This window comes from Yersinia artesiana (assembly GCF_902726545.1).
GTDB lineage: Bacteria > Pseudomonadota > Gammaproteobacteria > Enterobacterales > Enterobacteriaceae > Yersinia > Yersinia artesiana.
This window is the reverse complement of sequence record NZ_CACVAD010000022.1, coordinates 1-57,671: the sequence shown is the minus strand read 5'-3', so window position 1 is coordinate 57,671 and position 57,671 is coordinate 1. Positions and strand designations below refer to the sequence as shown.

Genomic DNA, 57,671 nt, shown 5'->3' with positions numbered 1-57,671 from the left:
GATAATAAATCAGCTAATGCCCCAAGCTTAAAGCGGCTGGCCACCAGACACCATGTCCCCATCATCAGTGTCATCATGATAGTCAGTTGCCAGTGAACCTCGCTGTTCCCTGCTGCCAACGGCGCAACCACCGCGGCGATGACCGCACAGGTCGCCGCGTCAGGCCCGATAATCAATTGTCGCGATGAGCCAAAAAATGCGTAGGCAATCATCGGTAAAATACACGAATACAACCCAACCGCAGCGCTAACGCCGGTCAACTCCGCATAGGCAATAGCAATGGGCAATGCCACTGCGGCCACCGATAACCCCGCTCTCACATCTGACTTGAGCCAGTCACGTTCATAAGCCATTAATTGGGTCAAACCCGGCATCCAATACCGGAGTGATTTTCTCTGCATACAAACTCCACCAAGCTTTAACCCAATATTTATGACTTATCATGCTGGGTTAATACCGAACTGGCAATATACAGACAAAATCTGTTACTTGTTTATCGTAAGTTTCTGCAAATTCCGCTGGCGGAGCGCGCATTCCGGCAGATAATTAAGGATAATAGTGTTTTACCGCAGATACCCTCACCGCACTGAATCCGGTATAGTCAGGCGGTGTATAAATAATGGATTGATTCATGAAGCAACTTTTAGATTTTCTCCCTTTGGTCGTATTTTTCGTTTTCTACAAGATGTATGACATTTTTGTCGCATCCGGGGCGTTGATTGTCGCAACCTTGCTGGCGCTGGCCTTTACCTGGTTCAAATACCGCAAGGTAGAAAAAATGACCCTGGTCACCGCCATTATGGTGCTGGTGTTCGGCACCTTAACGCTGGCATTCCACAGCGACTTGTTTATTAAGTGGAAAGTGACGGTGCTGTATGTATTGTTCGCCGCCGCGTTATTAGTCAGTCAGTGGTTTATGAAAAAGCCATTGATTCAGCGCATGCTGGGTAAGGAACTGACATTACCCGATACCGTCTGGTCAACGCTGAATATGTCCTGGGCGGTGTTTTTCCTGGTCTGTGGTTTGCTGAACATCTATGTGGCGTTCTGGTTACCGCAAGACATTTGGGTCAATTTCAAAGTGTTTGGCCTAACCGCCTTGACGCTGATATTCACACTTATCAGCGGCGTTTATATTTACCGACATATGCCGGAAGAACAGAAAAAGTCATAATTTAAAATAGCAGGCAGAGATGACCCAGGAACAAATATCACCTCGCGGTGAACGGTTATTACCTAGCGGTGAACAAGTATTACCCAACGGCGAGTTGGTACTTCGCACCCTTGCGATGCCCGCCGATACCAATGCCAATGGCGATATTTTTGGTGGCTGGTTGATGTCGCAAATGGATATTGGCGGTGCTATTCAAGCTAAAGAGATAGCCCATGGGCGAGTGGTCACCGTGCGTGTTGATGGCATGACCTTCCTCAAGCCTGTTGCGGTGGGTGACGTGGTTTGCTGTTATGCCCGCTGCATCAAGACAGGACGCAGCTCTATTACCATCAATATTGAAGTATGGGTGAAAAAGGTCTCTTCCGAACCAATTGGTCAGCGCTACAAAGCTACTGAAGCGGTATTCACCTATGTGGCCGTTGATGATATCGGCAAAGCCCGTGCCTTACCCGAAGGTAGCCGTAACTTTGAAGTGGGTGCAACGCAATAGTTGCCATCTTGATGATGTCAAAAGGGTCGCTCCAGCAGCGACCCTTTTTATTGCAATGCGGATATTGCCGAACAGCAATATCACTGCTTTAGTCCATTTCCGTCGTACCACCAATTTTAAACACCACGGTGGTAACATAATCCTTGGCTGCAACTGCTTCAAAACGCCACTTGCGCATCACCTGTTTCACTTCACGCTCAAAGGTATTACGCGGTGTCGCCTCCAGGATACGGACATTGGTAACACGACCATTTTCGTCGATGTCATATTGCACTTTAACCTGCCCTTCAACCCCTAACGCCAAGGCCCTGGCGGGATAAGTCGGTTTCGCCTTACTCAGAGCTTTTGGCCCAGTAGATGTTGACACGCCCGGCACCGATGCTTTTGGTGCTGATTTAACCGGTGCATTAGTAGAAACCAGTGCTGGCTCCTCTGATTTAAAAGGTTTGTCATCCGGCGGTGCCACTGTCTTTTTAACATCCGGCTTTTTCACTTCCGGCTTTTTCACTTCTTTTTTCACCGGTTTCGGCTTTGGTTTGGGTTTCACCGGTTCAGGGATAGGTACAGGCACCGGTTCTGGCAGCACTTCAGGTTCGGGTGGTGCTTCTTCGATAGGCTCAGGCTCTGGTTCTGCCTGCGGCTCTGCCGCTGCTGGCTGTGGTGCCGCGAAGGTATCTATATTAACCATCGTGACCGCGATCGGCGCATCCTCTATCTCTGGCTGTATTTTCATTTGCTCTACAGATACATACAGCAATGCCGCAATTACGCTGCCATGTATACCTACTGAAAATGCGAGTGGCCACGTAAGCCGTCGACCCAAGAAAAATTTATTTAGCTGCATAATAATTCAGTGTCCTCTAATGCAGCTAAGTTTAAATGCAAATAGCAATCATATTCAATACGCAGTTGCAAACTATCTTAGCGATAGGTCTTAAATGATGCTTTAAACGGCAATATCAACCAAATAACACTTTCCATTTACGCCCAGTTATCATTTTATTTCATTATAAATTACCGGTGTATTGCCTTGAAATCGCAAATATCTCTCTTTCCACAGCTTATTGAATTTATGGGGGGAACATGGTGTTATGGAATACCGAACACAAATCAAATCGCCATATCACTGTATGACGAATAGGTGAAACATGCTGTATGTAATTTTTGCGACCGATGTGCCTGATTCACTTGAGAAGCGCTTGTCCGTGCGCCCTGCCCATCTGGCTCGCTTACAATCATTGCAAGATGAAGGCCGTTTATTGACTGCTGGCCCAAACCCGGCCATCGACAGTGCCGAACCCGGTGCTGCCGGATTCACGGGTTCAACTGTGATTGCCGAGTTTGCTTCACAGCAAGAGGCCGAGTCTTGGGCTGAACAAGACCCTTATGTTGCCGCTGGGGTATATCAATCAGTTATCGTAAAACCCTATAAGCGCGTATTTTGAATCAAAGCGATTAGGTCTGAACGTAAAAACATTCAGATTAATTATTGCCCGAACTGTCGCGGTAATGGGTTTGATCGCGGGGAGACTGATAAAATCATTGAAAAATCAGTTGAGTTTGTGCTGGATAAATACACAGATTCCGATGAAAATCATACGCCTGCCATCAGGCGTATTTGCTTTAACGTACCTTCGCCCGACCCACTAGACTTTGTAGTGTTTCAGCCAATGCTCTTCACAGGCTTCCACCGCTTTATCCAACATATGCGCAGGTGATTTCAATATCATATGGTCTTTTCTTACCCAAACAGGGTAAGTATGTTTGCCGGCAGCAATGACTTGTTCAGCATAAATAGCAGCGTGATATAGCAGCTCAGATTCTTCACAATAAATCTCATATTTATACAACGCCGGGCTGGTTTTCAAATCCCCAAAGAATACTGTTTTAGCTAATTTATATTGAGACATTAACTATAGCCTTTGCTGGAATAGGGATTATATCATCCGCTCAACCGCGCCATATAACTGTGATATTCACAGCAAAAGCCTGTCTAAGTTGATGTCCTGCCGACAAAAATGACTTTCCCTTACCAAGGAGATCTCACCTAATATTAAAATGGTCGTACTGGAGAGGAATATGGCTCACGTCTTCCAATGGGTAGGAACTGAACAAGTAACCTTGCATGGCATCAACGCCCATGTCAGCCAGTTGGCAATACTGCAAATGAGTTTCGACCCCCTCGATAACAACATTCTGGCAATGTTCACGTAAACGCGTGACCAGGTTATCAAAGGTGACACTACCTGCCCACTGCCAGTAAAAATGTTTATCAATTTTTACACACTCAAAAAAACCACTGGCTGCCGCAGCAAGGTGAGCATTACCACTACCAAAGTCATCCAACCACAGAGAATATCGTTTAGCCAGCTTACTTAATAATGCGTTCCCGGCACCATCACCGAGGTTAGGGAAACTCTCCATTATTTCCAGTCGGATAAAAGGCATTGAGTCCAACAGTGATATGACATCATCGTCATTCAATACGGCATTTGTCATATCAAAATCTATATTTATTGAGAGTATTATTTGGTGTTCAATAAACCACTTCTGCTGATTTTTGACTTCACATAATTGAGCGTGTAGCAACTTAGCCTTCGTCTGAGCATTAAGTTGATGTAAGAAGCGCTCAGTATAAATAGGCGATTTAAAAGAGGTTGTCGTAAACCGACTCAATAACTCTACAGCAAGTAACTTACCGTCATGCTGGTAAACAGGCTCACAGATAAAAGTGCAATCGACTGCAATGTTTAGTCTGCTATCCACAGTAAAATCCTTTTATTTGATTAGAACAGCAGTATTGATCAATTGATAAAATTGATCAATTTTTTATTATTGATCACTAAAAACGATAAATGATATTGACATAAAGAAATAGAATATTGAACAACTCATTGATAGATAAGAAAGTATTAGATAAGCATGATGATTATCATGTTTATCATTCAATAATCATTTATTTCATCAAGGAATGGTCGCTCCGAACAACCCTACAGTAACACCCCTGAAACTGAACGATTAGAACGAAGCAACCTAATATATAGGGTAGCGCGAACTCATTCTGATGTGAAATAAACTGCCAAAGAGCTATTCTGCCCCGTTTATTATTAATCTGAACATCAGAATCATCGCATTTTGCTAATTTAGGATAGGTGTGATTTTTCTGCGTAGAAATGCGAAATTTAAAGTGGAAAATATTATTGCCAGATTTCTAATCAATATCACTATTTTAACAATGTTATATCAATCATCCGTGCGGGAGAATGTATTGCGCAAGATATTTACAGGTGAAAAAGTAATAATCGGCATCTCCTGGTCAGGGCAAAAACAAAAACAGCCTCATAAAGAGACTGTTTTTGCCACCCTCAGCGCGCATTACCACTCATAAGCCACGGTGAACAATAGCGACCTACGATGCTGATGATCGCGGAGTTGCCGGATACCATAGATATGGCGATAACGCCGTGATTGACCTTCAAGCCAGCGACTTTTTCGCCGCTGATTTTGCCGCAACATACGCCAGCGGCCTACCTCATTCTTACTCCGTCTCATGAAGCTATTCTTCCAAAGCTGAGAACCGGACTATTATAAACTTTTCATCTGTTGCGCCAAGTCATCGTCGGACAAAAAAGTCTGTTTAACCTTAAATCGTATCGCTGCGATGTGGTCAAAACAAAAAATGCCAACTATATAGTTAAGGTCTCCTTGCAAGTCCTTTAGCTTAAAAGACTTTATCCAGTAATATATCCGATTAAAGGTTTCGCCTTTGCCATACTGTGCGTACACTCTTTAGTGACCGTTTGTGAACAGGATTTCCGCCCTTATGACAACATTTTATACCGTAATCAGTTGGCTCTCAGTTTTTGGCTATTGGTTGCTTATTGCCGGGGTCACGTTGCGTATTCTCATGAAACGCAGAGCCGTTCCTTCGGCCATGGCATGGCTGCTTGTTATCTACATTCTGCCGTTGGTGGGAATAATTGCTTATCTTTCATTCGGCGAGCTTCATCTCGGTAAACGGCGGGCGGAGCGCGCAAAAGCCATGTGGCCGTCTACCGCGCGCTGGCTCAGTGAACTGAAAGATTGCCAACATATTTTTGCCAGCTCCAACAGCGAAGTGGCAACGCCATTATTCCAACTGTGCGAACGTCGCCAGGGCATCAGCGGCGTTAAAGGCAATCAATTACAGTTACTAACCACCACTGATGACACACTAAAAGCCTTAGTCCGTGATATCGAGTTAGCGCGCCATAATATAGAAATGGTGTTTTATATCTGGCAGCCGGGCGGCTTGGTTGATCAGGTCGCTGAATCTCTTATGGCTGCGGCGCGACGCGGTGTCCATTGCCGGCTGATGCTGGACTCGGCCGGTAGCCAACAATTCTTCCGCACCCCCTATCCTGCCATGATGCGCAACGCCGGAATTGAAGTTGTTGAAGCACTTAAAGTGAATGTCTTCCGGGTATTTTTGCGCCGGATGGATTTACGCCAGCATCGTAAGGTCGTATTGATTGATAACTATGTTGCCTACACCGGCAGCATGAATATGGTCGATCCACGCTTCTTCAAGCAAGACGCCGGAGTTGGACAATGGATTGATATGATGGCGCGAATGGAAGGCCCGGTGGCGACAACCATTGGTATCGTCTATGCCTGTGACTGGGAGATTGAGACCGGTAAACGTATTCTGCCGCCACCACCAGATACCCATATCATGCCGTTCGAAGAAGAGAGCGGCCATACTATTCAGGTGATTGCCTCTGGGCCGGGCTTCCCGGAAGAGATGATCCACCAGGCGTTATTAACCGCCGTATATGCCGCACGCAAACAATTGATCATGACTACGCCGTACCTCGTGCCAAGTGATGATTTGCTGCATGCCATCTGTACCGCCGCGCAACGCGGTGTTGATGTCAGTATTATTGTTCCGCGCGATAACGACTCAATGATGGTGCGTTGGGCCAGCCGTGCCTTCTTCTCTGAATTACTCGATGCAGGGGTTAAAATTTACCAGTTTGAAGGCGGTTTATTGCACAGTAAGAGTGTTCTGGTCGATGGTCAGTTAAGTTTAGTGGGCACCGTGAACCTGGATATGCGCAGCTTATGGTTGAATTTTGAAATCACGCTGGTGATTGATGATGATGGTTTTGGCGCAGATTTGGCACAAGTTCAGGATGATTATATTGCTCGCTCGGTATTATTAGACGGCGAACAGTGGAATAAGCGTCCACTTTGGCATCGCGTAACTGAAAGATTATTCTACTTTTTCAGCCCATTCCTGTGATCAGTAGGAAAGCTAACCATTACCTCATTGTAGATTCTCTGAGTTATTCGCTTTCAATAGCATAATAATTGTAAAAGCAGCATAGAGAGTGTTTTAATGAGCGCAATCTGTAAATGACAAATGGGAATCTGCAAATGGATCTTAATAACCGCCTGACTGAAGATGAAACACTGGAACAGGCTTACGATATTTTTCTGGAACTGGCAGGTGATAACCTCGATCCAGCAGATATTTTACTGTTTAATCTTCAGTTTGAAGAGCGCGGCGGTGCTGAGTTATTTGATCCCGCCGAAGATTGGCAGGAACATGTCGATTTTGATGTAAATCCGGACTTTTTCGCCGAAGTTGTCATTGGCCTGGCGGATAATGATGGTGAAGAGATAAACGATGTGTTTGCTCGTGTTCTACTGTGCCGTGAAAAAGACCATAAACTTTGTCATATCTTGTGGAAAGAGTAACCCGCTCACTGCTCAGACCTGATGTTTATTAAACTAAAAAAATCCCCGCTTCTCTATTTTGGCGGGGATTTTTGCTATCAGGCGATCAATATTATAGCGGGTCTACTTTCAGACAAGAAACCGCGTGGCGGAAGCTGCCCTCCAATAATGGGCGGGTTTTGGCACATTCCGGCCCGGCGATGGGGCAGCGAGTACGAAAAACGCAGCCCGATGGCGGATTAATCGGTGACGGTAACTCCCCCTCAAGCAACTGAATCACTTTCGCTCTTTCTTTATCTGGGTCAGGGATAGGAACGGCCGACATCAATGCTTTGGTGTAGGGATGCTGAGGATTATGGTAAACTTCATCATAAGTACCAAGCTCTACCGCATGCCCCAGATACATCACTAATACCCGGTCAGAAATATGTTTTACCACCGCCAGATCATGCGCGATAAAAATCAGTGACAGCCCCATTTCACGCTGCAATTGCTGTAACAGGTTTACCACTTGCGCCTGAATTGATACATCCAGTGCTGATACCGGCTCATCGCAAATAACCAGTTTCGGCTCAAGGATCAACGCGCGAGCAATACCAATACGCTGGCACTGACCACCTGAAAATTCATGAGGATAGCGGTTGATTAAGTTAGGCAGTAAACCCACCTTCAGCATCATGGCTTTGACTTTATCTTTAACTTCCTGACGCGGCATTTTGGGATGATAAGTCCGCAGTGGTTCAGCAATGATTTCACCGATAGTCATTCGCGGATTTAATGATGCCAGTGGGTCCTGGAATATCATCTGAATATCGCTGCGCGTCTCACGCCACTGCGCATCACTCATGTTAAGTAAATCTTTACCTAACCATGCCACACTGCCGCCAGTCGCTTTCACCAAACCAATAATAGCGCGGGCAAACGTTGATTTACCGCAACCAGACTCACCCACTACGCCTAAGGTTTCACCTTCGTACAAACGTAAGGTAACGCCATCGACAGCTTTGAGGGTTTTTGACGGCTGCCAAAACCACTGTTTGCCATCCTGAATATCAAAATGGACTTTCAGATCAGCCACTTCTAACAATACTTTTTTATCTGTCATGGCATTCATACTAATTCCCCTACTGGCTTGTAGCAGGCACGTAAACGGCCATCACCAAAATGCTCTAATGCTGGAGCGGTGCTACAGCTCTCCATTGCATACTGGCAACGAGGCTGGAATGGGCACCCTTTCGGCAAGCGCAGTAAATTGGGTGGATTACCCGGAATAGTCATGAGAGATTCGCCTTCAGCATCAAGACGAGGAACTGCATTTAGTAGACCAATAGAATAAGGGTGACTTGGGTGATAAAACACATCCCGCGCCTGACCATATTCCATCGTTCGACCCGCATACATCACCAGAACTTTATTACAAATACCGGCGACCACCCCAAGGTCATGGGTAATCATAATGATCGCCGTATTGAACTCATTCTTAAGTTCATTCAGCAACGTCATGATTTGAGCCTGAACCGTCACATCCAGTGCTGTTGTCGGTTCATCCGCAATCAACAACTTAGGACGGCACAGCAACGCCATCGCTATCATCACGCGCTGACGCATTCCTCCTGAAAATTCATGCGGATACATACGCATACGCTTCCGCGCTTCAGGCATTTTTACCGCATCAAGCATGCGAATTGACTCTTCAAACGCCTCGCTCTTACTCATCTTTTTATGCAATTGCAGCACTTCCATAAGCTGCTCACCCACGCGCATATAAGGATTCAGGGAGGTCATTGGGTCCTGAAAGATCATCGAGATCTCTTCTGCCCGTAAGCGGTTCAACTGCTTTTCGGGTAAATTCAGGATCTCACGGCCATTAAACTTCGCCGAACCCCCGATCCGACCATTACTGGCCAGCAGCCCCATCAATGCAAATGCTGTTTGGGATTTACCTGAACCTGACTCGCCCACAATACCCAGCGTTTCACCGGCGCGTAGGTCAAAATTAAGCGCGTTTACCGCAGTCACATCACCGTCGGGTGTGCCGAATGTGACGGTCAAGTCTTTGACATCCAACAGAACGTTTTGCTGAACAGCAGACTGATTATCAATAGTCGTCATAGTGCTACTCCTCAGCGATCTTTCGGGTCGAGGGCATCACGTAAGCCATCGCCGATAAAGTTGAAACAAAACAGTGTGACCACCAAGAAACCGGCAGGAAACATCAATAACCAGGGAGAAACTTCCATCGAGTTGGCACCATCACTGAGTAATGCGCCCCAACTGCTCAGCGGCTCTTGCGTCCCTAACCCTAAGAAGCTCAGGAATGATTCAAACAAAATCATGCTAGGAACCAGCAACGAGGCGTATACCACCACCACGCCCAATACGTTTGGTACGATATGGCGCAACACAATATTACGCGTGGAAACACCGCCCACCAACGCAGCTTCGATGAACTCTTTGCGTTTCAGACTTAATGTCTGCCCACGCACAATACGCGCCATATCCAGCCAGGACACCATACCGATTGCGACAAATATCAGTAAAATATTCTGACCAAAGAAAGTCACCAGCAAAATGACGAAGAACATGAAGGGGAATGAGTTAAGGATTTCCAACAAACGCATCATTAGTGAGTCAATTTTCCCACCCAGATAGCCTGATAACGACCCATATAAGGTGCCAACCACCACAGCGACCAAGGCTGCGGCAACACCGACCATCAATGAGATGCGGCCACCAATTGCCACGCGCACCAATAAGTCACGGCCAGATGAATCAGTACCAAAGTAGTGTCCGGATTCAATATCGGGTGCTGCTGACATCATGCCCCAGTCAGTATCGGCATAGGAAAACTGCGCCAACATCGGGGCAAAAATAACAAATAAAGTAATTAACATCAGGATCACCAAACTGGTGATCGCCGCGCGGTTATGAACAAAGCGGCGGCGGGCATCCTGCCAAAGGCTACGCCCTTCAACTTCCAGTTTTTCACTGAAAACTTCCAGAGCTTCGCTATTTTTCTTGCTCAACATAATTGGCGTGCTCCAGTGCTAGTAACGGATTTTCGGATCGATAACGGCATATAACACGTCAACAATCGCATTGAATAAAATGGTTAATGCGCCTACCAAAATGGTCAGACTCAGGACCAATGAGTAATCGCGATTTAACGCTCCGTTGACAAACAGCTGTCCAATACCCGGCAAACCAAAGATGGTTTCAATAACCATTGAGCCGGTGATAATGCCAACAAATGCTGGCCCCATATAGGATAAAACAGGTAACAACGCAGGCTTTAATGCGTGACGTAATACAATCGTTCGCAGTGGCAAACCCTTGGCCCGCGCAGTACGAATAAAGTTGGAATGCAGCACTTCAATCATGGAGCCACGGGTAATACGCGCAATACTGGCGATATAAGCCAATGACAGCGCCACCATCGGCAAAATAATAAATTTCGGTGCACCACCATTCCAACCACCACCCGGCAGCCATTTTAATATAATGGCGAAAACCAGCACTAATAAGGGTGCCACAACAAAGCTCGGAATAACCACCCCGGTCATGGCAAACCCCATGACGGTATAATCCCACTTGGTATTTTGGTTCAGCGCAGCAATAACTCCGGCACTGACGCCTAAAATTACCGCCAGTAGGAATGCCGCAAGCCCCAGTTTTGCTGAAACTGGAAACGACGCTGAGACCAACTCATTGACCGTGTAGTCTTTGTATTTGAATGAAGGCCCAAGATCACCTTGTGCCAGTTGACCCAAGTAATTGAAATACTGTTTATAAACTGGATCATTGAGGTGATATTTTGCCTCAATATTCGCCATCACTTCGGGTGGAAGATTACGTTCGCCAGTGAATGGGCTGCCTGGGGCGAGACGCATCATGAAGAATGAGATGGTGATCAAAATAAAAAGTGTCGGAATTGCTTCCAGACAGCGGCGTAGAATAAATTTTAACATTGCCTGTACCTTTAGCCTTTTTGAATTATCAAGCAATAAGGGCAGCACGCAAATTAAGCGGCTGCCCTTAAGATATTAGTGCTTGATAATATAAAGATCTTTAACGTGCATATTATCCAGTGGATCTTTACCGGTATAACCACCGACATAAGGTTTCACTAAACGGGCATTCACGTAATAGAACAACGGTACAATTGCAGAGTCTTTATCCAACAGGACTTCAGCTTGTTGGTACAAGCCAGCGCGCTCTTTCTCGGTTTGAACTTTCAGCGTATCGCCAATCAGCTTATCAAACGCCGGGCTCTTATAATGCACGGTGTTGTTGCTGCTATCAGATAGCATCATGTTCAGGAATGAAGAAGGTTCGTTATAGTCAGCACACCAGCCGGCACGAGCGACATCGAAAGTCCCTTGATGGCGGGTATCCAGGAAGGTTTTCCACTCTTGGTTTTCCAGCTTAACGTCAACACCCAGGTTTTTCTTCCAGATAGATGCCGCCGCGATGGCCAGTTTCTTATGCAGGTCAGAGGTGTTGTATAACAGGTTGAATGTTAGTGGTTTATCTTTAGTGTAACCGGCTTCAGCCAGCAACTTTTTAGCCACTTCATTACGTTTTTCTTGTGTCCAACTGAACCATTCTGGCGGTGTCAACTCGGCACCACTGGTGTATGGCGGAGTGAAACCATAAGCCGGTAAATCACCCTGGTTTTTCACTTTGTTAACAATGATGTCGCGATCCATACCCAGTTTCAGGGCTTCACGGACACGGGCATCAGTGAATGGCGCTTTTTGGTTGTTGATTTCGTAGTAATAGGTGCACAGATAGGGGTCAACATGCACTTCTTGTGGGATCTCTTTTTTCAGTTTCTGGAATAATTCGATCGGCATGTTGTTATAGGTCATGTCGATTTCACCGCTGCGATAGCGGTTAACATCAGTCACTTCAGAAGAGATTGGCAGGTATGTAACTTGATTAATAACGGTCTTCGCATTATCCCAATAGGTTGGGCTGCGCTCTAATACGATACGTTCGTTAACGACCCAATCTTTCAACTTATAAGCGCCGTTACCGACAAAGTTTTGTGGTTGCGTCCACTTGTCGCCAAACTTCTCAATAACTGTTTTGTTCACTGGAGACATAGAAGGATGAGCTAACAATTTTTCCAAATAAGGAACCGGCTCACTCAACGTCACTTCTAAAGTATGGTCATCCAGAGCTTTTACACCCAAGGTATCAGGTGATTTTTTACCGGTGATAATATCGTCGATATTAGCGATATGCGCATATTGCACATAGCTTGCATAAGGAGAAACAGTTTTAGGATCAGCCAGACGCTGCCAGCTATAAACAAAATCTTGTGCCGTTACAGGGTCACCATTTGACCATTTAGCATCTTTACGAATATGGAAAGTCCATACTTTAAAGTCTTTATTGTCCCAGCTTTCCGCTGCACCGGGCAGGATCTTGCCGTTAGGATCATTAATAACCAACCCTTCTAACAGATCACGAGAGATATTTGATTCAGGTACACCTTCGATTTTATGTGGGTCTAATGACTGAGGCTCGGAACCATTATTGCGAACTAAAACTTGCTTCTCCGCCAGTTGTACGCCTGCGGGTACATTGGCTGCAAAAGTATTGCCTACAACCGTCATTCCCAAGGCAGCCACAATGCCTGCGGCCAGGAGACTTTTTTTCGTGATGTTGGTCATGCTTATATCTACTCCAGTTTTTATTATTGCATCGCCCTATCGTCAGGCGAGCTTCACCTTTAAAAGGTATTTGTCAATTACATCGCACGGGGAACGAATCCGGCCATGTAATACCCTATATGTATTAACATCAGACGAAAATTCGTACTGTGTTATACATCCCTACTACCCTGTTTGTTTTCCTAAATACTTTATGACACGACTTCTTACTGCTAACCACTTTTTCACTACTGTAACTGACGAATATAAAGATTTTTTAAATCAATCAAATCTTGTGGATCTTTACCGCTATATCCACCCACGGTAGGCCTAATAAGCCGCACACTGACACGGTAATATACCGGCACCATCGCTGAATCTTTGTCCAATAAATTCTCTGCTTGTTGGTACAAAGCGGTACGTGCTTTGACATCAGGTGCTGCCAACGTTTTGGCTAATAACGCATCAAACTCTGGGTTTTTATAGAAGAAGGTATTATTGCTGCTATCTGATAGCAACATATTGAGGAATGCTGTTGGTTCGTTGTAATCGCCACACCAGGTTGCTCTGGCAACATCAAACTGGCCCTGATGGCGACTTTCTAATGATGTTTTCCATTCCTGATTCTGCAAGGTAACAGTAGCACCGAGATTTTTTTGCCACATGGATGCCGCCGCAATAGCTTGTTGTTTATTTTGATCTGAGGTGTTGTAGAGCAAATTAAACTTTAATGGGTTTTCAGCATTAAAACCGGCTTCAGCAAGTAATTTCTTCGCCTCGGCATTCCGTTTTTCCTGTGGCCAACTAGCCCATTCAGGTAAAACAAAATTTGCGCCCTCGGTAAATGTTGGGGTAAAGCCATAAGCAGGTATCTGCCCTTGCCCCATAATTTTGGTGGCGATAATGTCGCGATCGAGCGTTAACTTAATCGCTGTCCTGACTCTTGCATCAGTGAACGGCGCTTTTTCATTATTAATTTCGTAATAAAAAGTGCAAAGATATGGGCTGACATGAACCTGTGCTGGCAGGTCTTTTTTCATTTTGGCAAACAGATTAGGAGGAATGGCGCTGTTAGTAATATCAATTTCACCACTACGATAGCGATTAATATCACTCACTTCAGAACTGATCGGCAAGAAAGTCGCTTTATTGATGACTGTTTCTTTATTATTCCAATAAGTCGGACTGCGTTCGAGCACAATACGCTCATTAACCACCCAGTCTTTTAATTTATAAGCGCCATTACCGACAAAGTTTTGTGGCAGCGTCCATTTATCACCATATTTTTCAACGATATCACGCTTCACCGGCTTCATTGAGGTATGTGATAACATGCTAATAAAGTAAGGGACAGGTTCGGTCAGCGTAACTTGTAAGGTTTTGGCATCTAATGCTTTTACCCCTAGCTCATCCGGCTTTTTGACACCTTTTAGTACCGCGTCAACATTCTCAATTTGCGCATACTGCAAATAACTGGCGTAGGGAGAACCTATTTTAGGATTGGCCAAACGCTGCCAGCTATAAACAAAATCCTGCGCCGTAACGGGTGTACCATCACTCCACACTGCGTCATCACGCAGATGGAAAGTCCAGACTTTATAGCCGTCATTATCCCAGTGACTTGCAACGGCTGGGATGATATGACCATTAGCATCATTACTCACCAGCCCTTCCAGCAGATTCATAATAATATTGGTTTCAGGATTGCCCTCGACCTTATGTGGGTCTAAAGAGGCAACTTCGGAACCATTATTAATAGTAATACTCTGATCTAGCGCTAATTCTACGCCCGGAGGAATCGCTGCTGCCATTGTTCCAGCCGAAAAAGACAAACCCAAGATAGTGCCAATTATTGCCAGTGGTCGCTGTTTTAACTTTATTTGCATTTCTAACCGCCCTTTTATGAGACTTGTGATGTTTTTCTCAAGGTTTTGCGTCAATCTGCCGCCAACAACGACTAGCAATAACTATTCCAAAAATAAAAATTACGCGTCAGTTTCATTGAAAAAACAAGAAATCTCTCGTTGCAGAGGTGTCCGGAAACTAACAGAAGCCGAAAACTGACGCCAATAATTTTTACAGAAATGTTAAGCAATTCTCTTTTTTAATGAGGTGATAACGATAGTAACTCACTGTATTAGCATTCAAGTCAAGATGTAATGCTTTGAATTTATTGGTTATATATAATAACGTTTTTAACTTCACATCAAAAAATATGTTCAATAACAGCAATAAGAAACATAAAGTTAACATTTTTACTGTTACCAGAATAAACACCTGTTCATTGCAATGTAATCACTAATAACATCTAGATAAATTCAGCACAAGCCCCACAGAATGATGTGAGCATTTTAACAACAAATAGCGTATTTAATTTAATCGGAAGGTTAATCAGCTATTTATTAAAGGCGAACAAATAGGCCTTAAGCCAAATTATTTGTGCAGAGCAACTATTAATGCAGCATTTGAGTGCAATAGATTAAAGTTCATTCATTATTTGCACCAAAATAACGCTTGATGACTTGAATATCATGCTAATGGCAAGAAAAAGACCACCGGTAATAGACTGGTGGCCTCTCAACTGTGATGAACGGGGAGCTATTGATTAATAGTCTAATGCAGGTTAAAGCAAACCAGGGAAAATAGCTTTGATACCAGTCACTATGAATTCGATACCCAATGCCATCAGCAACAAACCCATAATACGTGTAATAACGTTAATACCGGTTTGACCGAGTAATCGCACCAATAGCGGTGCAGCCCGGAACAATAACCAACAACAGAATGCAAAAAGCGCAATCGCGACAGTTAACCCCAGCAAGTTCTGCCAACTGTGATAGCGAGAACTCCAAACGATAGTTGAACTAATCGCACCCGGCCCGGCCATCAAGGGCAATGCCAATGGGACGACGCCAATACTTTCGCGCACCGCAGTTTCTGTTTTTTCCTGCTTGTTCTGCTTATCTTCACCAAGCTTGCCGCTGATCATTGACATGGCAATACTCACCACCAAGATCCCACCAGCAATACGGAATGAATCAATAGAAATACCAAATATTTTCAGGATGGCATCGCCAAGGAACAGAGAAATCCATAAAATAATCGCCACTGACAGGTTGGCTGTCAGGTTAGTTTTATCCCGCCCTGCCGCTGCCTGATAGCTGGTCATACTGATAAATACCGGCAAAATACCCACCGGATTCACCAGCGCAAATAAGCCAACAAAAAACTTGATGTAACCTGAAAGGTCCAACAGAGATTGACTCACACATCACTCCGCGAAATTGCTCGTAAATACATCACAGATATCAGGTCATTAAACTAAATGCCCGAGACAACACATCTTACGGCTAAGCGAGGTAAATTTGCAGTGCAAATAATGATGTCATCAGTACCGCTCAGATCTTCACGACCCAACTGCCTGACAAAACAGTTCTTTTCACTGAAAATCACCCTTAGGACATCCCCCAGTAGATGTGCGCGCTAATGTAATAGAATTAGTCATAGGAATCCATGGAATAAACCAGCATTTATGCATGGTCAATTATTATCCGCTAAAATAACTATTATTGTTAATATCCTGTGGTGTTAATGATGATTTAACGTCATGATTTATCGTTTCATTTGCGCTAATGATAATTACTCTCAACTAATAATTGCTGAATGGTGTCAGCTTAACGATTTTGTGATTTAAATCACGAAAAACATACCTAAGAATAGTTAAGCTCAGAGCCGTGGTAGAAAGTCACTCTGTTGGAAAATAGAGTATCAGGGTTGAAAATAGGCCGTTTTCCCCCACTTTATTCCTAGTGACCCTAAAGCTCTTTCAGTAAATCAGCGGTAAGCAATGAGAAAGTAGGCTATAAAAACTATCTCTAATTGACAGTACAGCACGGCTTAGCCTGTCTATACTAGAGGCTTCAACAGCTCATTTACTAAAAGAGTTTAACATTATCAGGAGAGCATTATGGCTGTAACGAATGTCGCTGAACTTAACGAGCTAGTAGCACGCGTCAAGAAAGCCCAGCGCGAGTATGCCAACTTCACTCAAGAGCAGGTTGATAAAATCTTCCGTGCCGCAGCTCTGGCTGCAGCAGATGCCCGTATTCCTCTGGCTAAATTAGCTGTAGAAGAATCAGGCATGGGTATTGTGGAAGACAAAGTGATCAAAAACCACTTTGCTTCTGAATACATTTACAATGCTTACAAAGATGAAAAGACTTGTGGCATTTTAGAAGAAGATAAAACCTTTGGTACTATCACTATCGCTGAACCTATCGGTTTGATTTGCGGTATCGTGCCAACAACTAACCCAACCTCTACCGCTATCTTCAAAGCATTGATTAGCCTGAAGACCCGTAACGGTATCGTATTCTCTCCACATCCACGTGCAAAAGACGCAACCAATAAAGCCGCAGATATCGTGCTGCAAGCCGCTATCGCCGCAGGTGCGCCAGCAGATATTATTGGTTGGATTGATGCGCCGACAGTTGAGTTGTCTAACCAACTGATGCATCACCCAGACATTAACCTGATTCTGGCGACCGGTGGCCCAGGCATGGTTAAAGCAGCTTACAGTTCAGGTAAGCCAGCTATCGGTGTTGGTGCAGGTAACACGCCAGTTGTTGTTGATGAAACAGCAGATATCAAACGTGTTGTCGCCTCAATTTTGATGTCTAAAACCTTTGATAACGGCGTAATCTGTGCGTCAGAGCAGTCAATCATTGTGGTTGACTCAGTTTATGATGCTGTCCGTGAGCGTTTCGCTTCCCACGGTGGTTATCTGTTACAAGGTAAGGAACTGAAAGCTGTTCAGGATATCATCCTGAAAAACGGTGGCCTGAATGCGGCTATCGTGGGTCAGCCAGCACCTAAAATTGCTGAAATGGCCGGCATCAAAGTTCCTGCTAATACCAAGATTCTTATCGGCGAAGTTAAAGTTGTTGATGAATCAGAGCCATTCGCTCACGAAAAACTGTCTCCTACTTTGGCGATGTATCGTGCGAAGAGCTTCGAAGACGCAGTTGAAAAAGCAGAAAAACTGGTGGAAATGGGCGGTATCGGCCATACATCTTGCCTGTATACAGACCAGGATAATCAGCCAGCGCGCGTTAAGTATTTCGGCGATAAAATGAAAACCGCCCGAATCTTAATCAACACGCCTGCCTCTCATGGTGGTATCGGTGACCTGTATAACTTCAAAGTAGCGCCATCTCTGACGCTGGGTTGCGGTTCTTGGGGTGGTAACTCCATCTCTGAAAACGTCGGTCCGAAACACTTGATCAACAAGAAAACTGTGGCTAAGCGAGCAGAAAACATGTTGTGGCATAAACTCCCGAAATCTATTTACTTCCGCCGTGGCTCCCTGCCTATCGCGTTGGAAGAAGTGGCAACTGACGGTGCAAAACGTGCCTTCATCGTGACTGACCGCTACCTGTTCAACAACGGTTATGCCGATCAAATCACCAGCGTACTAAAATCTCACGGTATTGAAACTGAAGTCTTCTTCGAAGTTGAAGCAGACCCTACCCTGAGCATCGTACGTAAAGGTGCAGAGCAGATGAACTCCTTCAAACCAGACGTGATCATCGCGCTGGGTGGTGGTTCACCGATGGATGCTGCCAAAATCATGTGGGTGATGTACGAACATCCTGAAACTCATTTCGAAGAACTGGCATTGCGCTTTATGGATATCCGTAAACGTATTTACAAGTTCCCGAAAATGGGCGTGAAAGCGAAAATGGTCGCCGTCACCACCACATCAGGTACCGGTTCAGAAGTCACACCATTCGCCGTTGTGACCGACGATGCGACTGGCCAGAAATATCCATTGGCTGACTATGCATTGACACCAGATATGGCAATCGTTGATGCCAACCTGGTTATGAATATGCCTAAGTCACTGTGTGCCTTCGGTGGTTTGGACGCAGTAACCCATGCTCTGGAAGCCTATGTTTCTGTATTGGCAAACGAATACTCTGACGGTCAGGCTCTGCAAGCGCTGAAACTGCTGAAAGAATTCTTGCCAGCCAGTTATCACGAAGGGGCAAAAAATCCGGTTGCACGTGAACGTGTTCACAATGCCGCGACCATTGCGGGTATCGCTTTTGCTAACGCCTTCTTGGGTGTCTGCCACTCAATGGCCCATAAACTGGGTTCTGAGTTCCACATCCCACACGGCCTGGCAAACGCCATGTTGATTTCTAACGTTATTCGCTATAACGCGAACGACAACCCAACCAAACAGACTGCTTTCAGCCAGTATGACCGCCCACAAGCGCGCCGTCGTTATGCTGAAATTGCAGACCATCTGGGTCTGAGTGCTCCGGGCGACCGTACTGCACAGAAAATCCAGAAACTGCTGGCTTGGTTAGATGAAATCAAAGCTGATTTGGGCATCCCGGCATCAATTCGTGAAGCTGGCGTGCAAGAAGCAGACTTCCTGGCTAAAGTAGACAAACTGTCTGAAGATGCATTCGATGACCAGTGTACCGGTGCTAACCCACGTTACCCACTGATCTCTGAGCTGAAACAGATCTTGATGGATACTTACTACGGCCGTGAATTTAGCGAAGAGCTTGACCGTGCAGAAGTTGCTGTAGCAGCTCCAGCACCAAAAGTTGAGAAAAAAGCTAAGAAGTAATCTCTATCTTGGTGAGTAACCTTAGCTACGGATGAGGTTACTCACAAAAAGATATAACCCCCGACAATCGTTGGGGGTTTCTTTTTATAGCATCATTCAAGTCAATCTCCCCCCCTCACCAATCACCTTTACGTATGGCTCCTCAATGCACCATAGCGGCGATTTATTTCTCCCCTTACCTCATCACACCTCTCACGAGATAAATTAGCACTGCCCCGTCAATGGCGATTTACAGCGGGATAATAAGGAATGAACGTGCAGCGGGCACGCTAACTTAAGTGTTCAGTCAAAAATATAACCTTTAGAGATGCTTGCACTGCAGATAAGCGCTACCGATGGGGCTGTAGGGTTCTATTCGGCATTAATATCATAAAAGGCAAAACTACCCCACAGTATGAATAAAACAGCCAGTGAGGTGTTCTGTTGCTAATTAGGGGTATTTAAGGATATTGCTGGAGACAAGCCGCTTTAATAGCTTCTTTATAATGGCGGCGACAAACCGAAACGTAGCTTTCATTCCCACCAATGACCACTTGTTCACCATCGTGTACTGCTCGACCCTGTGCATCCAAACGTAACACCATGTTTGCTTTGCGCCCGCAATGACAAATGGTCTTTAGCTCGACTAATTTATCAGCCCATGACAACAAGTATTTACTGCCAGGGAATAACTCACCAAGGAAATCAGTGCGCAGGCCGTAACACAGCACAGGGATATGCAATTCATCTACTACCTGGCACAATTCCTGAACCTGATCTTTGGTCAGAAACTGGCACTCATCAAGTAAAATACAATGAACCGGTTTTTCCTGATGTTCCGCGGCGATAATAGATAATAATGATGTGCCGCTATTGTAAAGCAGAGCTTGCGAAGACAGGCCAATACGCGAACTGACCGTGCCGACCCCAAAGCGATTATCAATCTCGGCGGTAAACACCAGTGTACGCATACCTCGCTCTTGGTAGTTATAAGAAGACTGCAATAGCGCGGTAGATTTGCCTGCATTCATTGCTGAATAATAAAAATAAAGTTGAGCCATGGGCCCGTAACTCCAATGGTCTAATAAATGGTCACATTGACAATGTGCACGCAGTTTATCATAAATTCAGAGTTTTCGCGGGGGAGACTGCTTCCCGTATATTACTGTTTTCTATATTAAGTAATGATACTGACAGAACTATCATGTTAAATGCTTCTCTATTATTAGGCGCATTACATGACTCATTTCACAATATTGGTACACTAAAAGGATTACTGCTTGAACATTAACCAGGTTAGAACGATATGAAAGCAATAGTGTTTGATATGTAGGCCGCACGATTGGTTCATTAATGATATGGGTAATGTGCTCTCATGATTAATTCGTAAAATAGTGATAACAAATATTGCCCAATCTGACAAAGCTTGAAAATCCTCTTTTTTTACACAATATGTCATCGCGGCTATATCAATATCGCACTGCGCTTGTATGTTCAGTTATTGTGCCCCTCAACATGAGAAGTAGCGTATTTTTGCTTTATTGATATAAAGCAAACTTATAACTTAGTGAGAGAATCATGTTAGCGAGTAGGATCATTAGCGAGTAAAACGAAGATTTACGTTAAAAACAGCTCAGATAATAACAAGAGTCTTGCGTTTATTAGTAGCAAGCAGCAACTTTTCACTAATAAAATACGTAAATTCGAGTATGCTAATCAAATTGGCTATTGCAGAAATTAAAATAGCACTCTATTATTATCCAGACGCCCCCCCACCAATTATAATTTGAGACCAGGACAATGAGCGAAGCGTTAAAGATTCTTAACAACATCCGTACTCTGCGTGCACAAGCACGTGAATGCACTCTTGAAACTTTAGAAGAAATGCTTGAGAAACTCGAAGTGGTCGTTAACGAACGCCGCGAAGAAGACTCTCAGGCACAAGCAGAGATCGAAGAACGCACACGTAAATTACAGCAATACCGTGAAATGCTTATTGCCGACGGTATTGATCCAAATGAACTGCTAAATACCATGGCAGCTGCTAAAGCCGCTACTGGTAAATCAAAACGTGCTGCACGCCCTGCTAAATATCAGTACACAGACGAAAATGGCGATGTTAAAACCTGGACTGGCCAAGGCCGTACTCCAGCTGTAATCAAGAAAGCCATTGAAGAGCAAGGTAAATCACTGGATGATTTCCTGCTGTAATCGCGATAGTTAATTAACTGTTGTGATAAAAATACCCTCCTATTATATGGGGGGTATTTTTTTGCCCTGTTTTAAAAAGCTAAAACTTGACGACATCCCGCTGAATTATCCTATCCCCAAAATTGATAAACAACAGTCAATCTGAACATATCATTCCCAATAAATAACGTGCTGTTACCACTATCACCGAGTGTCGATAAGAATGCTCTGCTAATTTATAACAATACAATAATCGATATAACAGCCAAATCGACACCCTTGTTTTGTGATATAAAGTAAATTCAGTGGCAAACCACGGTGGCTGAATCCTGCGGGGATTAGAGTTGGCGACAAAACAAAAACTAATTTAATTTTGCACCCAACACATAAAACCATCTTTATCACTTAACGCGCACGATTAATCGAATCACCACGACCAATCCCGTAATAAGTAAAACCTCGGCTATTTAAGCGTTCGGGATCGTACAAATTACGCCCATCAAAAATAACCGGATGCTTGAGGCGAGACTTGATCATATCAAAATCGGGCGCCCTAAAACTCTGCCATTCGGTACAAATAATCAAAGCATCAGCACCTTGTAATGCTGACTCCTTTGTACCCATTAATCTTAAGTCATCTCTGGCACCATAAATTCGCTGTGCTTCATCCATCGCCTCTGGATCATAAGCTTGAATAGTTACCCCTGCTTTCCACAAAGCCTCCATTAAAATACGGCTTGGGGCCTCTCGCATATCATCTGTATTGGGTTTGAATGCTAATCCCCAGAGAGCCAATGTTTTCCCAGCCAGTTGTGAATCAAAATGATGCTGAATAAATTCGACCAATTTAAATTTCTGCTCATTATTGACTCGTTCGACAGCCTGCAGCAGTTGTGGCTGATAGCCACAACTTTCAGCTGTACGAATTAACGCCTGAATATCTTTGGGGAAACAAGAGCCACCATAGCCACAACCGGAGTAAATAAAATGGTAGCCAATGCGCGAATCAGAACCAATACCTTGTCGCACCTTTTCGATATCTGCCCCAAGACATTCAGCGATATTAGCAATCTCATTCATAAAGCTGATTTTAGTTGCCAACATGCCATTTGCAGCATATTTCGTCAGCTCAGCACTACGGATATCCATAATTAACATCCGGTCATGATTTCGATTAAATGGTTCGTATAGTTCACTAATTAAATCGATGACGCTGTTATCATCTGTATCAATACCGATAACGATACGCTCAGGTCGTTTGCAGTCAGCAACCGCTGCCCCTTCTTTTAGAAATTCAGGGTTTGAAACGACATTGAAAGCTATTTGCTTCCCGCGTTGCTGTAGAACAGTTTGAATCCTTTGCTGCACTTTTTCCGCAGTCCCTACAGGCACGGTTGATTTATCAATAATGACTTTCGGAGTATCCATATAGTTAGCAATGGTACTGGCAACTTCAAGGACATATTGCAGATCTGCGGCACCGTCCTCATCAGGAGGAGTACCTACGGCAATAAATTGAATAGCACCATGCTTCACCCCTTCTGCTGCATCCGTAGAAAATCGGAGTCTACCCTCATCGTAATTTTCTTTTACCAACGGCGCTAATCCAGGTTCGAAAATAGCGATACGGCCGTTCTGTAGGTCAGCAACTTTGTTCTCATCAATATCTATGCACAGAACATCATGGCCAACTTCTGCCAAGACTGCAGCCTGGACTAGCCCTACATAACCAATGCCAAAAACCGTAACTTTCATTCGATCAGTCCTCGAGTTTATATTCAATAAGGAGCGTGCTGCTGACCATTATCAAGAACTAACCTTAATTTAGCCTGAGGTGACACATCTTATTGCCTGCGAACAATAAAGCAGGTTGAAAAACTTTAGAAACAAGTAAGGAAGAAAGTATATCAACCGATAATTAGGACATCTCGGCTGCACACATCGATTGAAACAAATTAGGCTTATTTCACAGATTCGTTATAGAACCATTTGTATTAGGATAGACATTGCAGATAACAAATGCGGTAATAGATTAGTTAAGCAAATACTTTATTCAGTCATTAACTTACAATAAAACCTATTCATCAGTTGAAAGCATCAAGCGTAAACGGCTACCTCCCCCCCAAACCTGGCACTGCCATGCATCACAACGTTGGCTAATTTGATTTAAATGAGTGGTTTTTAACGTACCTAAAGGCACACCATTACTCAGTTGAATCTGATTTTTTCCGGCGTTGACATTGGCATGCAAACCCGCAGAAACAAGAATCAGATTTTGATACTCGACATGGTAATAGCCCACCAGCAAAGGAAACTGGCCCTCCAAATGAGTACGTCTTAAGAGTTGGTTCAATTGTTCGAGTAGAGATGACATCTGTGGTAAACGATGTTGTTGATGAGCCAAATGCTCCTGGAGGATCCCGTTGAATAACACTCTTAACAGTAACGCCGCCAAAATGCCGTTATCTCCTGCCCGCGTGACATCCAGGCAGTAAAAGGCTAAATCTTTGTCTGACAGCGCAGCAATATCCAATACTAGCCCTGGTTTCTCAACCATGGTTAATTGACGATAATTTATACGGCAACGTGCAAGCGTTTGCTGGGCGGGTGGTTGTAGCTGTTTTAATAACTGAGCGGCGTCATAAGGGTTCTTACGCAACGCCTCCCAATCTTGAATAAGTTCATTTTCTTCAATGGCATGTGAGGTGAACAATGCGGGGTAAAGACAAGCAAGTACAGCTTCACGTAAGCGATTTAGATCGCCAATCGGCTTCAGCAAAACATCCTTTACCCCCAGGCGTAAGACTTGAGCGATATCCGTCATTTTATCGGTGGCAGATATGACTAAAACTGGCACCTTCACCCCTTGAATCAGTAGACGCTCGACAAACTCTATCCCCCCCATCACCGGCATCGCCAGATCGCAAAGTATTAAGTCAGGAACCTGAATTTTTAGCTGTTGCAGGGCTACCTGCCCATTTTCTGCTTGGTGAATTGTCGCGCCGAGTGACTCTAAGAATCCCGCAAGAACTGAGCGGAAAACGGTTTCATCCTCAACGACTAAAATATTTTTACCTGCTAATGGTTTTTCCATGCACTGCTTCTCTTACTAACCTTAATGGTAATAGTGGCTCAAAATGATTGTTTGTGCTTGTCAGAAATTGTTATGCGCTGTTTTACAAACACCAACTTGTGCTATCGGTGCCTGATCAGGTGATATAATTGTTCTTCACACTTCTCTACGGCTAATTGCCCCGCAGCAATGGCTTCATCCGCACGATGAAAATCCAACATAGATATTTGTGGACAATAAGGTTGAATGAGAACATCAGGAGGATCGCCAGCCATGCGATTACGTTTCAACCGGTTTTCTAATACTTGAATCGAAGTAGACATTATTTCCATGGCACTGGGCGCATTCTTCGTCGGGTTGTTAGAGGATAAGTTCGTTATTCGTGCCCTTAAACGCCCGCGCCAACTATCCGGCATATCTGCAGGTTTGTCCTCAAGAGGTGCTTGAGCGGAAAGAATTTCTTGCTGAATGAGATGTGCATCATGCTGCAAATCAACCGCAATAACCCTATCTGCTCCCATTGCTCTGGCCAAAGAGATTGGAACCGGGTTAACTACTGCGCCATCAACCAGCCAATACCCTCCAAACCATACCGGTGAGAATAGGCCGGGCATACTGCATGATGCCCTGATTGCTTGCTTAATATCACCCTCAGTAAGCCACAGCTCCCGCCCGGTAGTTAAATTTGTCACCACAGATCCGAAAGGTAATACACAATCGGCAATGTCCTGTACTTCGATTATTTCGTTTACAGCATTAAAAACCCGTTCCCCGCGTAATAATCCACTGCGCCGCCACGAAAAATCCATCAAACGGATAACATCCCAGTATTTAAATGAACGCACCCAGCGCTCCATGGCATCCAGATGATCACTCGCGTAGGCGGCGCCGACCAATGAGCCGACTGAACATCCAGCGACAACATCAATCTCGACGCCCATCTTTTTCAGCGCGTTAATGACACCAATGTGCGCCCATCCTTTTGCAGCCCCAGCGCCCAGTGCCAGTCCAATTTTACTTTTTCTCATTGTTTTTCATCCATATCTAACCCAATTTGGCACTGTTTCTCATCTTCACAAATCAAATAACGTAATGTCACATACAGACTGTCAATATAGTTCACATAAATTTGGCTGTAGTTAAGAAGTAAGATGTATATATCGTTCTCTTTGCAGCCTTACTTATAAGACTATAGTGAATATTCATACTTCTGGCATTCTGATACAAATGTTTTACATTTCCTGACTAAGATATAGGTTTCGGCCCAAAGGGGGTACTATGAATATTGAAATTTGCCAAGCCGACCTATTTATTCCTGAGCTTCTTACATTAATGACTCAATTAGATGCGCATCAATCTGCACTATACCCCTGTGGAAATCATCATGCGGAATCTCTCGAAAGTTTGGCTCAGATAGAAACATTCGTTTATGTTGCTAAATGTGAAGAAAATATTATTGGATGCGCTATTCTGACAATGCCCAAGACGCCGTACCCTGAAGTTAAGCGCGTTTTTGTCAGCTCGGATTATCGAGGATATGGGGTTGTTTCATGGTTAATGACCGCACTACCACACCAAGCTAATATATTAAATTTAAAGAATATTTACCTGGAAACGGGAGTGTGTCAGCCTGATGCGATAAAGTTATATCAACGGATTAGGTTTTGAATTAACATCTCAATTTGGCCGCGATGAATATGACCCATTAAGTGTGTATATGATGAAATCGTTAGTTCCAGTTATCTGAATAACTGTTAAAAGGCATATGCATAAGTTGATACACAGTTAATTATGGATTTTAAGTTTTATTATTTTCAAAACAAATAGAAAGCAAAATAGCCACCATGATGGTAGCTATTTAGAGTTAATATTCAGGATGACGTAAATAAAAAGATAAAATAGCGTCTAATATTAAACTCGGAAAACAGTTTGTTGTATATTATGCAGCTAGGTACCGACCTCTTCTTGATGGGTACAGCACGCCTACCCACAAACTGAATTACGTCCAGAATATTGTGAAGACTGACGAGTTAATAGCGAGACGATTAACCGTTGATGGTACCAAATGAGACGCTCATTTTTTCGAACATTGCGATGACTTTATTGATCAGTTTCATGGGTTGCTCCTGTAAATATCTTTATTTTTATGTGATACACATCACAGTTATAAAGTTACGCCGAAATGAAACGCCGGTCAAGTATTTTTGTGAGCAATGTCACAAATCTTTTCGTCACCATACTCAGGTTGCAAGACCATCCGCTTTGAACCTCAACACATGATTAGGTAAGATAGCCCTCATATTCGCAACAATTGATTTTCCCGGCTCTGATTGACGGCTCACAGGCAACGAGTGGTTATCACGGCATCGTAATTATTTGGAGAAATTTTGTCAGAACAGTGTCCTTGCGGCAGCACACATGAATATCAAAGGTGTTGTGAACCTTATATTCTGGGTACCGAAGTTGCGGCCAAACCAGCCATATTGATGCGTTCACGTTATAGTGCCTACGTAAAAAAGAATGTGGATTATCTCATCGCAACCTGGCATCCCGATTGCCACGCCGAAGAATGGCGCGCTGGAATTATTCAAAGTTTTGGTAATACCACATGGCAGGGATTAACCGTTATTGCTGAAATGGCTGGGGATCATGATAATGAGGCCTTTGTTGAGTTCATTGCCCGTTTTAAAGATACAAATAGCACTCAGGTTAGCGCAATGCATGAACGTTCCCGCTTCCTTCGTATAAAAGAACACTGGTACTATATTGACGGAATCCGGCCATCTGTAGGTAGAAATGATGCCTGCCCATGTGGATCTGGAAAAAAATATAAGAAATGCTGCGGGCGCTAACAGTAGAATCGTTCTATTACTGACCGTACCATCGAACGTTTACATAACATCAAGTCATGCTAAGACAGGATTTACCACCTTATGCCACACCAGAATATACAAAAGAAAGTGCTACGCACTATTTGCCCTGATGCCAAAGGCTTGATCGCAAAAATCACCAATATCTGCTACAAGCACCAACTGAATATCGTGCAAAATAATGAATTCGTCGATCATCTGACCGGCCGGTTTTTCATGCGCACAGAACTTGAGGGTATTTTTAATGATACTACCCTCTTGGCTGATCTTGATGATGCATTGCCTGAAGGGACTCAGCGCGAATTACATGCTGCCGGGCGTCGTCGCATTGTTATTATGGTAACGAAAGAAGCGCATTGCCTTGGCGACTTATTGATGAAAAGCGCCTACGGCGGTCTGGATGTTGAAATCGCAGCCGTCGTTAGCAACCATAATGACCTGCAAAGTTTAGTCGAACGCTTTGATATACCGTTCCATCTTATTAGCCATGAGGGTTTGCCCAGAGAAGAACATGACGCGCGTTTAATGGCACAAATTGATTCGTATCAGCCTGATTACGTGGTACTGGCAAAATATATGCGCATACTGACAGAGAATTTTGTTCGGAATTATCCTAATAAAATTATTAATATCCACCACTCATTCTTACCGGCATTTATCGGCGCGCGTCCATATCATCAAGCTTATGAACGTGGGGTGAAAATCATTGGCGCTACTGCGCATTATGTCAATGACAGCCTGGATGAAGGCCCGATCATCATGCAGGATGTGATTCATATTGATCATTCATATACCGCCGATGATATGATGCGTGCCGGGCGAGACGTAGAAAAAAATGTGCTGAGTCGTGCGCTGTATCATGTATTAGCACAGCGCGTTTTTGTTTACGGTAACCGTACTATTATTTTGTAAGCACGCAACAAATCGATATTTTTTGCCGATATAACCATCGCCACGGACAAAAAATCACCGAACAAATTATTTTTTTCATTTCAAGTCTTTACAGGGGCGTTTCATTTGATATGATGCGCCCCGCTTACCAAGACACTGTTGTTAAGCCATGTTGTAGAATGAATAGGCCAGTGGTGGGGTTCCCGAGCGGCCAAAGGGAGCAGACTGTAAATCTGCCGTCATCGACTTCGAAGGTTCGAATCCTTCCCCCACCACCATTTAAACCTTGGGTCGTAAGGTGATTCAGATAAACGAATCTCAATAAGTACTCAGGGAAAGGTGAAAACCTTCGACAAGGTTCGAGCCGAGCGTAGCGAGACAGCGACGCGCAGCGGCGACCCGAAGGGTGAGGAACGAAGTGACGAATAATCCTTCCCCACCACCATATTTAACCTTGAGTCTCAGGGTGATTCAGAATATCGAACCCCAATCAACACTCAAGGCGAGAGCCAGGCTCTCGATGAAGAGTGAAGTGGCCAAGCCCTTCCTTTCAAGTTTCTGCAGATTAAGTCAGGTAGCCGAGTTCTAAGATGCGGGCATCGTATAATGGCTATTACCTCAGCCTTCCAAGCTGATGATGTGGGTTCGATTCCCACTGCCCGCTCCAAGATGCGCTGATATGGCTCAGTTGGTAGAGCGCACCCTTGGTAAGGGTGAGGTCGGCAGTTCGAATCTGCCTATCAGCACCACTTCTCATTCTCTCGTCCCCTGATTTTCTTTCTGTGTTATGGATTCAGCAAGCATGCGCTTGGTTGATGTGGTGAAACCACCGATTCCGTGTCTTAGAGGGACAATCGATGTCTAAAGAAAAGTTTGAACGTACAAAACCGCACGTTAATGTGGGTACTATCGGCCACGTTGACCATGGTAAAACTACCCTAACTGCTGCAATCACCACCGTTCTGGCTAAAACCTACGGCGGGAGTGCTCGTGCATTCGACCAGATTGACAACGCTCCGGAAGAGAAGGCGCGTGGTATCACCATCAACACGTCTCATGTTGAATATGACACCCCGTCACGTCACTATGCGCACGTTGACTGCCCAGGGCACGCCGACTACGTAAAAAACATGATCACCGGTGCTGCTCAGATGGATGGCGCTATCCTGGTTGTTGCTGCAACTGATGGCCCTATGCCACAGACTCGTGAGCACATCCTGTTGGGTCGTCAGGTTGGCGTTCCTTACATCATCGTATTCATGAACAAATGTGACATGGTTGATGATGAAGAGCTGCTGGAACTGGTAGAAATGGAAGTGCGCGACCTTCTGTCTACCTATGATTTCCCAGGCGATGATACACCGGTTGTTCGTGGTTCTGCTCTGAAAGCACTGGAAGGTGAACCTGAGTGGGAAGCAAAAATTATCGAACTGGCTGGCTATCTGGATTCTTACATCCCAGAACCAGAGCGTGCTATCGATAAGCCGTTCCTGCTACCGATCGAAGATGTATTCTCTATCTCCGGCCGTGGTACTGTTGTAACGGGTCGTGTAGAGCGCGGTATCGTTAAAGTTGGCGAAGAAGTCGAAATTGTTGGCCTGAAAGACACGGTTAAATCTACTTGTACTGGCGTTGAAATGTTCCGCAAATTGCTGGACGAAGGCCGTGCCGGTGAGAACGTGGGTGTTCTGTTACGTGGTATCAAACGTGAAGAGATCGAACGTGGTCAAGTTCTGGCTAAACCAGGTTCTATCAAGCCACACACCAAATTTGAGTCAGAAGTTTATATTCTGAGCAAAGATGAAGGTGGTCGCCATACTCCGTTCTTCAAGGGTTACCGTCCTCAGTTCTACTTCCGTACAACTGATGTAACCGGTACTATTGAACTGCCAGAAGGCGTTGAGATGGTGATGCCAGGTGATAACATTCAAATGATTGTTAACCTGATTGCTCCAATCGCAATGGATGACGGCTTGCGCTTCGCAATTCGTGAAGGCGGTCGTACTGTAGGTGCTGGCGTTGTTGCTAAAGTCATTGAATAAGATTTGACGCGACATGCGATAAAAGGGCATCATTTGATGCCCTTTTTCTACGTTGTCATACTAGAACCTATCTCATCAGTGGTTTTTTCATCATAATTATTGGTGAGATGGGCTCTGGAAGTACGGCGGATAGTGCTGAGTGGTGCCGATTAGAGAGTCTCTAGCGCATCCTTCGGCTTGGTTTGCTTTGCGATGCGAAGCAAAGTTGTTTGTTCTGAATCATAGTGACAGGTTGGTTTATGAGTGCGAATACCGAGGCTCCAGGGAGCGGACGCGGCCTGGAAACGGCTAAATGGCTAATCGTTGCTGTACTGTTAGTTGCAGCTATAGTGGGTAATTATTATTACCGTGATTTCAGCCTGCCGCTGCGCGCGTTGGCAGTTGTAGTAATTATCGCTGTTGCCGGTGCTGTTGCATTGATGACGGCAAAAGGCAAAGCCACTGTAGCGTTTGCTCGTGAAGCACGCACGGAAGTGCGTAAAGTGATTTGGCCTACCCGTCAGGAAACGCTGCACACAACGTTAATCGTTGCTGCGGTAACTGCTGTAATGTCACTGATTCTATGGGGGCTAGATGGTATTCTGGTCCGCCTGGTATCATTTATTACTGGCCTGAGGTTCTAAGATGTCTGAAGCACCAAAAAAGCGTTGGTACGTCGTTCAGGCGTTTTCCGGTTTTGAAGGCCGCGTAGCTCAATCGCTACGTGAGCATATCAAGTTACATGACATGGAAGAGCTGTTTGGCGAAGTCATGGTTCCAACGGAAGAAGTCGTCGAAATTCGTGGCGGTCAACGTCGTAAGAGTGAGCGTAAATTCTTCCCAGGTTATGTACTGGTTCAGATGGTGATGAACGACGCCAGCTGGCACTTAGTACGTAGCGTGCCACGTGTAATGGGCTTTATCGGTGGCACATCCGATCGTCCGGCACCAATCAGTGATAAAGAAGTTGATGCGATTATGAATCGTCTTCAACAAGTGGGTGATAAACCACGTCCTAAAACACTGTTTGAGCCAGGCGAATTGGTTCGTGTTAGTGATGGTCCGTTTGCAGACTTCAACGGTGTTGTTGAAGAAGTGGACTACGAAAAGAGTCGCTTGAAAGTGTCTGTTTCCATTTTTGGCCGTGCAACTCCGGTCGAGTTGGATTTCAGTCAGGTAGAAAAAGGCTGATTCATTTTTCGCCACTGGTTGAAATTTGAGTCTTGTCTTAGGCGTGAAATTACAATATAATTTCGCGCCTTTTGTTTTTAGATGTCTTGCTTTTTGTCATCCGTGACAACTTATTTCATAGAAATAATAGCGAGACAAAACACGGGGAGCCTCGAACACGAGGCGATATTACCCAAATCGAGGAAATCGTAAATGGCTAAGAAAGTACAAGCCTATGTCAAGCTGCAAGTTGCAGCTGGTATGGCGAACCCAAGTCCACCAGTTGGTCCAGCATTGGGTCAGCAAGGTGTTAACATCATGGAATTCTGTAAAGCGTTCAATGCTAAGACTGAAAGCATTGAAAAAGGCTTGCCAATCCCTGTTGTTATTACTGTTTATTCTGACCGCTCTTTCACTTTCGTTACTAAAACCCCGCCAGCAGCAGTTCTGCTGAAAAAAGCGGCAGGTATTAAGTCTGGTTCCGGCAAGCCGAACAAAGACAAAGTAGGGACTGTGACCAGTGCTCAGGTTCGTGAAATCGCAGAAACCAAAGCTGCGGATATGACTGGTGCTTCAATTGACGACATGATGCGTTCAATTGAAGGTACTGCTCGTTCCATGGGCCTGGTAGTGGAGGGTTAATAAATGGCTAAGCTGACCAAGCGCATGCGCGTGATCCGTGACAAAGTTGATGTTACTAAGCAATACGATATCAACGAAGCTGTTGCCCTGCTGAAAGAGCTGGCTACTGCTAAATTCGTAGAAAGCGTGGACGTTGCCGTTAACCTCGGTATCGACGCACGTAAATCTGACCAGAACGTTCGTGGTGCAACTGTGTTGCCACACGGTACAGGCCGTTCAGTTCGCGTTGCTGTTTTCGCTCAGGGTGCAAACGCTGAAGCTGCGAAAGAAGCAGGCGCTGAATTGGTAGGTATGGAAGATCTGGCTGATCAAATCAAGAAAGGCGAAATGAACTTCGACGTTGTTATTGCTTCCCCAGATGCAATGCGCGTTGTTGGTCAATTGGGCCAAATCTTGGGCCCACGTGGCCTGATGCCTAACCCTAAAGTGGGTACTGTTACTCCTAACGTTGCTGAAGCAGTTAAGAACGCTAAAGCAGGTCAGGTTCGTTATCGCAACGATAAAAACGGTATTATCCACACGACCATTGGTAAAGTTGATTTCGACGCAGACAAGTTGAAAGAAAACTTAGAATCTCTGGTTGTTGCGCTGAAGCGTGCTAAACCTGCTACAGCGAAAGGCGTTTATATCAAGAAAATCAGCCTGTCCACCACCATGGGCGCCGGCGTTGCTATTGATCAAAGCGGCCTGTCAGCAGTAGTGAACTAATCACTATTTGCTTTTATCGCTTTACGTGGGCGTAAGGTTTGTCTAAAATCTTACGCCCATGCTTCTGCTGATGGCTTATTTGTTAATCACAAATGCTCAATCGACAGAAAACAGAATTTTCGGTTGGAGCTTGGCCTTATCCAAGCCTCCGTCCAAGACCGCAGGTGTGTTGTAAAGCACTTAATTTCCTGCGTAGACGGTGACAGAACCTGAAGCATTTTTTTTGTTTATCAAGAATAAAAAAGAATGGTCTTTGCTGGATTCTGCTCACCGTGTTTCAACGCCCGTTCATTGCAATTTAGTAATGTTTTGGGTGACGTGAGTTCCGGGGAATTAATCCCCGGTTAATCCAGGAGCAAGAACTAATGGCACTAAATCTTCAAGGCAAACAAGCGATTGTTGCTGAAGTTAAAGAAGTAGCCAAAGGTGCGCTGTCTGCGGTTGTTGCGGATTCCCGTGGCGTTACCGTTGATAAAATGACTGAACTGCGTAAAGCAGGTCGTGAAGCTGGCGTTCATATGCAAGTTGTTCGTAACACCTTGCTGCGTCGCATTGTTGAAGGCACTCCGTTTGAATGCCTGAAAGACACGTTTGTTGGTCCAACCTTGATTGCATTCTCTTCTGAACACCCGGGCGCAGCTGCTCGTCTGTTCAAAGCATTTGCTAAAGAAAATGCAAAATTCGAGGTTAAAGCAGCAGCCTTTGAAGGCGAGTTAATCCCTGCGGCTCAGATCGACCGCCTGGCAACTCTGCCAACCTACGAAGAAGCAATCGCACGTCTGATGGGAACCATGAAAGAAGCCGCTGCTGGCAAATTGGTTCGTACATTGGCTGCGCTGCGTGACCAGAAAGAAGCTGAAGCGGCTTAATTCGCCCTCACTTTTTCAGTCATTGCTTTTTAACGTATAAACTATTTCTGTATTTTAGGAACACTTGTTATGTCAACTATCACTAAAGACCAAATTCTGGAAGGCGTTGCAGCTCTGTCTGTAATGGAAATCGTTGAACTGATCTCTGCTATGGAAGAGAAATTCGGCGTTTCAGCTGCTGCTGTTGCTGCAGGTCCTGCTGTTGCTGCTGAAGCTGCAGAAGAACAAACTGAATTCAACGTTGTTCTGGCTTCATTCGGCGACAACAAAGTTGCAGTAATCAAAGCTGTTCGCGGCGCAACTGGCCTGGGCTTGAAAGAAGCTAAAGACCTGGTTGAATCTGCACCTGCAGTTCTGAAAGAAGGCGTGAACAAAGACGAAGCTGAGTCTCTGAAAAAATCTCTGGAAGAAGCTGGTGCTTCTGTTGAGATCAAGTAAGTTAAGCTTTGAGTTCGCAGCCTGACTTATAGGCTGATGGCTGGTGACTTTTTAGTCATCAGCCTTTTTGCGCTGTAGGGCGTTAGTCGCATTTCACACTGTTTAGCGGCTAACTAACCCCCAATATTCCTTTCTATTGACGACTTAATATACTGCGTTCTCAGCTACGACCCACTCGGGTAGCTCGGTAGTCAAAGTAACGCGATGAAATGGTTTAAGAGTGATAGAAAAGAGTATTCCGAGAAGTGTTTCGACTTCTCATTCTAAATAATAGTGTTGCACGACCTGTCCTGGTTTCAGGGCAGACAGAGTGGGTCGACTTTTCAGCGAGCTGAGGAACCCTATGGTTTACTCCTATACCGAGAAAAAACGTATTCGTAAGGATTTTGGTAAACGTCCACAAGTTTTGGACATACCTTATCTCCTTTCTATCCAACTTGACTCGTTCCAGAAATTTATCGAGCAAGATCCAGAAGGGCAGTACGGTCTGGAAGCAGCATTCCGTTCTGTTTTTCCCATCCAGAGCTACAGCGGCAATTCGGAGCTGCAATACGTTAGCTACCGTCTTGGTGAGCCAGTATTTGACGTCAAAGAGTGCCAGATCCGTGGTGTGACTTATTCCGCACCGCTGCGCGTAAAACTGCGCCTGGTCATCTATGAGCGCGAAGCCCCGGAAGGTACGGTCAAAGACATCAAAGAACAAGAAGTCTACATGGGTGAAATTCCACTCATGACCGAAAACGGTACCTTTGTCATTAATGGTACTGAGAGGGTTATCGTATCTCAGCTGCACCGTAGTCCTGGCGTATTCTTTGACAGTGATAAGGGTAAAACCCATTCATCGGGTAAAGTGCTGTATAACGCACGTATCATCCCTTACCGCGGTTCATGGTTAGATTTCGAGTTTGACCCGAAAGACAACCTGTTTGTCCGTATTGACCGTCGTCGTAAGCTGCCGGCAACCATCATTCTGCGTGCATTGAATTTCACCACTGAACAGATCCTGGATTTGTTCTTTGAAAAAGTGGTCTTTGAGATTCGTGATAACAAGCTGCAGATGGAATTGGTTCCTGAGCGCCTGCGCGGTGAAACGGCATCCTTTGATATTGAAGCGAATGGCAAAGTTTACGTCGAGAAAGCGCGTCGTATTACTGCACGTCATATTCGTCAGCTTGAAAAAGACGGCATTGATCGCATCGAAGTTCCGGTTGAATACATTGCTGGTAAAGTGGTCGCTAAAGACTACATCGATGAGAACACCGGCGAGCTTATCTGTGCAGCCAACATGGAGCTGTCACTGGACTTGCTGGCTAAATTGAGCCAGGCCGGTCACAAGCAAATCGAAACACTGTTCACCAACGACCTGGATCACGGTGCTTATATCTCCGAGACCCTGCGTGTTGACCCAACCAGCGATCGTCTGAGCGCTCTGGTTGAGATCTACCGTATGATGCGTCCTGGCGAGCCACCAACACGCGAAGCAGCTGAAAACCTGTTTGAGAACCTGTTCTTCTCTGAAGACCGCTATGATTTGTCTGCGGTTGGCCGGATGAAGTTCAACCGTTCACTGCTGCGTGACGAGATCGAAGGTTCCGGTATCCTGAGCAAAGAAGACATCACTGAAGTGATGAAGAAGCTCATCGATATCCGTAACGGTAAAGGCGAAGTGGATGATATCGACCACTTAGGCAACCGTCGTATTCGTTCCGTTGGTGAAATGGCTGAAAACCAGTTCCGTGTTGGTCTGGTTCGTGTTGAGCGTGCGGTTAAAGAGCGTTTGTCTCTGGGCGACCTCGACACCCTGATGCCTCAGGACATGATCAACGCCAAGCCTATTTCGGCTGCGGTGAAAGAGTTCTTTGGTTCCAGCCAGTTGTCACAATTTATGGACCAGAACAACCCGTTGTCTGAGATTACGCATAAACGCCGTATCTCTGCATTGGGCCCGGGCGGTTTGACCCGTGAACGTGCTGGCTTTGAAGTTCGAGACGTACACCCGACTCACTATGGTCGCGTATGTCCAATCGAAACGCCTGAAGGTCCAAACATCGGTCTGATCAACTCCTTGTCCGTGTACGCACAGACCAACGAGTATGGTTTCCTGGAAACCCCTTATCGTCGCGTGCGCGATGGTGTGGTGACCGATGAAATTAACTATCTGTCTGCTATTGAAGAAGGCAACTTCGTTATCGCTCAGGCGAACTCTAACCTGGACGAAGACGGCCGCTTCATCGAAGACTTGGTCACTTGTCGTAGCAAAGGCGAATCAAGCCTGTTCAGTCGCGATCAAGTTGACTACATGGACGTTTCCACTCAACAGGTGGTGTCCGTTGGTGCTTCTCTGATTCCATTCCTGGAACACGATGACGCCAACCGCGCCTTGATGGGTGCGAACATGCAACGTCAGGCAGTTCCTACTCTGCGTGCTGATAAGCCGTTGGTGGGTACTGGTATGGAACGTGCGGTAGCGGTTGACTCAGGGGTAACCTCTGTAGCCAAACGTGGCGGTACTGTTCAGTACGTAGATGCATCCCGTATCGTGATTAAAGTTAACGAAGACGAGATGTATCCGGGCGAAGCAGGTATTGATATTTATAACCTGACCAAATACACCCGTTCTAACCAGAACACCTGTATCAACCAGATGCCGTGTGTGAATCTGGGTGAGCCAATCGAGCGCGGTGACGTGCTGGCAGATGGCCCATCTACAGATCTGGGCGAACTGGCATTGGGTCAGAACATGCGTGTAGCGTTCATGCCTTGGAACGGTTACAACTTCGAAGACTCCATCTTGGTCTCCGAGCGCGTGGTGCAAGAAGATCGCTTCACAACTATCCACATTCAGGAACTGGCATGTGTGTCTCGTGACACCAAGCTGGGGCCAGAAGAGATCACTGCTGACATCCCGAACGTGGGTGAAGCTGCGCTCTCCAAACTGGATGAATCCGGTATCGTATATATCGGTGCTGAAGTGACTGGCGGTGACATTCTGGTTGGTAAGGTAACACCTAAAGGTGAAACCCAACTGACTCCAGAAGAGAAGCTGTTACGTGCGATCTTCGGTGAGAAAGCGTCTGATGTTAAAGACTCTTCTCTGCGTGTACCAAACGGTGTTTCCGGTACGGTTATCGATGTACAAGTCTTTACTCGCGACGGCGTAGAAAAAGACAAACGTGCATTGGAAATCGAAGAGATGCAACTGAAGCAGGCTAAGAAAGACCTGACGGAAGAGTTGCAGATCCTGGAAGCGGGCCTGTTTGCACGTATCCATGCAGTACTGGTTTCTGGTGGTATCGAAGCTGACAAGCTGAGCAAATTACCACGTGACCGCTGGCTGGAACTTGGCCTAACTGACGAAGACAAGCAAAACCAGCTGGAACAGTTGGCAGAGCAGTACGACGAAATGAAATCCGAATTCGAGAAGAAGATGGATGCCAAGCGTCGTAAGATTACCCAAGGTGATGATTTAGCACCAGGCGTGCTGAAGATCGTCAAGGTGTATCTGGCCGTTAAACGTCAGATTCAACCGGGTGACAAGATGGCCGGTCGTCACGGTAACAAAGGTGTTATCTCTAAGATTAACCCGATCGAAGATATGCCTTACGATGAAAACGGTACGCCGGTAGACATCGTTCTGAACCCGCTGGGCGTACCATCGCGTATGAACATCGGTCAGATTTTGGAAACCCACTTAGGGATGGCAGCGAAAGGCATCGGCGAGAAAATCAACGCCATGCTGAAAAAGCAGGAAGAAGTTGCCAAACTGCGTGAGTTCATCCAGAAAGCCTACGATCTGGGCGATAGTGTTTGTCAGAAAGTTGATCTGAGCACCTTCACCGATGACGAAGTACTGCGTCTGGCTGAGAACCTGAAAAAAGGTATGCCAATCGCAACACCAGTCTTCGATGGTGCGACAGAGAAAGAAATCAAGGAACTGTTACAGCTGGGTGGCCTACCAACTTCTGGTCAGATTACTCTGTTTGACGGCCGTACCGGCGAGCAATTCGAACGTCAGGTTACTGTCGGCTACATGTACATGCTGAAACTGAACCACTTGGTTGATGACAAGATGCATGCGCGTTCTACCGGTTCTTACAGCTTGGTTACTCAGCAGCCGCTGGGTGGTAAGGCTCAGTTCGGTGGTCAGCGCTTCGGTGAGATGGAAGTGTGGGCGTTGGAAGCTTATGGCGCCGCGTACACATTGCAGGAAATGCTTACCGTCAAGTCCGACGATGTAAACGGCCGTACCAAGATGTACAAAAACATCGTGGATGGCGATCACCGTATGGAACCAGGCATGCCGGAGTCCTTCAACGTATTGTTGAAAGAAATCCGCTCGCTGGGCATCAATATCGAGCTGGAAGAAGAGTAATTCTTCGCCAGACGGCAAGCTCTCATAGCCGGGAGCTTGCTGGTGGTTCGCACTGGTCACAGGGGTGCTCAAACTTAGGTTTTTATATGCTTAGGTTTGAGCGCCTGGCAGGTCTAACTCCGACAGGAGCCAATCCGTGAAAGACTTATTAAAGTTTCTGAAAGCGCAAACTAAGACCGAAGAGTTTGATGCGATCAAAATTGCTCTGGCCTCGCCAGACATGATCCGTTCCTGGTCATTCGGTGAAGTTAAAAAGCCGGAAACCATTAACTACCGTACGTTCAAACCAGAACGTGACGGCCTTTTCTGCGCCCGTATCTTTGGCCCAGTAAAAGATTACGAATGCCTGTGCGGTAAGTACAAGCGTTTGAAACACCGCGGTGTTATTTGTGAGAAATGCGGCGTTGAAGTGACTCAAACCAAAGTACGCCGTGAGCGTATGGGTCACATCGAACTGGCTTCTCCAACTGCGCACATCTGGTTCCTGAAATCGCTGCCATCCCGCATCGGTTTGCTGCTGGATATGCCATTACGTGACATCGAACGTGTACTGTACTTCGAATCCTATGTGGTTGTTGAAGGCGGTATGACCAACCTGGAACGTCGTCAGATCCTGACTGAAGAGCAGTATCTGGACGCGTTGGAAGAGTTTGGTGATGAGTTCGACGCGAAAATGGGCGCCGAAGCTATTCAGGCCTTGTTGAAAAACATGGATCTGGAAGCAGAGTGCGAGATCCTGCGCGAAGAATTGAACGAAACAAATTCTGAAACCAAGCGTAAGAAGTTGACCAAGCGTATCAAGCTGCTGGAAGCGTTCGTACAGTCTGGCAACAAGCCAGAGTGGATGATCCTGACCGTGCTGCCTGTGCTGCCGCCAGACTTGCGTCCATTGGTTCCGTTGGATGGCGGTCGTTTTGCGACTTCTGATCTGAACGATTTGTATCGTCGCGTGATCAACCGTAACAACCGTCTGAAACGCCTGCTGGACTTGGCTGCACCGGACATCATCGTGCGCAACGAAAAGCGTATGCTGCAAGAAGCAGTAGATGCATTGCTGGATAACGGCCGTCGCGGTCGTGCGATTACCGGCTCTAACAAGCGTCCGTTGAAGTCACTGGCTGACATGATCAAAGGTAAGCAAGGTCGTTTCCGTCAGAACTTGCTGGGTAAACGTGTTGACTACTCAGGCCGTTCGGTTATTACCGTGGGTCCATACCTGCGTCTGCATCAGTGCGGTCTGCCGAAGAAAATGGCTCTTGAGCTGTTCAAACCGTTCATCTACGGCAAGCTGGAATTGCGTGGTCTTGCTACCACCATTAAAGCTGCCAAGAAGATGGTTGAGCGTGAAGAAGCGGTTGTTTGGGATATCCTGGATGAAGTTATCCGCGAACACCCAGTGCTGCTGAACCGTGCACCAACCCTTCACCGTTTGGGTATCCAGGCGTTTGAACCGGTTCTGATCGAAGGTAAAGCCATCCAGTTGCACCCACTGGTTTGTGCGGCATATAACGCCGACTTCGATGGTGACCAAATGGCTGTTCACGTACCGCTGACACTGGAAGCTCAGTTAGAAGCACGTGCGTTGATGATGTCTACCAACAACATCCTGTCACCAGCGAACGGCGAGCCAATCATCGTTCCTTCTCAGGACGTTGTATTGGGTCTGTATTACATGACCCGTGACTGTGTTAACGCCAAAGGCGAAGGCATGGTACTGACTGGCCCGAAAGAAGCTGAGCGTATTTATCGCGCCGGCCTGGCATCTCTGCATGCGCGGGTAAAAGTCCGTATTACTGAAGAAATTCGTAATACCGAAGGCGAAAGCACTTCGCGTACCAGCATTATCGATACGACTGTAGGTCGTGCTATTTTGTGGATGATCGTCCCGAAAGGCCTGCCTTACTCTATCGTTAACCAGCCGCTGGGCAAGAAAGCTATCTCCAAGATGCTGAACACCTGTTACCGCATCCTGGGCTTGAAGCCAACGGTTATCTTTGCTGACCAGATCATGTACACCGGTTTTGCTTACGCAGCACGCTCAGGCGCCTCTGTAGGTATCGATGACATGGTTATCCCAGAAGCGAAAGCAGGGATCATCGAAGAAGCTGAAACTGAAGTTGCTGAGATCCAAGAACAGTTCCAATCCGGTCTGGTAACAGCAGGCGAACGTTATAACAAAGTGATCGATATCTGGGCCGCGGCTAACGAACGTGTTGCCAAGGCGATGATGGATAACTTGTCTGTAGAAGATGTTGTCAATCGTGACGGCGTTGTCGAACAGCAAGTATCATTCAACAGCATCTTTATGATGGCCGACTCCGGTGCGCGTGGTTCTGCTGCACAGATTCGTCAGCTGGCAGGGATGCGTGGTCTGATGGCTAAGCCAGATGGCTCGATCATTGAAACGCCAATCACCGCGAACTTCCGTGAAGGTTTGAACGTACTTCAGTACTTCATCTCAACCCACGGTGCGCGTAAAGGTTTGGCGGATACCGCATTGAAAACTGCGAACTCCGGTTACCTGACCCGTCGTTTAGTTGACGTGGCACAGGATCTGGTGGTAACCGAAGACGATTGTGGTACCCATAACGGTATCGTGATGACCCCGGTTATCGAAGGTGGTGATGTTAAAGAACCACTGCGCGATCGCGTTCTGGGTCGTGTGACCGCTGAAGAAGTTATCAAGCCGGGTACGGCTGATATTCTGGTTCCGCGTAACACCCTGTTGGACGAAAAATGGTGTGATCTGTTAGAAGAAAACTCCGTCGACAGCGTTAAAGTTCGTTCAGTAGTAAGCTGTGAAACTGACTTTGGTGTGTGTGCAAACTGCTATGGTCGCGACCTGGCACGTGGCCACATCATCAACAAAGGTGAAGCGGTTGGTGTTATTGCAGCACAGTCCATCGGTGAGCCGGGTACCCAGCTTACGATGCGTACGTTCCACATCGGTGGTGCGGCATCTCGTGCGGCAGCAGAGTCCAGCATTCAGGTTAAGAACAAAGGTAGCTTGAAACTGAGCAACGCTAAGTTCGTTACCAATGCAGCGGGCAAGCTGGTTATTACTTCTCGTAATACCGAGCTGAAACTGATCGACGAATTCGGCCGTACCAAAGAAAGCTACAAAGTGCCTTACGGTGCTGTAATGGCTAAAGGCGATGGCGCAGAAGTCCAAGGCGGCGAAACCGTTGCTAACTGGGATCCGCACATCATGCCAGTTGTAACCGAAGTGAGCGGTTTCATCCGCTTCGCGGACATGATTGACGGCCAGACCATTACACGCCAGACCGACGAACTGACCGGTTTGTCTTCTCTGGTGGTATTGGACAGCGCAGAGCGTACCGGTAGCGGTAAAGACCTGCGTCCGGCACTGAAAATCGTTGATGCCAAAGGCGACGATGTATTGATCCCAGGTACTGATATGCCTGCTCAATACTTCCTGCCAGGTAAAGCGATTGTACAGCTGGAAGACGGTATTCAGATCGGTGCGGGTGATACCCTGGCGCGTATTCCTCAGGAATCAAGCGGTACCAAGGATATTACCGGTGGTCTGCCACGTGTTGCTGACTTGTTCGAAGCACGTCGTCCGAAAGAGCCTGCAATCCTGGCTGAAATCAGCGGGATCATCTCGTTCGGTAAAGAGACCAAAGGCAAGCGCCGTCTGGTTATCTCACCGTTGGATGGTAGCGATGCATACGAAGAGATGATTCCGAAATGGCGTCAGCTCAACGTGTTCGAAGGTGAAATTGTAGAACGCGGTGACGTAGTTTCCGACGGCCCAGAATCTCCACACGACATTCTGCGTCTGCGTGGCGTTCACGCGGTAACTCGTTACATCACCAACGAAGTGCAGGAAGTTTACCGTCTGCAAGGCGTTAAGATTAACGATAAACACATCGAAGTTATCGTTCGTCAGATGCTGCGTAAAGGCACCATCGTTGATGCAGGTAGCACCGACTTCCTGGAAGGCGAGCAGGCAGAAATGTCTCGCGTTAAAATCGCTAACCGTAAGCTGGCAGCTGAAGGCAAAATCGAGGCTACGTTCACACGTGACCTGCTGGGTATCACCAAGGCATCCTTGGCGACCGAATCCTTCATCTCTGCGGCTTCGTTCCAGGAAACCACGCGCGTTCTTACTGAAGCGGCAGTTGCCGGTAAACGTGATGAACTGCGTGGCCTGAAAGAGAACGTTATCGTGGGCCGTCTGATCCCAGCCGGTACCGGTTACGCTTATCATCAGGATCGTATGCGCCGTAAAGCTCTGGGTGAAGCACCAGTGGTTCCGCAAGTTAGCGCGGACGAAGCGACTGCTAACCTGGCTGAATTGCTCAACGCCGGTTTTGGTAACAGCAAAGACTAATCTCTTTGTTTGTCACCAACGTAAAAACCGCTCCTTTCGGGGCGGTTTTTTTTGCTTATTTTTCAGAATGAAAGCGCGATATTTATTGGGATATGCGCCCAAAATGACGATCCCAATCCTTCCATACCGGTTGCAGCCCTGCCAGCGTTAGTGCTTGAGCCACCTGTTCAGGCGTTCGATTATCATGAGGAGCAAATTGCTCAAGTTCAGGATGGTCATCGGCATATCCACCCGGCTGCGTTTTCGACCCCGCACTGACATTATTTATCGCCAGCGGAATCACGTGATCGCGGAAGAAAGGTGATTCACGAGTCGAGAGTGACAGCTCCACATCCGGCGCAAACAGGCGGAAAGCGCAAATCAATTGCAGCAATTGTGATTCACTCATCAGAGAAGCTGGCTCAATTCCCCCGGCACACGGGCGTAAACGTGGGAATGAAATGGAGTAGCGACTCTGCCAATAAGTTTGTTGCAGGTAAAACAGATGCTCCGCCAGCATGTAGCAGTCGGTGCGCCAACTGCTCGACAAACCAATCAAAGCACCTAATCCGATCTTATCGATCCCCGCGCGTCCCAGACGATCAGGCGTTGCCAGCCGCCAATGAAAATCCTGTTTATGGCCGCGCAAATGGTGCTGCTGATAAGTCGCCGGATGATAGGTTTCTTGATAAACCATCACGCCATCCAATCCCAGTGTTTTGAGCTCCGCATACTCTTCTTCTGCCAATGGCTGAACTTCCATCATTAGCGAGCTGAATTGGTTGCGAATAGTTGGAAAATGACGGCGGAAATAGTCCATTCCCACTTTTGCCTGATGTTCACCGGTGACCAGCAGCAAGTGTTCGAAGCCCAGTGCTTTGATGGCTTCACACTCACGGATGATTTCAGTTTCATCCAATGTTTTGCGCTTGATGCGATTGCTCATCGAAAAACCGCAGTAAGTACAATCATTGGCGCACAGATTGGAAAGGTAAAGCGGCACATAAAAACTGACGGTATTGCCAAAACGCTGGCGAGTCAGTTGTTGGGCTTTCTGCGCCATTGGTTCCAGATAAGCCAGAGCCGCAGGTGAAATCAATGCCATGAGATCTTCACGACTGGGTTTGACCGCGTGAATAGCCCGCTCAACATCTGCGACAGTTTTGCTGTTGATGCGCAGAGAAATATCATCCCAATTCAATTGCTGCCAGCGCTGGCTGAACCCTTCAGACATGATTTTCTTCCTTAAGCTGGCTAAGAAAACCGGTCAGTGGGCTGGTGGCTATTGCCCTATCAAATTGTCGGTTACCAAGCCCTGCCTGACGCGCCAATTCGCCAGACTCTACCGCTAAGCGAAATGCATGAGCCATTTGTACCGGTGAGCGAGCAACAGCAATCGCGGTATTCACCAGAACAGCATCAGCGCCTAGTTCTATAGCTTCAAGTGCATGGCTTGGCGCACCAATACCGGCATCGACCACCACGGGCACTTTGGCCTGCTCGATGATAATTTGCAGGAAGTCGCGAGTGCGTAATCCCAAATTTGATCCAATAGGTGCCCCCAATGGCATGACGGCAGCACAGCCGGCTTCTTCCAGCCGTTTACACAATACCGGGTCTGCGCCGCAGTAAGGCAGAACCACAAACCCCTCTTTCACCAGTATTTCGGCGGCTTTCAGGGTTTCTATTGGATCGGGCAGCAAATACTTCACATCCGGATGAATTTCCAGTTTTATCCAATGGGTTCCTAGTGCTTCACGTGCCAGGCGCGCGGCGAAAACAGCTTCTTGCGCAGTTTTCGCTCCGGATGTATTAGGTAGTAAGCGCACGCCTAGCTGGCGCAATGGCGCAAGAATGGCATCATTACCGGCCTGAAGATCCACCCGCTTCATTGCCATGGTGATCAGTTGTGAACCGGAGGCGCGTAGTGCTTCCAGCATCAATTCAGCGGTGGCAAATTTGCCCGTACCGGTAAATAAACGTGAGGTAAAAGTGGTATCGGCGATCTTCAGCATGTCAGCCTCCGGCAATGGCCTGGAATAGTAAAATGTTGTCACCCTCGTGCAACTGATACTCTTCCCAGTCAGTTCGCGGGATAATGACCTGATTGACCGCCAGCGCGGTTCCCGGCTGGTGGCGGTTCAGTTGTTGGAGCAACTTTTCAACAGTTATGGTGCATTCCACCTCAAGCGGCTGATCATTAAGCACAATGTTTATATGATCACTCTTCACTGTGAGCCTCCACAGACAGGGCAATGCTTTGATCGCGTCAGTTGCAAGGTGCTCCAGCTTTGCTGCTTGCCATCGAATAAGCGCAACTTCCCGCTCAATGCTGACGGAAGGCCGGCCAACATCTTGATGGCTTCCAGCGCTTGTAAGGTGCCAATAACGCCGACCACCGGCCCCAAAACACCAGATGTACGGCAGTTGCGCTGCGGCAGTTCTTTATCGGGATAAAGGCAGGCGTAGCAACCATGGGAAAAAGGCGGTTCAATCACCAGTAGTTGTCCGCTAAACCCCACAGCACTGCCGCTGATTAAGGGTTTTTGTGCTGTGATACAGGCGGCATTCACCTGATGGCGGGTGTCCATGTTGTCACTGCAATCGAGTACCAAATCAGTGTTCGCCACCGCATCAGCCAATGCCGCATCGGCCAGCCTGGTATCGAAGGTGACAATCTCAACCAGCGGATTAAGATTTAGCAAATGACGCTGGGCTAACCGCACTTTAGTTTGGTTGCTGGCAGAGGTTTGGTTGATATCGGTGGTGCGATACAGGATTTGGCGCTGTAAATTGGTCAGATCCAATTGGTCATCATCAGCCAGTAATAATTTGCCGATACCCGCGGCCGCCAAATAGAGCGCGGCAGGGGAGCCAAGGCCACCCAGACCGATGATCAACACGCGGGCACTTTTCAGCTTCAACTGGCCCTCCGGGCCAATATCTTCCAGCAACAACTGGCGGCTGTAGCGCAAGAATTCACTGTCACTCAGCTCATGCTTGTTTATCATCGCTCAGCTCCTTGCCCTCAATCAGATGTAGCAATTGTGCCGTGGCCTGCTGCCAATCCTCAGCCTGGGTAATGGCACTAACCACCGCCACACTGCCCACGCCGGTTGCCAAGACGGCGGGGACTCGCTCAATACTGATGCCACCAATAGCGACGGTGGGGTAGTCCGGTGTGTTTTCCACCATCTGCTTGAGTACCGCCAGCCCCTGAGGGGATGATGGCATTTGCTTGGTTTGAGTTGGGAAGATATGACCCATTGCGATGTAAGAAGGCCGCACAGCTTTAGCTATTGCCAGTTCGTGCTCATCGTGGGTAGATACCCCGAGCCGCAATCCGGCTTGTTGTATGGCGGCCAAATCAGTGGTCTCCAAATCTTCCTGCCCCAGATGCACACCGTAAGCGCCATGCTTAATCGCCAGCCGCCAGTAATCATTAATAAATAAGCGTGCTTGATAGCGTTTGCCCAATGCAATTGCTGCGGCAATATCCTGTTCTACCTGCGCATCATCTAAATCCTTGATACGCAATTGGATAGTGGTTACCCCCGCCGCCAGCAGGCGTTCTATCCACAACACGGAATCGACGACCGGATACAGGCCAAGGCGCGGTGCGGTCGGCGGAAAGCCCTTCTGGGCCGAGAATAGTGGTGTATCAGATGGTTTCATTATCAGCCTCCGCTTTCAGATTCATCGGACTGAGATGTGATTTACTGATATACAACTCACTGCCACGAGAGCGGAACTCGGCTGACATCTGCTCCATACCCGATTGCAGCACTTCAATGGGTTGAGCGGCGGCCTGTTCTTGCCTGTCTGCGTAATCTCTCACTTCTTGCGAAATTTTCATCGAGCAGAATTTCGGCCCACACATAGAGCAGAAATGAGCAACTTTGCCGGATTCTTGCGGCAGGGTTTCGTCGTGATAGGCCCGTGCGGTTTCAGGATCGAGGGCCAAATTAAACTGATCTTCCCAGCGGAATTCAAAGCGAGCTTTCGACATAGCGTTATCGCGGATCTGCGCACCGGGGTGGCCTTTGGCCAGATCAGCGGCATGGGCTGCGATTTTATAGGTGATAAGACCCTGTTTTACATCTTCTTTATTCGGCAGGCCGAGATGCTCTTTGGGGGTGACGTAACACAACATGGCACAACCGAACCAGCCAATCATGGCCGCACCGATACCGGAGGTGAAATGGTCATAACCGGGGGCAATATCCGTGGTCAATGGGCCTAAGGTATAAAATGGCGCTTCGTGGCAATGCTCCAACTCTTCGGTCATATTGCGGCGAATCATCTGCATTGGCACATGCCCAGGGCCTTCTATCATCACTTGCACATCATATTCCCAGGCAATTTTTGTCAGTTCTCCCAAAGTATGTAGTTCGGCAAACTGGGCTTCATCATTGGCATCCTGAATAGAACCAGGACGCAGGCCATCACCCAGTGATAATGAAACATCATAGGCGGCACAAATTTGGCAAATTTCGCGGAAATGCTGGTACAGGAAGTTTTCCTGATGATGAGACAGGCACCATTTCGCCATAATCGACCCGCCACGAGAGACGATACCGGTCAGCCGTTTGGCGGTCATCGGCACATAGCGCAACAGCACACCAGCATGAATAGTAAAGTAATCGACACCTTGTTCAGCCTGCTCTAGCAAGGTGTCGCGGAACATTTCCCACGTCAGGTTTTCCGCCACCCCATTCACTTTTTCCAGCGCTTGATAGATAGGGACAGTGCCAATAGGGACCGGGCTATTACGCAGTATCCATTCACGGGTTTCATGAATATAGCGGCCAGTGGACAAGTCCATCACGGTGTCGGCACCCCAGCGGGTAGACCACACCAGTTTTTCCACTTCTTCCTCAATGGAAGAGGTCACCGCAGAGTTACCGATGTTGGCGTTTATTTTCACTAAAAAGTTGCGACCAATAATCATTGGCTCAGATTCGGGGTGGTTAATATTCGCTGGAATGATGGCCCGCCCCGCAGCGACTTCCTGTCGGACAAATTCTGCGGTGATATTGTCGGGTAGCTGCGCGCCAAATGCTTGCCCTGGATGCTGCTGGCGTAATACCTCACCGCGAATACGTTCACGCCCCATATTTTCCCGCAGCGCGATAAATTCCATTTCTGGGGTGATGATCCCTTGGCGGGCGTAATGTAATTGAGTAACACATTTGCCTTCGACGGCTTTCTTCGGGCGGGGAAGATGCTCAAAACGCAAATGATCCAAACCTTCATCTGCCAAACGTTGTTGGGTAAAACCAGAGCTAACGGAAGTCAGTGCTACGGTATCCTGACGATCGGCTATCCAGCTATCGCGTAATTTGGGCAAACCAGCATGGACATCCAGTTTAGCGCTGGGATCGCCATAAGGGCCGGATGTGTCATATACCGGAATGGCTTCGTTATCTTCATAGCGAGGATCGTCTTTGCCGCCGCCGATCAATGTTGGGTTGAGTTGGATCTCGCGCATTGGCACTTGAATATCGGGCCGTGAGCCTTGCAGATAAATACGTTGTGAGTTGGGGAAAGTGACACCTTGCAAGGTATCAATAAACGTCTGGGCTTGTTCACGTTGCTGTTTACGTGAAATGGATTGGCGTGGACGTGATGAATCTTTAGCGGTTGTATGATTAAAAATTGTATTATTAGACATAGCAATTCCTACCAATGTGGTTATAGAGCCAATGTGGTTTATAGGGAAAATTGCTTGTCTGGAGCTTGGCGGGAGTAACGATGTTGGCCAGTGACCGGCTGCCACCTGTAAGGGGAATACCGGGCCTGTAGCGATAAATTACTCTTGTTCCCTTCGCGGGTATTAACCCGATCAGGTTCCGCGGATCCCGAATTAACGGTCTCAGCCTGCGTTTGCTTTCGTAAGAAAACAGGTGCTAGGCACTCCGACAAGAGTCCTTACTATACGAGGTTGCATTAAAACTACAATAGTGTGCTGTAAGCTATTTTACTTACCACTTTGAACTAATTTATTAGGTTAATTGGTCTGGCTCTTTTTATTTTCTGACTGAGCGGCTTGCCATGACTCAGCAGCCCATTGAATAAGTTGATCTTCCAGCCGAAAACGAGCATCAAGCGCTTCACCGATATCGGATAAAGCTTGTTGAAACTCGGTGCAACTGTCGTCGTCGATCTCAATGTTTGTATAACGATCATGGAATGCCATGATAGTTTGAGTGTTATTTTTTAAAGCGGGATAAACTTTGGTCGTCAGGGCCATTTTCGGGCTGGACGCGCCTTCTACCTGTTTGATAATTCTATCGTAGATATGGAAGTGTCCGGAGGAGAGATAATCCACCAGGTTATGGCAAAAGTTCTCCAGCGCTTTTTCATTAAGCGGGGTATGCTTTCCTTTTTGTGGCTTAATACCGATCACTGTGCAATACGAGACTAAAAGTTCTTTACGTGCATGAAGCCATTGATCAATTAATTCATTACTGCCGCCAACGCGTTGAGTCAGGCTTTCTAGTCGGTTAAGCATGAGATCGACTCCGTGAAGTAATAATGGGTTACAAAAATGTAACAAGCCGGATTCTAGATTGCCAGTGAAGTCGAGGTTGTGCAACAACGATATGGAACTACAACTTACAGGTAAAGAAAGTGGCTGGTGGATTGTCAGCCATGAAAATAAATTATGGTTACCAAAAGGGGAGTTACCACAAGGTAACGCGGCTAATTGGTCATTACAGGGCGCGACCGCAAGGCAAATTGGTGAATGGCAAGGGCAGGCGGTTTGGCTTATCCGCCAGATGATGTCTGCGGATATGGGATCAGTGCGGCAATTACTGGATGTCGATCGCGGTTTGTTCCAATTAGCGGGCCGTGGCGTGCAATTAGCCGAGTTTTACCGCTCTCACCGCTATTGTGGCTATTGTGGGCATCAAATGCATGCCAGCCGTACCGAGTGGGCTTGTCTGTGCAATCACTGCCGTGAACGCTATTACCCGCAAATTGCCCCGTGCGTGATTGTTGCCATTCGCCGCGGTGATGAGATTTTATTGGCACAACATGTTCGCCATCGTGGTGGCATTAACACGGTGTTAGCCGGGTTTGTCGAAGTGGGAGAAACGCTGGAGCAGGCGGTGTCCCGTGAAGTGCTGGAAGAAAGTAATATCCACATTAAAAACCTGCGCTATGTGACATCGCAGCCGTGGCCATTCCCACATTCACTGATGATGGCATTTATGGCGGAGTATGACAGCGGTGAGCTGCGACACGATCCTAAAGAGTTGCTGAATGCCGGTTGGTATCGCTATGATCAATTGCCATTGTTGCCACCACCAGGCACCGTGGCACGTCGCTTGATTGAAGATACCGTCGTATTATGCCGCGAAGAGCAGTTCGACGACGGAGAATAGCTAAAAACCGCGTTTAGCTGCCGCAGGAAAGTATTATCCGGCATGCTACAATGCGTGCAGATAATCAAGGAGCTTTATCATGAATGAGTTGAAAAACGATCGCTATCTGCGTGCTTTACTACGCCAGCCGGTAGATGTCACTCCGGTATGGATGATGCGCCAGGCAGGCCGCTATTTGCCAGAGTATAAAGCCACCCGCGCTATTGCCGGGGATTTTATGTCGCTGTGCAAAAATGCTGAATTGGCCTGTGAAGTGACGATGCAGCCGTTGCGTCGTTATCCGCTGGATGCGGCGATTCTGTTTTCCGACATTCTGACCATTCCCGATGCAATGGGGTTGGGGTTGTACTTTGAAACCGGCGAAGGCCCGCGTTTTCAATCTCCGATTACCTGTCGTGCCGATGTTGAAAAGCTCCCTATTCCCGATCCTGAGCAGGAGTTGGGTTACGTTATGAATGCGGTGAGAACCATCCGCCGTGAGCTGGCCGGTGCGGTGCCATTAATTGGCTTTTCCGGCAGCCCGTGGACATTGGCGACTTATATGGTTGAAGGTGGCAGTAGTAAGGCCTTCACCAAACTGAAAAAAATGATGTATGCCGAGCCGCAGACTTTGCATCTGTTGCTGGATAAATTGGCTGACAGTGTCATTTTGTATCTCAATGCTCAAATCAAAGCTGGCGCGCAATCTGTGATGGTCTTTGATACCTGGGGCGGGGTACTGACCGGGCGTGATTATGCAGAGTTCTCCTTGAATTACATGCATAAAATCGTTGATGGTTTGATCCGCGAAAACGATGGGCGTCGGGTACCAGTGACCTTGTTCACCAAAGGCGGTGGACAATGGCTGGAAGCGATGGCCGCCACCGGTTGCGATGCTTTGGGGCTGGATTGGACTACGGATATTGCCGATGCGCGCCGCCGGGTAGGCGACAAAGTTGCGCTACAAGGCAATATGGACCCTTCCATTCTTTATGCGCCTGCTGCGCGTATCGAGGAAGAAGTCAGTACCATTCTGGCCGGTTTTGGTCAGGGTGAAGGGCATGTATTTAATCTGGGCCACGGCATCCATCAGGATGTCCCACCAGAACATGCGGGTGCTTTTGTGAAGGCTGTTCATGCATTATCAAAGCCTTATCACCAAAAGTAATTAATTGAGGGAACGTGTTACCAAATGGTAGATACCAAGGCGTTACGGGCAGAACAGCGGCAACGCGCATCTGAAATTAGCCTTCAAGATGATATCGCAAGTGAGTCAGTGCGTTTTATCGCGGGAGCAGATGTTGGTTTTGAGCAGCAGGGGGAAGTGACCCGTGCTGCGATTGCCGTTTTACGTTACCCCTCGCTCGAATTGGTGGAATATCAGGTTGCCCGCGTGGCAACTTCACTCCCGTATATCCCCGGTTTACTCTCTTTTCGTGAATATCCTGCATTATTAGCCGCTTGGGAGCAGATACAACAACGACCTCAATTGGTTTTTGTTGACGGGCAGGGGATAGCGCATCCTCGCCGTTTAGGGGTTGCCAGCCATTTTGGCTTGCTGGTGGATGTCCCGACCATTGGTGTTGCCAAAAGCCGTTTGTGCGGGCATTTTGAGCCATTGGGCAACGATAACGGCGCATTGCAGCCTTTGGTTGATGCCGATGAGCAGCTAGGTTGGGTATGGCGCAGCAAAAACCGTTGTAATCCGCTATTTATTTCACCCGGCCACCGGGTGAGTGTTGTCCGTGCATTAGAGTGGGTTCAACATTGTATGGCGGGTTACCGTTTGCCGGAACCGACTCGTTGGGCCGATGCTATTGCGTCAAACCGCCCGCAATTTCAACGGTGGGTGCGGAAAAATCCTGATTTGCTTGGCAACCATAGGGATATGATTTAATTTCGGGTACACTGCCGCGCAGATAATGAATAATGAGAACTCATAATGATACGTAATCCGATTCATCTACGTCTCGAAAAGCTGGAAAGTTGGCAACACCTGACTTTCATGGCTTGCTTGTGCGAGCGGATGTATCCCAACTATCAGCAATTTTGCCTGGAAACCGAGTTTGGTGATCCGGCCGTTTACCGACGTATTCTGGATCTTATCTGGGAAACTTTGGTGGTAAAAGACGCTAAGGTTAATTTTGATAGCCAATTAGAGAAGCTGGAAGAGGCAATTCCTTCCGCTGATGACTATGCTATCTACGGTGTTTACCCTGCCATCGATGCCTGTATTGCTTTAAGTGAAGCTATTCATTCACGTTTGAGTGGCGAAACTTTAGAGCATGCTATCGCTATCAGCGAAACGTCAATCCGTACCGTTGCGATGTTGGAAATGACATTGGCTGGCAAAGAAATGACCGATGAAGAACTGAAAATCTTGCCCGCGATTGAAGAAGAATGGGATATCCAATGGGAGATTTTCCGCCTGTTAGCTGACTGCGAAGAGCGCGACCTGGATCTGATTAAAGGGTTACGTTCTGACCTACGGGAAGCGGCTGTTAGCAACATTGGCATAAATTTAACGCAATAAGGCAAGAAAACGTGATTTAACGCCTGATTTGTCACGTCTTAAGGCTTCACATCTGCCCCCTGTCTGTTCTACATTTGGGGGGCGAAAAAAAGTGGCTATCGGTGCGTGTATGCAGGAGAGTGCTGTCAATCGGCATATCCGTCGCACTCGATGCTTTGCAAACGATAAACACACTGTAAGGATAACTTATGAATAAGACTCAACTGATTGACGTAATCGCGGACAAAGCGGACCTTTCTAAAGCTCAAGCAAAAGCGGCTTTGGAATCCACACTGGCTGCAATTACCGAATCTCTGAAAGAGGGTGATGCAGTACAATTGGTTGGTTTTGGTACCTTCAAAGTAAACCATCGTAATGAGCGCACTGGCCGCAACCCACAAACCGGTAAAGAAATCAAAATTGCTGCAGCTAATGTGCCAGCGTTTGTTTCTGGTAAGGCATTGAAAGACGCTGTTAAATCTTAATAGTGTGTCAGTGAAAATAATAAACGGGGGGGTGGCAAAGCCCCTTTTGTTTATGCAGCGGGTGCTGATGACCCTCGGTCTAGCCTTTGGTCTCAGCGCCTGTAGCAGTCAGTCCAGCTCCCCTCAATTCAGTGCCAGCGGTTATATCGCCGACAGCGGTGTAGTGCGTTTATGGCGTCAGGATAATGCGCAACAGCAACCACAAGTGCTGATGAGTGTTTACAGCCCCTACTCCGGGGGGAATACTCGTGTGACCTTCTATGAATATCAAAATGGCGTATTGCGGGAAATCCGGCGTAATGATCTGGGTGATGATCCACAAAGTGTCGAGCTACGTTTTGATGAGCAAGGGCAGGTCAGTTTTATGCAACGCCAACTGGCAACACGGCGTGAGCAACTCTCGGTTGATAATATTGCGGTTTATCAATTGGAAGCTAAACGAATTCTGGAACTGAGCAGCGCGCTGCGTGCCGGTAACGTTCAGTTAATTCAGGGGCGCTGGCAAGATGGCATCGTGACAACCTGTGCTGGGAAAAAGTTGCGGCTGAATCTTGATGACAATTCGCAAGCATGGTTGAGTAAACGGGGCGCGAATAGCGCAGAACCATTGGGTGTCGCGTGGCTGGATTCATCGGAAGGACAGCAATTGTTATTGGTTGCTAATCAGGACTTCTGCCGTTGGGAACCTCAATCAGGTAGTTTATAAGAGAAGGGGCACAACAAACGGTACCCCTTGAAAGACTTAATACTTGTTTACCGCGAGCAATTATTTTTCTCGGGCAATCGCCCGATAGCCAATGTCCTTACGGCAGAACATACCTTCCCACTGAATCTTCTCAGCGAGCTTATAAGCATGTTGCTGTGCCTGTGCAACCGTTGCTCCGAGCGCCGTCACACACAACACGCGCCCACCACTGGTCACGACATTATTATTGCTGTCTAGCTTGGTTCCAGCATGGAACACTTTGCCATCAGCTACTTCCTGCTGTGGTAGCCCATGAATGATATCACCCTGACGGTAATCCGCTGGATAGCCGCCTGCGGCCAGAACCACACCCAGTGACGGGCGTTCATCCCAGTCAGAAGTTTTCTCGTTCAACTTGCCTTGTGCGCCAGCTAAACACAACTCAACCAAATCTGAACGCATACGCAGCATGATTGGCTGGGTTTCCGGGTCGCCAAAACGGCAGTTGAATTCGATAACCTTTGGTTGCCCATCGGCGGAGATCATCAAACCCGCATAAAGAAAACCGGTATAAACATTACCTTCTGCTGCCATACCGCGCACCGTGGGCCAGATAACCTGATCCATCACCCGCTGATGGACTTCATCCGTGACGACAGGCGCGGGAGAATAAGCCCCCATGCCGCCGGTATTCGGGCCGGTATCACCATCACCAACGCGCTTATGATCCTGGCTGGTGGCCATCGGTAACACGTTTTCACCATCAACCATCACAATAAAGCTGGCTTCTTCACCATCAAGGAACTCTTCCACCACGATACGGTGACCGGCATCACCAAACGCATTGCCAGCCAGCATGTCATGAACTGCGGTTTCTGCCTCTTCCAGCGTCATCGCGACAATCACACCTTTACCGGCAGCCAGTCCATCAGCTTTAATCACGATTGGCGCACCAATTTTGCGCACATAAGCTAACGCCGGTTCTACCTCGGTAAAGTTCTGGTAAAACGCGGTAGGAATATTATGGCGGGCCAGGAAATCTTTGGTGAAAGCTTTAGAACCTTCCAATTGAGCGGCGGCTTGCGTTGGGCCAAAGATAGTCAGGCCCGCCGCGCGGAAGGCGTCAACCACACCGATGACGAGTGGTGCTTCGGGGCCGACGATAGTCAGGCCAATATCGTGGCTTTGCGCAAATGCCAGTAAACCGGCAATGTCGGTGGCGGCGATATCGACATTTTCTAGCGTAGGTTCCAGGGCCGTGCCAGCATTACCCGGCGCAACATAAATTTTATCGGCTAAAGGTGACTGTGCTGCTTTCCAGCCCAGCGCATGCTCGCGCCCGCCATTGCCAATAATCAAAATATTCATCTGATAACTCCGTTAAGCGGGTTAATTAATGGCGGAAATGGCGCATGTCGGTAAAGATCATGGCGATACCATGCTCATCAGCCGCAGCAATGACTTCATCGTCACGAATAGAACCACCCGGTTGGATGACACAGGTGATCCCGACGGCTGCTGCCGCATCAATACCGTCGCGGAATGGGAAGAAAGCATCAGAAGCCATGGCTGACCCTGCCACTTCTAAACCTTCATCTGCCGCTTTGATACCGGCTATTTTTGCTGAGTACACGCGGCTCATCTGGCCTGCGCCTATGCCGATAGTCATATTGTCGCGCGCATAAACAATGGCATTAGATTTAACGAACTTGGCAACTTTCCAGCAGAACAGCGCATCACGCAGCTCTTGCTCGGTCGGCTGGCGTTTGGATACCACACGTAAATCCGCCTCAGTCACCATGCCCAAATCGCGGTCTTGCACTAACAAGCCACCATTGACACGTTTGAAGTCCAGGCCAGCAGAACGTTCTTGCCACTGACCACAAGTCAGAACACGCACATTCTGTTTGGCGGCTAACAGCGCCAAAGCTTCAGCACTGACAGATGGGGCAATAATCACTTCAACAAATTGACGGCTGATAATGGCGCTGGCGGTTTCGGCATCCAACTCGCGGTTAAAGGCGATAATGCCGCCAAAAGCTGACGTTGGGTCAGTTTTATAGGCCTTGTCATAGGCGGCCAGCAGAGAGTCGGCAATCGCCACGCCACATGGGTTAGCATGTTTAACTATTACACAAGCAGGTTCGCTAAACTCTTTCACACATTCAAGTGCGGCATCGGTATCGGCGATATTGTTATAGGAGAGGGCCTTGCCTTGTAATTGCTGCGCGGTAGCCACCGATGCTTCTTTCACATCTTCTTCTATATAGAAGGCTGCTTGCTGGTGGCTGTTCTCACCGTAACGCATATCCTGTTTCTTTATATAGTTAAGATTCAGGGTGCGAGGGAAGCGGCCAGATGGCTGCTCGGTATCACCATAATAAGGTGGCACCAATGCGCCGAAGTAGTTGGCAATCATGCTGTCGTAAGCGGCGGTGTGTTCGAAAGCTTTGATCGCCAGGTTGAAACGGGTTGGGTACGTCAATGAACCGTCATTCGCGTCCAGCTCGGCAATAATAGCTGGGTAGTCGCTACTCTTAACGACAATGGCGACATCTTTATGATTCTTGGCCGCAGAGCGCACCATGGTTGGGCCACCGATGTCGATATTCTCAACGGCGTCTTCCAATGAACAATCTGCGCGGGCCACGGTTTGGGCAAATGGATATAAATTCACGACTACAATATCGATTGGCTGAATATCATGTTGAGCCATGATTCCATCATCCTGGCCGCGACGGCCTAAAATGCCGCCATGTACTTTGGGATGCAAAGTTTTAACTCGTCCGTCCATCATTTCCGGGAAGCCGGTGTAGTCAGACACTTCGGTGACAGGCAGACCTGCATCAGCCAGCAGGCGGGCAGTCCCGCCGGTGGAAAGTAACTCGATACCACGTTGTGAAAGTGCAGTGGCGAATTCGATGATACCGGCTTTGTCAGACACACTGAGCAGAGCACGGCGGATTGGGCGGCGTTGTTGCATGGTTTTATCCCTTGGCTTTGGAGTCGCAGTTGTTCTTCGCAATCAATCAATAGAGCGTTACGTGAATCTCTTCTATCTATATAAAGAGAAAAACAGATTCAGATAACGTCCCGATAGCGGGAAATGCCAGCGAGGTCACTCTTATTCGACGCGGGGAATTGTAGCGAAAACGATTGCGCGATGCTCGTCAATTTTGAGAACAGTTTCAATCTGTGGATAAGTTTGTGCACAACAGGGTATAAGGCGGGGTTTTGCTGTGGAATGCAGCAAACAGTCATTTTTATTGAAATTAGCGGTTGCGGGCAGCTGAGAACTCCCTATAATGCGCATCCATCGAGACGGCACACAACGAATCAAGTAGTTAAGTGACCGGCAAAGAGAACAGAGAA

Annotated in this window: 52 protein-coding genes, 3 tRNA genes, 1 other RNA gene and 1 riboswitch (1 of these 57 running past the window's edge); of the genes, 31 read left to right on the top strand and 25 right to left on the bottom strand. The window is 47.0% G+C overall.

The genetic code is table 11. From position 1 onward, the window contains the following. Positions 1 to 401, bottom strand: partial view of a SulP family inorganic anion transporter gene (locus tag HU019_RS09565; RefSeq protein WP_174849615.1) — the start only. 1,342 nt of this gene lie to the left of the window's left edge; the window shows 401 of its 1,743 coding nt (coding positions 1–401); the start codon lies at positions 399 to 401; its stop codon lies off the left edge, out of view. A gap of 230 nt (positions 402 to 631) precedes the next feature. Here HU019_RS09565 and HU019_RS09560 point away from each other — a divergent pair, with 230 nt between their 5' ends. Both HU019_RS09560 and yciA read left to right on the top strand, forming a co-directional pair. Beyond that, positions 632 to 1,174: a septation protein A gene (locus HU019_RS09560; protein WP_174849614.1), complete on the top strand. Its 543-nt coding sequence runs from the start codon at positions 632 to 634 to the stop codon at positions 1,172 to 1,174. Between the two features lie 19 nt (positions 1,175 to 1,193). After that, positions 1,194 to 1,664: an acyl-CoA thioester hydrolase YciA gene (gene yciA, locus HU019_RS09555; protein ID WP_077174767.1), complete on the top strand. Its 471-nt coding sequence runs from the start codon at positions 1,194 to 1,196 to the stop codon at positions 1,662 to 1,664. Between the two features lie 88 nt (positions 1,665 to 1,752). Here the strand turns inward: yciA and tonB are convergent, their stop codons facing one another. Continuing rightward, a complete protein-coding gene (tonB, locus tag HU019_RS09550) occupies positions 1,753 to 2,508 on the bottom strand; it encodes a TonB system transport protein TonB (protein ID WP_174849613.1) in 756 nt (251 codons plus the stop codon). A gap of 304 nt (positions 2,509 to 2,812) precedes the next feature. On the opposite strand from tonB, the gene HU019_RS09545 reads away from it, so the two are divergent. Both HU019_RS09545 and HU019_RS09540 read left to right on the top strand, forming a co-directional pair. Continuing rightward, entirely contained in the window at positions 2,813 to 3,109 is a 297-nt protein-coding gene (locus tag HU019_RS09545) for a YciI family protein (RefSeq protein ID WP_174849612.1), read from the top strand. 9 nt (positions 3,110 to 3,118) lie between these two features. Then, positions 3,119 to 3,382: a zf-TFIIB domain-containing protein gene (locus HU019_RS09540; RefSeq protein WP_174849634.1), complete on the top strand. Its 264-nt coding sequence runs from the start codon at positions 3,119 to 3,121 to the stop codon at positions 3,380 to 3,382. Here the strand turns inward: HU019_RS09540 and HU019_RS09535 are convergent. Then, entirely contained in the window at positions 3,311 to 3,574 is a 264-nt protein-coding gene (locus tag HU019_RS09535) for a hypothetical protein (protein ID WP_174849611.1), read from the bottom strand. The genes HU019_RS09540 and HU019_RS09535 overlap by 72 nt on opposite strands. A 133-nt stretch (positions 3,575 to 3,707) precedes the next feature. Continuing rightward, complete coding sequence (locus HU019_RS09530) at positions 3,708 to 4,430, bottom strand: EAL domain-containing protein (protein ID WP_174849610.1); 723 nt, start codon at positions 4,428 to 4,430, stop codon at positions 3,708 to 3,710. 421 nt (positions 4,431 to 4,851) lie between these two features. On the opposite strand from HU019_RS09530, the gene HU019_RS09525 reads away from it, so the two are divergent. Beyond that, a complete protein-coding gene (locus HU019_RS09525; protein WP_174850482.1) occupies positions 4,852 to 5,052 on the top strand; it encodes a hypothetical protein in 201 nt (66 codons plus the stop codon). On the opposite strand, the gene HU019_RS09520 is transcribed toward HU019_RS09525, so the two are convergent. Beyond that, positions 5,040 to 5,216: a YciY family protein gene (locus tag HU019_RS09520; protein ID WP_174849609.1), complete on the bottom strand. Its 177-nt coding sequence runs from the start codon at positions 5,214 to 5,216 to the stop codon at positions 5,040 to 5,042. The two genes, HU019_RS09525 and HU019_RS09520, sit on opposite strands and share 13 nt — an antisense overlap. 271 nt (positions 5,217 to 5,487) lie before the next feature. Here HU019_RS09520 and cls point away from each other — a divergent pair, with 271 nt between their 5' ends. Then, positions 5,488 to 6,948, top strand: coding sequence for a cardiolipin synthase (gene cls / locus HU019_RS09515; RefSeq protein WP_011816416.1), 1,461 nt, complete (start codon positions 5,488 to 5,490; stop codon positions 6,946 to 6,948). A gap of 128 nt (positions 6,949 to 7,076) precedes the next feature. Then, the gene (locus tag HU019_RS09510; protein WP_217450908.1) at positions 7,077 to 7,406 is read left to right on the top strand and encodes an HI1450 family dsDNA-mimic protein; all 330 of its coding nucleotides are present in this window, start codon (positions 7,077 to 7,079) and stop codon (positions 7,404 to 7,406) included. A gap of 91 nt (positions 7,407 to 7,497) precedes the next feature. On the opposite strand, the gene oppF is transcribed toward HU019_RS09510, so the two are convergent. From oppF to HU019_RS09475, 7 genes are all read right to left on the bottom strand, one after another. Beyond that, positions 7,498 to 8,499 (bottom strand): murein tripeptide/oligopeptide ABC transporter ATP binding protein OppF, encoded by a 1,002-nt coding sequence (gene oppF, locus HU019_RS09505; protein ID WP_174849608.1) that lies wholly within the window; start codon positions 8,497 to 8,499, stop codon positions 7,498 to 7,500. Next, a complete protein-coding gene (oppD, locus tag HU019_RS09500) occupies positions 8,496 to 9,497 on the bottom strand; it encodes an ABC transporter ATP-binding protein (protein ID WP_005164169.1) in 1,002 nt (333 codons plus the stop codon). The genes oppF and oppD overlap by 4 nt, the downstream gene beginning before the upstream one ends. 11 nt (positions 9,498 to 9,508) lie before the next feature. Then, positions 9,509 to 10,417 (bottom strand): oligopeptide ABC transporter permease OppC, encoded by a 909-nt coding sequence (oppC, locus tag HU019_RS09495; RefSeq protein ID WP_174849632.1) that lies wholly within the window; start codon positions 10,415 to 10,417, stop codon positions 9,509 to 9,511. A 15-nt stretch (positions 10,418 to 10,432) separates the two neighbouring features. Further along, positions 10,433 to 11,353 carry an oligopeptide ABC transporter permease OppB gene (oppB, locus tag HU019_RS09490; RefSeq protein ID WP_005164166.1) on the bottom strand — a complete coding sequence of 307 codons (921 nt, stop codon included), beginning with the start codon at positions 11,351 to 11,353 and terminating at the stop codon, positions 10,433 to 10,435. Positions 11,354 to 11,428: 75 nt separating this feature from the next. Beyond that, positions 11,429 to 13,066 carry an oligopeptide ABC transporter substrate-binding protein OppA gene (gene oppA, locus HU019_RS09485; RefSeq protein WP_077174771.1) on the bottom strand — a complete coding sequence of 546 codons (1,638 nt, stop codon included), beginning with the start codon at positions 13,064 to 13,066 and terminating at the stop codon, positions 11,429 to 11,431. Between the two features lie 227 nt (positions 13,067 to 13,293). Then, the gene (locus HU019_RS09480) at positions 13,294 to 14,931 is read right to left on the bottom strand and encodes an ABC transporter substrate-binding protein (RefSeq protein WP_174849607.1); all 1,638 of its coding nucleotides are present in this window, start codon (positions 14,929 to 14,931) and stop codon (positions 13,294 to 13,296) included. A 737-nt stretch (positions 14,932 to 15,668) separates the two neighbouring features. Then, a complete protein-coding gene (locus HU019_RS09475; protein WP_004708395.1) occupies positions 15,669 to 16,313 on the bottom strand; it encodes a YchE family NAAT transporter in 645 nt (214 codons plus the stop codon). Positions 16,314 to 17,012: 699 nt separating this feature from the next. Between HU019_RS09475 and adhE the strand changes: the two genes are divergently transcribed. Beyond that, on the top strand, positions 17,013 to 19,688 hold the full coding sequence (gene adhE, locus HU019_RS09470) for a bifunctional acetaldehyde-CoA/alcohol dehydrogenase (RefSeq protein WP_174849606.1): 2,676 nt from the start codon (positions 17,013 to 17,015) through the stop codon (positions 19,686 to 19,688). A 440-nt stretch (positions 19,689 to 20,128) separates the two neighbouring features. On the opposite strand, the gene HU019_RS09465 is transcribed toward adhE, so the two are convergent. Then, positions 20,129 to 20,728 (bottom strand): thymidine kinase, encoded by a 600-nt coding sequence (locus HU019_RS09465; RefSeq protein WP_174849605.1) that lies wholly within the window; start codon positions 20,726 to 20,728, stop codon positions 20,129 to 20,131. A 739-nt stretch (positions 20,729 to 21,467) separates the two neighbouring features. On the opposite strand from HU019_RS09465, the gene hns reads away from it, so the two are divergent. Next, positions 21,468 to 21,878 (top strand): histone-like nucleoid-structuring protein H-NS, encoded by a 411-nt coding sequence (gene hns / locus HU019_RS09460; protein WP_004708400.1) that lies wholly within the window; start codon positions 21,468 to 21,470, stop codon positions 21,876 to 21,878. 384 nt (positions 21,879 to 22,262) lie between these two features. Here hns and HU019_RS09455 read toward each other — a convergent pair whose 3' ends face one another. From HU019_RS09455 to rssA, 3 genes are all read right to left on the bottom strand, one after another. Then, a complete protein-coding gene (locus HU019_RS09455) occupies positions 22,263 to 23,612 on the bottom strand; it encodes a UDP-glucose dehydrogenase family protein (protein ID WP_174849604.1) in 1,350 nt (449 codons plus the stop codon). A gap of 322 nt (positions 23,613 to 23,934) precedes the next feature. Then, a complete protein-coding gene (gene rssB, locus HU019_RS09450; RefSeq protein ID WP_174849603.1) occupies positions 23,935 to 24,951 on the bottom strand; it encodes a two-component system response regulator RssB in 1,017 nt (338 codons plus the stop codon). 101 nt (positions 24,952 to 25,052) lie between these two features. Further along, the gene (gene rssA / locus HU019_RS09445) at positions 25,053 to 25,958 is read right to left on the bottom strand and encodes a patatin-like phospholipase RssA (RefSeq protein ID WP_174849602.1); all 906 of its coding nucleotides are present in this window, start codon (positions 25,956 to 25,958) and stop codon (positions 25,053 to 25,055) included. Positions 25,959 to 26,208: 250 nt separating this feature from the next. Here rssA and HU019_RS09440 point away from each other — a divergent pair, with 250 nt between their 5' ends. From HU019_RS09440 to rpoC, 16 genes are all read left to right on the top strand, one after another. Beyond that, positions 26,209 to 26,598, top strand: a complete 390-nt coding sequence (locus HU019_RS09440; protein WP_320407014.1) for a GNAT family N-acetyltransferase — start codon at positions 26,209 to 26,211, stop codon at positions 26,596 to 26,598. Between the two features lie 719 nt (positions 26,599 to 27,317). After that, positions 27,318 to 27,782 (top strand): YchJ family protein, encoded by a 465-nt coding sequence (locus tag HU019_RS09435; RefSeq protein ID WP_174849601.1) that lies wholly within the window; start codon positions 27,318 to 27,320, stop codon positions 27,780 to 27,782. A gap of 81 nt (positions 27,783 to 27,863) precedes the next feature. Beyond that, positions 27,864 to 28,712, top strand: coding sequence for a formyltetrahydrofolate deformylase (gene purU / locus HU019_RS09430; RefSeq protein ID WP_174849600.1), 849 nt, complete (start codon positions 27,864 to 27,866; stop codon positions 28,710 to 28,712). A gap of 172 nt (positions 28,713 to 28,884) precedes the next feature. After that, positions 28,885 to 28,969, top strand: a tRNA-Tyr gene (locus HU019_RS09425). Between the two features lie 40 nt (positions 28,970 to 29,009). Beyond that, positions 29,010 to 29,136, top strand: a non-coding RNA gene (locus HU019_RS09420) — RtT sRNA. A 147-nt stretch (positions 29,137 to 29,283) separates the two neighbouring features. Continuing rightward, positions 29,284 to 29,358 (top strand) — tRNA-Gly (locus tag HU019_RS09415). Positions 29,359 to 29,364: 6 nt separating this feature from the next. Beyond that, positions 29,365 to 29,440: transfer RNA gene (locus HU019_RS09410), tRNA-Thr, on the top strand. Between the two features lie 108 nt (positions 29,441 to 29,548). Continuing rightward, positions 29,549 to 30,733, top strand: a complete 1,185-nt coding sequence (tuf, locus tag HU019_RS09405) for an elongation factor Tu (RefSeq protein WP_004704670.1) — start codon at positions 29,549 to 29,551, stop codon at positions 30,731 to 30,733. A gap of 239 nt (positions 30,734 to 30,972) precedes the next feature. Continuing rightward, the gene (gene secE / locus HU019_RS09400) at positions 30,973 to 31,356 is read left to right on the top strand and encodes a preprotein translocase subunit SecE (RefSeq protein WP_004704671.1); all 384 of its coding nucleotides are present in this window, start codon (positions 30,973 to 30,975) and stop codon (positions 31,354 to 31,356) included. Position 31,357: 1 nt separating this feature from the next. Continuing rightward, complete coding sequence (gene nusG / locus HU019_RS09395; protein ID WP_002210671.1) at positions 31,358 to 31,903, top strand: transcription termination/antitermination protein NusG; 546 nt, start codon at positions 31,358 to 31,360, stop codon at positions 31,901 to 31,903. A 192-nt stretch (positions 31,904 to 32,095) separates the two neighbouring features. Continuing rightward, positions 32,096 to 32,524 carry a 50S ribosomal protein L11 gene (rplK, locus tag HU019_RS09390; protein ID WP_004393384.1) on the top strand — a complete coding sequence of 143 codons (429 nt, stop codon included), beginning with the start codon at positions 32,096 to 32,098 and terminating at the stop codon, positions 32,522 to 32,524. Between the two features lie 3 nt (positions 32,525 to 32,527). Then, positions 32,528 to 33,232: a 50S ribosomal protein L1 gene (gene rplA / locus HU019_RS09385; protein WP_050078934.1), complete on the top strand. Its 705-nt coding sequence runs from the start codon at positions 32,528 to 32,530 to the stop codon at positions 33,230 to 33,232. Positions 33,233 to 33,597: 365 nt separating this feature from the next. Then, positions 33,598 to 34,101 (top strand): 50S ribosomal protein L10, encoded by a 504-nt coding sequence (rplJ, locus tag HU019_RS09380; protein ID WP_050078935.1) that lies wholly within the window; start codon positions 33,598 to 33,600, stop codon positions 34,099 to 34,101. Between the two features lie 69 nt (positions 34,102 to 34,170). After that, positions 34,171 to 34,539 (top strand): 50S ribosomal protein L7/L12, encoded by a 369-nt coding sequence (rplL, locus tag HU019_RS09375; RefSeq protein WP_004712406.1) that lies wholly within the window; start codon positions 34,171 to 34,173, stop codon positions 34,537 to 34,539. Between the two features lie 343 nt (positions 34,540 to 34,882). Then, positions 34,883 to 38,911, top strand: a complete 4,029-nt coding sequence (rpoB, locus tag HU019_RS09370; RefSeq protein ID WP_174849925.1) for a DNA-directed RNA polymerase subunit beta — start codon at positions 34,883 to 34,885, stop codon at positions 38,909 to 38,911. Positions 38,912 to 39,047: 136 nt separating this feature from the next. Beyond that, positions 39,048 to 43,268 (top strand): DNA-directed RNA polymerase subunit beta', encoded by a 4,221-nt coding sequence (gene rpoC / locus HU019_RS09365; RefSeq protein WP_050078936.1) that lies wholly within the window; start codon positions 39,048 to 39,050, stop codon positions 43,266 to 43,268. An 82-nt stretch (positions 43,269 to 43,350) separates the two neighbouring features. Here the strand turns inward: rpoC and thiH are convergent, their stop codons facing one another. The 7 genes from thiH to rsd all read right to left on the bottom strand — a co-directional run bounded on the left by thiH (position 43,351) and on the right by rsd (position 49,761). Continuing rightward, positions 43,351 to 44,481 carry a 2-iminoacetate synthase ThiH gene (gene thiH / locus HU019_RS09360; protein WP_174849924.1) on the bottom strand — a complete coding sequence of 377 codons (1,131 nt, stop codon included), beginning with the start codon at positions 44,479 to 44,481 and terminating at the stop codon, positions 43,351 to 43,353. Further along, positions 44,474 to 45,262: a thiazole synthase gene (locus HU019_RS09355; RefSeq protein ID WP_174849923.1), complete on the bottom strand. Its 789-nt coding sequence runs from the start codon at positions 45,260 to 45,262 to the stop codon at positions 44,474 to 44,476. The genes thiH and HU019_RS09355 overlap by 8 nt, the downstream gene beginning before the upstream one ends. A 1-nt stretch (position 45,263) precedes the next feature. Next, positions 45,264 to 45,479 (bottom strand): sulfur carrier protein ThiS, encoded by a 216-nt coding sequence (thiS, locus tag HU019_RS09350; RefSeq protein ID WP_019080249.1) that lies wholly within the window; start codon positions 45,477 to 45,479, stop codon positions 45,264 to 45,266. Further along, positions 45,476 to 46,258 carry a HesA/MoeB/ThiF family protein gene (locus HU019_RS09345; protein ID WP_174849922.1) on the bottom strand — a complete coding sequence of 261 codons (783 nt, stop codon included), beginning with the start codon at positions 46,256 to 46,258 and terminating at the stop codon, positions 45,476 to 45,478. The genes thiS and HU019_RS09345 overlap by 4 nt, the downstream gene beginning before the upstream one ends. Further along, on the bottom strand, positions 46,242 to 46,922 hold the full coding sequence (gene thiE / locus HU019_RS09340) for a thiamine phosphate synthase (protein ID WP_174849921.1): 681 nt from the start codon (positions 46,920 to 46,922) through the stop codon (positions 46,242 to 46,244). The genes HU019_RS09345 and thiE overlap by 17 nt, the downstream gene beginning before the upstream one ends. Beyond that, positions 46,909 to 48,921, bottom strand: a complete 2,013-nt coding sequence (thiC, locus tag HU019_RS09335; RefSeq protein ID WP_227739325.1) for a phosphomethylpyrimidine synthase ThiC — start codon at positions 48,919 to 48,921, stop codon at positions 46,909 to 46,911. Before thiC ends, thiE begins: the two co-directional genes overlap by 14 nt. A 131-nt stretch (positions 48,922 to 49,052) precedes the next feature. Beyond that, a riboswitch (TPP riboswitch) is annotated at positions 49,053 to 49,178 on the bottom strand. Between the two features lie 79 nt (positions 49,179 to 49,257). After that, on the bottom strand, positions 49,258 to 49,761 hold the full coding sequence (rsd, locus tag HU019_RS09330) for a sigma D regulator (protein ID WP_174849920.1): 504 nt from the start codon (positions 49,759 to 49,761) through the stop codon (positions 49,258 to 49,260). A gap of 91 nt (positions 49,762 to 49,852) precedes the next feature. Between rsd and nudC the strand changes: the two genes are divergently transcribed. From nudC to HU019_RS09300, 6 genes are all read left to right on the top strand, one after another. After that, positions 49,853 to 50,638: an NAD(+) diphosphatase gene (gene nudC, locus HU019_RS09325; protein WP_174849919.1), complete on the top strand. Its 786-nt coding sequence runs from the start codon at positions 49,853 to 49,855 to the stop codon at positions 50,636 to 50,638. 79 nt (positions 50,639 to 50,717) lie between these two features. Further along, complete coding sequence (gene hemE / locus HU019_RS09320) at positions 50,718 to 51,785, top strand: uroporphyrinogen decarboxylase (protein ID WP_005175675.1); 1,068 nt, start codon at positions 50,718 to 50,720, stop codon at positions 51,783 to 51,785. 24 nt (positions 51,786 to 51,809) lie between these two features. Further along, positions 51,810 to 52,514 carry a deoxyribonuclease V gene (gene nfi, locus HU019_RS09315; protein WP_174849918.1) on the top strand — a complete coding sequence of 235 codons (705 nt, stop codon included), beginning with the start codon at positions 51,810 to 51,812 and terminating at the stop codon, positions 52,512 to 52,514. Positions 52,515 to 52,559: 45 nt separating this feature from the next. After that, positions 52,560 to 53,150: a YjaG family protein gene (locus HU019_RS09310; protein ID WP_005166074.1), complete on the top strand. Its 591-nt coding sequence runs from the start codon at positions 52,560 to 52,562 to the stop codon at positions 53,148 to 53,150. Positions 53,151 to 53,338: 188 nt separating this feature from the next. Next, positions 53,339 to 53,614, top strand: coding sequence for a nucleoid-associated protein HU-alpha (gene hupA, locus HU019_RS09305; RefSeq protein WP_005166072.1), 276 nt, complete (start codon positions 53,339 to 53,341; stop codon positions 53,612 to 53,614). 52 nt (positions 53,615 to 53,666) lie between these two features. Beyond that, positions 53,667 to 54,320: a DUF1481 domain-containing protein gene (locus HU019_RS09300; protein WP_174849930.1), complete on the top strand. Its 654-nt coding sequence runs from the start codon at positions 53,667 to 53,669 to the stop codon at positions 54,318 to 54,320. 60 nt (positions 54,321 to 54,380) lie between these two features. Here HU019_RS09300 and purD read toward each other — a convergent pair whose 3' ends face one another. Both purD and purH read right to left on the bottom strand, forming a co-directional pair. Continuing rightward, positions 54,381 to 55,667 (bottom strand): phosphoribosylamine--glycine ligase, encoded by a 1,287-nt coding sequence (gene purD / locus HU019_RS09295; RefSeq protein WP_174849917.1) that lies wholly within the window; start codon positions 55,665 to 55,667, stop codon positions 54,381 to 54,383. A 25-nt stretch (positions 55,668 to 55,692) separates the two neighbouring features. Then, complete coding sequence (gene purH, locus HU019_RS09290; RefSeq protein WP_174849916.1) at positions 55,693 to 57,282, bottom strand: bifunctional phosphoribosylaminoimidazolecarboxamide formyltransferase/IMP cyclohydrolase; 1,590 nt, start codon at positions 57,280 to 57,282, stop codon at positions 55,693 to 55,695. Positions 57,283 to 57,671 lie beyond the last annotated feature (389 nt).

Excerpts from the sequence above, each read along its gene's own strand:
- HU019_RS09560 (WP_174849614.1), top strand. The coding sequence starts at position 632 with ATGAAGCAACTTTTAGATTTTCTCCCTTTGGTCGTATTTTTCGTTTTC.
- yciA (WP_077174767.1), top strand. The coding sequence starts at position 1,194 with ATGACCCAGGAACAAATATCACCTCGCGGTGAACGGTTATTACCTAGC.
- tonB (WP_174849613.1), bottom strand. The coding sequence starts at position 2,508 with ATGCAGCTAAATAAATTTTTCTTGGGTCGACGGCTTACGTGGCCACTC.
- HU019_RS09545 (WP_174849612.1), top strand. The coding sequence starts at position 2,813 with ATGCTGTATGTAATTTTTGCGACCGATGTGCCTGATTCACTTGAGAAG.
- HU019_RS09535 (WP_174849611.1), bottom strand. The coding sequence starts at position 3,574 with ATGTCTCAATATAAATTAGCTAAAACAGTATTCTTTGGGGATTTGAAA.
- HU019_RS09520 (WP_174849609.1), bottom strand. The coding sequence starts at position 5,216 with ATGAGACGGAGTAAGAATGAGGTAGGCCGCTGGCGTATGTTGCGGCAA.
- cls (WP_011816416.1), top strand. The coding sequence starts at position 5,488 with ATGACAACATTTTATACCGTAATCAGTTGGCTCTCAGTTTTTGGCTAT.
- oppF (WP_174849608.1), bottom strand. The coding sequence starts at position 8,499 with ATGAATGCCATGACAGATAAAAAAGTATTGTTAGAAGTGGCTGATCTG.
- oppD (WP_005164169.1), bottom strand. The coding sequence starts at position 9,497 with ATGACGACTATTGATAATCAGTCTGCTGTTCAGCAAAACGTTCTGTTG.
- oppB (WP_005164166.1), bottom strand. The coding sequence starts at position 11,353 with ATGTTAAAATTTATTCTACGCCGCTGTCTGGAAGCAATTCCGACACTT.
- oppA (WP_077174771.1), bottom strand. The coding sequence starts at position 13,066 with ATGACCAACATCACGAAAAAAAGTCTCCTGGCCGCAGGCATTGTGGCT.
- HU019_RS09480 (WP_174849607.1), bottom strand. The coding sequence starts at position 14,931 with ATGCAAATAAAGTTAAAACAGCGACCACTGGCAATAATTGGCACTATC.
- adhE (WP_174849606.1), top strand. The coding sequence starts at position 17,013 with ATGGCTGTAACGAATGTCGCTGAACTTAACGAGCTAGTAGCACGCGTC.
- HU019_RS09465 (WP_174849605.1), bottom strand. The coding sequence starts at position 20,728 with ATGGCTCAACTTTATTTTTATTATTCAGCAATGAATGCAGGCAAATCT.
- hns (WP_004708400.1), top strand. The coding sequence starts at position 21,468 with ATGAGCGAAGCGTTAAAGATTCTTAACAACATCCGTACTCTGCGTGCA.
- HU019_RS09455 (WP_174849604.1), bottom strand. The coding sequence starts at position 23,612 with ATGAAAGTTACGGTTTTTGGCATTGGTTATGTAGGGCTAGTCCAGGCT.
- rssB (WP_174849603.1), bottom strand. The coding sequence starts at position 24,951 with ATGGAAAAACCATTAGCAGGTAAAAATATTTTAGTCGTTGAGGATGAA.
- rssA (WP_174849602.1), bottom strand. The coding sequence starts at position 25,958 with ATGAGAAAAAGTAAAATTGGACTGGCACTGGGCGCTGGGGCTGCAAAA.
- HU019_RS09440 (WP_320407014.1), top strand. The coding sequence starts at position 26,209 with ATGAATATTGAAATTTGCCAAGCCGACCTATTTATTCCTGAGCTTCTT.
- purU (WP_174849600.1), top strand. The coding sequence starts at position 27,864 with ATGCCACACCAGAATATACAAAAGAAAGTGCTACGCACTATTTGCCCT.
- tuf (WP_004704670.1), top strand. The coding sequence starts at position 29,549 with ATGTCTAAAGAAAAGTTTGAACGTACAAAACCGCACGTTAATGTGGGT.
- secE (WP_004704671.1), top strand. The coding sequence starts at position 30,973 with ATGAGTGCGAATACCGAGGCTCCAGGGAGCGGACGCGGCCTGGAAACG.
- nusG (WP_002210671.1), top strand. The coding sequence starts at position 31,358 with ATGTCTGAAGCACCAAAAAAGCGTTGGTACGTCGTTCAGGCGTTTTCC.
- rplK (WP_004393384.1), top strand. The coding sequence starts at position 32,096 with ATGGCTAAGAAAGTACAAGCCTATGTCAAGCTGCAAGTTGCAGCTGGT.
- rplA (WP_050078934.1), top strand. The coding sequence starts at position 32,528 with ATGGCTAAGCTGACCAAGCGCATGCGCGTGATCCGTGACAAAGTTGAT.
- rplJ (WP_050078935.1), top strand. The coding sequence starts at position 33,598 with ATGGCACTAAATCTTCAAGGCAAACAAGCGATTGTTGCTGAAGTTAAA.
- rplL (WP_004712406.1), top strand. The coding sequence starts at position 34,171 with ATGTCAACTATCACTAAAGACCAAATTCTGGAAGGCGTTGCAGCTCTG.
- rpoB (WP_174849925.1), top strand. The coding sequence starts at position 34,883 with ATGGTTTACTCCTATACCGAGAAAAAACGTATTCGTAAGGATTTTGGT.
- thiH (WP_174849924.1), bottom strand. The coding sequence starts at position 44,481 with ATGTCTGAAGGGTTCAGCCAGCGCTGGCAGCAATTGAATTGGGATGAT.
- HU019_RS09355 (WP_174849923.1), bottom strand. The coding sequence starts at position 45,262 with ATGCTGAAGATCGCCGATACCACTTTTACCTCACGTTTATTTACCGGT.
- HU019_RS09345 (WP_174849922.1), bottom strand. The coding sequence starts at position 46,258 with ATGATAAACAAGCATGAGCTGAGTGACAGTGAATTCTTGCGCTACAGC.
- thiE (WP_174849921.1), bottom strand. The coding sequence starts at position 46,922 with ATGAAACCATCTGATACACCACTATTCTCGGCCCAGAAGGGCTTTCCG.
- thiC (WP_227739325.1), bottom strand. The coding sequence starts at position 48,921 with ATGTCTAATAATACAATTTTTAATCATACAACCGCTAAAGATTCATCA.
- rsd (WP_174849920.1), bottom strand. The coding sequence starts at position 49,761 with ATGCTTAACCGACTAGAAAGCCTGACTCAACGCGTTGGCGGCAGTAAT.
- nudC (WP_174849919.1), top strand. The coding sequence starts at position 49,853 with ATGGAACTACAACTTACAGGTAAAGAAAGTGGCTGGTGGATTGTCAGC.
- hemE (WP_005175675.1), top strand. The coding sequence starts at position 50,718 with ATGAATGAGTTGAAAAACGATCGCTATCTGCGTGCTTTACTACGCCAG.
- nfi (WP_174849918.1), top strand. The coding sequence starts at position 51,810 with ATGGTAGATACCAAGGCGTTACGGGCAGAACAGCGGCAACGCGCATCT.
- HU019_RS09310 (WP_005166074.1), top strand. The coding sequence starts at position 52,560 with ATGATACGTAATCCGATTCATCTACGTCTCGAAAAGCTGGAAAGTTGG.
- hupA (WP_005166072.1), top strand. The coding sequence starts at position 53,339 with ATGAATAAGACTCAACTGATTGACGTAATCGCGGACAAAGCGGACCTT.
- HU019_RS09300 (WP_174849930.1), top strand. The coding sequence starts at position 53,667 with ATGCAGCGGGTGCTGATGACCCTCGGTCTAGCCTTTGGTCTCAGCGCC.
- purD (WP_174849917.1), bottom strand. The coding sequence starts at position 55,667 with ATGAATATTTTGATTATTGGCAATGGCGGGCGCGAGCATGCGCTGGGC.
- purH (WP_174849916.1), bottom strand. The coding sequence starts at position 57,282 with ATGCAACAACGCCGCCCAATCCGCCGTGCTCTGCTCAGTGTGTCTGAC.